This window comes from Tenacibaculum profundicola, assembly GCF_057220795.1.
Genome location: NZ_CM170137.1, coordinates 1963533 through 2021203, shown reverse-complemented (window position 1 = coordinate 2021203; position 57671 = coordinate 1963533). Strand labels below are relative to the sequence as shown.

Genomic DNA, 57671 nt, shown 5'->3' with positions numbered 1-57671 from the left:
CAGCTTGCGTAATATTCGTTTGTGAAAGCATAATACCATGTAAATAGTTGAAATAACCTTCTTGATTCTTGGTAAGCGCAGCGGAAGGATTTTTGATATATGCTAACCATTTTTTGGCCCCTTCAAAATTTTGTTTACGTAGTTGTAAAAAAGACAATAAAATAAATTCATTTTTAAAATAAAAAAGTACAAAAATCCCAGCTAACAATAAGATAGAAATCCCATTCATTATATGGCCCTGTGTAAATTCGTACACCGACCAAACGGTTATCAAAGCAGCTAAAACTAATTTTATATTTTTATGAAACATAATGGTATATAATTCTATTTAATTTGGAACAAATGTACATTTTTTATGAAAATGTTTTTACTTTCTGAAATATTTTTGATGTTTAAACCAGGCGAAAAGACCTATTATAGAAACAAACCCGACTGAATAGTATACAGATGCAGGTGTAATCACCTTATCTCCACTGGCATAAGAATGTAAGCCAGATAGATAGAAATTCACACCAAAATAAGTCATCATAATAGAGGCAAAGGCTATAATAGACCATAAATTAAAGGTATATCTACTTCTTAGTCCTGGAATTAGGCGCATGTGTAATACAAAAGCGTACACCATAATAGAAATGAGCGCCCAAGTTTCTTTTGGATCCCACCCCCAATAACGCCCCCAACTTTCATTAGCCCACATACCGCCTAGGAAGTTTCCTATGGTAAGCATAATTAAACCCACTGTCAACGCCATTTCATTAATAACAGTAAGTTCTTTGATATGCAGATCCATTTTCTTTTTGTTCTTTTTAGTAGTGAAAATGAGTAAGAACAGCACGAAAACGCCTAGAATCATTCCCATGGCAAATGGGCCGTAACTAGCGACGATCACAGAAACATGAACATACAACCACCAAGAGTTGAGAACAGGAACAAGATTTGCAATTTCTGGATCTAACCAGTTTTGATGCGCAAACATGAGAATAACAGCAACTAAAAATGTCGTAGCGGCAATTGTAAGAGAAGATTTTTTGCCTAACAATAAACCAAAAAGCATAGTTGCAAGTCCAACGAAAATAATTGATTCATAAGCATTGCTCCAAGGAGCATTTCCACTAATATGCCACCTAGCGGCTAATCCGAGTATATGAAAAATAAATAGGATAATAACAACACCTATTAAAATTTTCACAACAGCATTAACCCAAGGCTTGTTGTTGAATATTTGAAAAAAAACAAATACGATAAGCATTAAGCTTACGTATCCATAGTATTTTGATAGTTTAACGAAGATATTAAGTTTATTATAAGCTATTTCTAAATTAATTTTGTCTGGCGCTGGAATTACTTCATCTCCAAATTTTTGTTGAAACTTTTTAATTCCGTTTAGAATTTTGTTTGTTTCTGAATAGTCATTTGATTTCTTTGAAGTTTGCAACAATTGCAGGTACACGGGTAAAGATTGACGAACAAATACAGAATCAGTTCCTTTGAAGTTGGCTTGTGACGTTTCTGGTTGCGATACCCATTTATTGTTTTCATCATTTGGAATTGGGTATATTCGTAACATTCCGCCACCTAGTGCTTGTGATAACAGCCAAACACGATTTTCGATTTTGATTACATCTTTTTCAAATTTATTTTGAATTTTTTTCTTTTGCGCTTTAGCAACGAGATGGCTTATTTTAGAGACTTGATTCTGGTCGTAAAAATCTATAAAACGAGCATATTTAGTATCTTTTGAAAGTCCGAGTATGTCTCTTATTTGTGTATTTCCTTTTTCAAGATATATAAAAGGAACATTTAACCAAAACATAGGGTTCTCAGTAATAGATAACAAAACTTGGCTTGGATCCATACCTTTAAACTTGTCGCTATGAGCTACTTTTCTAACCAATTCAGAAGCAAAAGTATGTGCGGGTTTCATTCGCCCACCCGAATCTTGAATCACCAGTGTGCTAAACAAGTCAGCATGTTCTGGGGAGACCTTGTTTGCATTAAGTATTGAATCTATTTGAGCCTCGTTTAGTTGTTTGGGGGCGTGCGTATCGTGTTTTTGTCCAAAACTAACTAACGAAACCATAAGAGCTATAACAGTTAGTTTTGCTTTTTTGTTTCTCAATTTCACCAACGACTTCTTTAGGTATTCAAAACGAGTACCTTTTACAAATAAGCTAGAAACCAATCCAAAGAATAACAAGAAATAGCCTATATAAGTGATCCACGTTCCCCAAAAATCATGATTTACAGATAAATGGGTTTGTTCTTTTTCATCAGTAATGGTATAGCTCGATTGGAAAAATTTATATCCTTTGTAGTCTAAAATGTGGTTCATGAAAATTCGATAATCAAAAGATTGATTTTTATCAATAAGAGTTACTTCACTGGCGTAAGATGCTGCACTTTCTGACCCAGGGTATTTTTCAAGTTGAAAATCATTCAATTTGATTTTAAAAGGCGTTTGCATCAGTTTAGCGCCATACCAAGCTCTAAAGTTTAGCCCGCCAAGACTAAAGTTTTGTTGATTGTCAACATTAAATTGACCGCCATAAAAATCAACTCTTTTCGTTTCTTCGTTCACGGTTATGTCAAAAATTACGGTATCATATTTTTTGTTGTCCTTTTCGCCTCTCACCGTTTTTTGTTCTCCTTTCTCCGGAGTCTTAGGAATAACAAACTGTAAGCCTCCTATATTGTGTAACGTCAGAAACTGAAAGTGCTGTGTGCTGTCTTTTACAATTTTTCCTGTTTTTTGATCGGCCATACGTAGCCATTCACCGTTGTTTTTAGAGGTCATTTTTAAAGCATCTCCTTCGTAAAAGAAGTTAAGAGATGCATTATTATTAGGAGCATCAAACCCTACTAGAATATTATGGATGTTCTCTATAGTACCTCTTTTAATATAATGTTCGTGTCTACTACCAGTAGAACTTTCCACTAAAAAAAGATGTTCAACACCGTTTTCATCAAGAATAAATTTTGTTTCCGACCATGGAATATAATCTACTAAATTAAAAGTGATTTTTGATTTCTTTTCATTTACTGTTGGCTGGAACTTTTCAATAAATGTAGCGGAATTCTTCCCCCAAGCGGAAAGTAATAATTTATTAGCTGTTCCTTTCTGAAATTCGTTGTTGTCAATTACTACATTCAGGTAACTAATGTCAGAATAAAAAGTGTTGGTAGTTTCACCTTCGTCAATAATCATAATGCCTTCATAGCTAATATAGCGAGTTATTCCGGCGCCAATCAAAATAAGCAAAAAAGCCAAATGGAATAACAATATGGTCCATTTTTCTTTTTTGTAAAGGCGGTATCTGAAAATATTTCCAAAGAAATTGATCACAAAAAAAGCCATAATTAGCTCAAACCACCAAGTGTTGTATATAAGTGCTTTTGAAGTTTGTGTTCCGTAATCATTTTCAATAAAGGTAGCTAACCCCATAGCGATAGCAAAAACAAAAAATAAAACGGCCGTTAAACGTGTAGAGTAGAGAATATTTAAGATTTTCTTCATTTGTAAACCCGATAAGTATAAAACTCCGCAAATTTACGTATTAATAAGAGATTTTTTTGTAGGTTTTACAGGTTTTTTCATTGTGTAGACTCATTCAAAATAAAGAAAGACCCGTTTTACAAAGATGTTAGCCGAAATGGTGTAAAATTAACTAATGTTCAAATATAAAAAACACCTAAGCTAGAAGGCTTTGCAGAAGAAAAATTAAAGTACTAGAGAGCTATTATATCGATTTTGAAGTAAAATTACTCAATCATACCGTATTTTAGGTAAAGCTACATAACCACTTCCTTACTGTTATACTTGTATTTTGCACCGATTGGAATTTGAAATTATCCTTTAATTTCGTTTCACTTATGAAAAGGTTTCAAATAACTATCGGCATTACACTATCAAATTAATAGAGCAAATTTAGCATTAGAAAAGCACCTCCAAGTAGATCCGTATTCACCATAAACAATTACGATCGGTACATTAACATCGGAAATGTTATTAGGTAGCTATTTTTTCACCCATTTGAACGAAGGTTTCAATGTTGTTTTTGGTGTTAAGTATAATGTCTTGGTCAATTTGTGTTTTGTTTGGATCAACCAGTAACAATATGGTAGAGCCTCCAAAGGCAAAATATCCCATTTCATCTCCTTTGTTTACATGAGTGTTAGGGGTAAAAGTTTCTATAATGCTTCCCACCATGGTAGCTCCAATTGGAGCGATAAGAATATCTCCTTTTTCCTGTGTTGATAAAACACAATACTCACGCTTATTTTCACAGAATACTCTTGTGAAGTTTGAAGCCAAAGCAATGGGGGAAACAGAGAAATAGTTCCCTTTAATTTGGGTCATTTTAGAAGGAATACCTTTATAAGGAAAATGATAACGATGATAATCGTTAGGAGCCAATCTTAGAATAATCAAAGAAGCATTTTTGTACTTGTTCGCTAGGTTTTCATCATTTAGAAACTCGAGTAAGGTAAACTTTCTTCCTTTTATAAAGAAGCTATGTACATCATTAATATTTTCAAAAGCTAACATTTTTCCGTCACCAGGAGAAACAAGTCCAGTTTCAATTGAACGAGCGCTAGGTTTAAGTTTTCGATAGAAGAAATCATTAAAAGACGTATAATCTTTTATTGGTTTTTCAGCCTCATCCATGTTTATGTTTAACTCATTCACAAACCCTTTTATTTTTTTTATAGAACTAGGTTTGTTCATAAGTTTACCGTACCAAGATGATAAAAATTTACGCTTTACCATTGGTAATAAAGCCATTTTTCCAAAAGGATTGTTGTAGAGTAACTTCAAAAAAGTTTCTCCAGGTGGTGTTTCTATTTGGGTTTTTCCTGTTTTTCTGTCAATAAATTGAATTTTCATAGCTTATTCTTCAGTGCTATCGATTAAAATGGTTAACATGTCAATTGCTGCTTGCGCTATTTTTGTACCAGGGCCAAAAACACCAACCGCTCCAGCGTCAAACAAAAATTGGTAATCTTGTGCCGGAATTACGCCTCCTACAATGACCATAATATCTTCACGTCCGTACTTTTTTAGTTCCGAAATCACTTGAGGAACTAAGGTTTTGTGTCCAGCAGCTAATGATGATATTCCTAAAATATGAACATCGTTTTCAATAGCTTGTTTGGTGGCTTCTTGTGGTGTTTGGAATAAGGGGCCTATGTCGACGTCAAAACCAAGATCGGCATAACCAGTAGCTACTACTTTGGCACCTCTGTCATGACCGTCTTGTCCAAGTTTGGCAATCATAATCCTTGGTCTACGACCTTCTAATGTTGCAAATGTATCGGCCAACTCAGTAGCTTTTTTAAACAATGCATCATCCTTTATTTCTTTACTATACACGCCTGATATGGTTTTATGTACTGCTTTATGACGGCCAAAAACCAACTCCATTGCGTCAGAAATCTCACCTAATGTAGCTCTATTTCGAGCGGCTTTTACTGCTAAGTCTAGTAAGTTTCCTTCTTTCGTTTTAGCACATTCAGTTATAGCGGTTAATGATTTTTCTACAGTGGTTTGATCTCTTTTTGATTTTAAATCGTTTAATCGTTTTATTTGCGATTGTCGTACTGCTTCATTATCAACTTCTAAAATGTGCAGCGGATCTTCTTCTGTCAATTGATATTTGTTTACGCCCACAATGGTATCCTGTCCACTATCAATTTTAGCTTGCTTTTTAGCGGCGGCTTCCTCAATTCGCATCTTTGGAATTCCTTTTTCAATGGCTTTAGTCATACCGCCTAACTCTTCAACTTCTTTAATTAGTTCCCATGCTTTTTGGGCTATTTCTTCCGTAAGCTTTTCTACATAATAACTGCCTGCCCAAGGGTCTACCGTTTTTGTGATATGCGTTTCTTGTTGTAGGTATATTTGTGTGTTACGTGCGATACGAGCCGAAAAATCTGTAGGTAATGCTATTGCTTCGTCTAAGGCATTTGTGTGAAGGCTTTGTGTGCCTCCAAAGGCGGCGGCCATTGCCTCAATAGTGGTTCGAGCAACATTATTGAAAGGGTCCTGTTCTGTTAAACTCCATCCACTTGTTTGACAATGTGTTCGTAAAGCAAGTGATTTTGGGTTTTTAGGTTTAAATTGGGTTACAATTTTCGCCCACAACATTCTCCCAGCCCTCATTTTGGCAATTTCCATAAAATGATTCATGCCAATTGCCCAGAAAAAAGATAAGCGAGGAGCAAAGGAATCTATATCCATTCCTGCTTCAATACCTTTTCTGATATATTCTAATCCGTCAGCTAAAGTGTAAGCCAGTTCAATTTCAGGAGTTGCACCAGCTTCTTGCATATGGTAACCAGAAATAGATATTGAATTGAACTTAGGCATGTTTTTACTGGTATATTTAAAAATATCAGCAATAATTTTCATTGATGGCGTAGGTGGGTAGATATAGGTGTTACGCACCATAAATTCCTTTAGGATATCGTTCTGAATTGTACCTGATAATAAATCAGGAGCAACTCCTTGTTCTTCTGCGGCAACAATGTAAAAAGCTAAAACAGGTAAAACGGCTCCGTTCATGGTCATGGAAACAGACATTTTATCCAATGGGATTTGGTTGAATAACACTTTCATGTCTTCAACCGAATCAATAGCTACACCTGCTTTACCAACATCTCCTTGCACGCGTTCATGGTCTGAATCGTAACCTCTGTGTGTTGCTAAATCGAAGGCTACTGAAAGTCCTTTTTGCCCAGCAGCTAAATTTCTTCTATAGAAAGCATTGCTCTCTTCCGCAGTTGAAAACCCTGCATATTGACGTATAGTCCAAGGTCTTCTAACGTACATTGTAGAGTACGGGCCTCTTAAATTGGGTGCGATGCCGGCAACAAAATTTTCATGAGGATAGCTCTTTTTTGTTGCTTCTTGGTTTTGAGCTATGCTAATGTTTGATATATCTTTTCTACTCATTATGTAAACGTTCTTGTTCTAGCTTCTCAGCCAATCTTTTTTGAATAATGGGTTGAATTAGTGTTTTTTCATTCCTTTTTTTGACAAATGGGTATACCTTAAGATCGTTTTTCATTTGATCGTTCGTGTTTTGAATTTTGTTAGTTCCTAATAAAACTAACTCTCCCTTATCAAATTGGTCTTGTTCCTTATTGGCGGATTCGGTTATTTTTCGCTGAATAATGCCTTCTTTTAACTGTTTTAAAAAACCTCCTCCTTGTTCTATTTGTTTGAATATTTCTAGTGCTTTCTGAGCTAGTTGTTGTGTTAATGATTCTATATAGTAGGTTCCATCAGCTATATATTGTGCTTCACCGAGCTCACTTTCTTGTTGCAATATCAATAATTGGTTTCGAGAAACACGTTCCCCAAATTCGTTTTGTTTATGAAATAATTTATCATAGGCTATATTAGTAACAGTATCTGCGCCACCTAAAATACAGCTCATACATTCTGACGTGGTACGTAGCATATTCACATTGTAGTCATATAATGTTTTATTTCGTAAACTTGGTTGTGCAAAAATGTGTGCAGCAGTATTGTCAATAGTGTATTCTTTCAAAAGAGCGGTCCATAATATTCTATAGGCTCTTATTTTTGCAATTTCAAAAAAGTAATTGCTTCCTACCGAAAAATTAAAATGAATTTTAGTTGCTACATCTCTACCAAAATGATTTAGGTACTCATTGGCATGAGACAAAGCATAGGCAAGTTGCTGAACAATGGTTGCCCCTGCGTTTTGATAGATAGAGGCATTTATACATATAGAATTACGGGTGCTCTTAGCGATAGTTTCATGAGTAGCAAGATCTAATTTTAAATTTTGATACCAATTTCCTGAGCTTGCTAGATGGCCAATAATATCGATATTAAAAAAACAATTTTCGGAGTTCGTAAATTCCGATAAATTGGCAATAAACTCAGTAGAGATAAAATTAAATTTAAAATATAAGATGGTTTTTGATAGATTGATGTTTGCTAGAAGTACTTTAAAATCAAAAGTGGTATTGGCGATAAATTCGACACTGTTCGCTCCTCTTTGTAAGGCATCAATAGCAGTATAATTTGCTTCTTTTTCGTTTTCAACAGCAATTGACTGGCAGATATTGAATCCTTTACGAGGGAGATTAATGTCTTGATGGTCTCTGTCTTCATTGGTGTAAAAAGGTTTAACAGTGATCCCTTCATTTGTTTTCCATAACAAAGTATCGTTATAGTCAGCGCCTTTTAGGTCTACTTGTATTTTAGTTTTCCAAGCCTGAGGCTTTACTTCTTGAAATTCATTAAATAAATAATTGTCCATTATTTTTTTATCGTATCAAATTCAATAATATATATATCTTCATTTTCCTTTTTCATTAGGTATTTTTCACGTGCGTATCTTTCTATCTCCAAAGAGTCTTTTAGGTTTTTAATAGTTTCTTTGTCTTTGGTAATTTTTTGTTGATGGTAGTCAATCCATGTTTCTAGTTCTTGAATTTCTTTACTATATTCTCTATGGGTAAGATATGAATTTTCATCTAAAAAAAGCATCCATATAACAAACACGGTTAAAATAAGAACATAGGTGTTTGTTATTATTTTGAATGAAGGTTTGTTTTTTAGTGATTTTAAATTCATTTTATAAACGATCGTTAATTACTGTTCTAACTATGTCTATCGCTACTTTATTGTGTCCGCCACCAGGTATGATGATATCTGCAAAGTTTTTTGTAGGTTCGATAAATTGCTGGTGCATAGGTTTTAGGGTGTCTTGGTATCTGCTTAAAACTTCATTAATATCTCTACCACGTTCTTTAATGTCTCTGCGTACTCTTCTTATGAGTCTTTCATCAGCATCAGCATGAACAAAAACTTTGATATCACATAAATCTCGAAGTTCCTTACTATTAAAAATTAAGATTCCTTCTACAATAATAACCTTTCTGGGGTGGGTCTTTATCGTGTCTTTGGTTCTGTTATGTGCTACAAAAGAATAGATGGGTTGTTCAATTACCTGCCCAGTCTTTAATGTTTTTAAATGTTCTACTAAAAGATCAAAGTCAATTGCTCTTGGATGATCAAAATTTACTTTTGTTCTTTCCTCATAGGTGAGATTATCGGTTTTACGGTAGTAAGAGTCTTGTGAAATCACGCAAACTTCATCAGCCGGAAGTTCGTTAATTATTTGGTTTACTACGGTTGTTTTTCCGCTTCCTGTTCCTCCAGCAATACCGATAACAAAAATATTCTTCATTTAATTTTCAATGTGAGATTAGTTAACAAATTTAGAAAAAATACTGCATAAAAAAAGTGCTAACAAATTTGTTAGCACTTTTTGTTAAGAGCCGATAGAGGGACTCGAACCCACGACCTGCTGATTACAAATCAGCTGCTCTAGCCAGCTGAGCTATATCGGCGCTTGGCTTAAAAGCGTGGCAAATATATAATGTTTTTTGAAACTGAAAAAACTTTTTTTATTTTTTTTAAAAGTCCTCTTTTGGGGCTTCTATTTAACGGTTTATAGCTAGTGTTTTAGCTGTTTTTGGAATTTTTAAGGATGTATTTTTCTCGCGTTGCTATTTTATCGACTGAGATATTGTTAGAAAGTAGAAGTTATTATACTTTGAAAAATAGTTTCTTTTTATAAAGAAAGAAGCTTAACAAAAGATAAAATGAAACTACACAAAGAGCATACGTCAATGAAGCTAATTTCGTATTGTATATAAAGTGGCTAAACAAATTGGTAAACAACCAAGAGTGAACATTTTGATTTTTGTCAACAGGAAGCAAGTAAAAAGCCTTGGCAATAACCATGGATAAGAAATAGATAGTGATTGCATTTCTGCTTACGTAAGTAAAAGTCTTACTGATTCTTTTCTTTTTTACATCATTAATATAATAGGTGATGCTAAGTATGAGTGTAGCCCAGCCTGATGATACTAAAACAAAGCTACTTGACCATATTGTTTTGTTTATAGGAAGCCAAATACTCCATAGATACCCTGCTGTCAATAAAGAAACAGCCAGTATTAGCAATAGCTGTTCTTTTTTATGATTGTTTTTAGTTAGAAGTATTTTTCCTGCTAAAATTCCTAGTAAACAGCTAGCTATGGAAGGGATTGTGCTTAAAACTCCTTCTGGGTCATAGGTGTCTTTCCAAAGGTGGTTCCCCAAAAGATTAACATCTATATAATTATTCCAATTATTCAAATTGTTTTCGAAAGAGGGCGTTGCTCCATTCGGAAGCGGGATGAACCCAGTAATTATGAAATAACCGAAAAGAATAAAAACAATTACTAGAATTATTTTTTTCGTAGAAAGGTTTAAGAAAAGAATTGATGAGAATAAAAACACCAAGCCTATTCGTTGTAAAACTCCAGGGATTCTGACAGTGGTTACGTTTTCTACAAAGGGGAAATTAGGAGTGAAAATATTGATTAAAAGCCCTAATCCTATAAGCTTTAAGCTCCTGATAATAATTTTATGATACGTCTTATTATCAGGAATTTTGGTGTGATAAGCCAAATTTATCGAGATTCCTACAATGAATAGAAAAAAAGGGAAAATTAGATCGGTAGGAGTCAATCCATGCCAATTGGCATGAAGAAAAGGAGCATAAACATCACTCCACGTTCCTGGGTTATTTACAAGGATCATGGCAATGATAGTTAAGCCTCTTAATGTGTCAACTGATTGTACTCTATTGGTTATCATTTTACCTTTTAATCTTTTTTGAGCCCTAGTTTATGACCAGCAATTGCATAGTAAAGTATTAAAATATAACAAGGGAATAAAATCCAGTAGCTAGCGGTAGATGCGTCTGCTAAAGCGATTGTTTCATCGATTCCTTGGGAAATTAAAGAAGCTTTTTTGTTATCAACTAATCGGCCATATAACGGCGGAATTATCGCTCCACCTGCAATTGCCATAATTAGCAGGGCAGAAGCTGTTTTGGTAAACTTTCCTAACCCCTTTAATGTTAAAGGCCATACGGCTGGCCAAACTAATGCATTAGCGATACCTAATGCAGCTACAAATAACACTGATGTGAAGCCTGATGTAAATAGAATACAAGTAGTAAAAATGATACCTAAAATAGCGCTAAGTCTTAAAGCCAGTGCTTGACTGATATATTTAGGTATTAAAAAAACTCCTAAAGCATAGGTTAAAACCATTGCGGTTAATGTAAATGTGGTGAAAAATTTAGCATCAGCTCCAGGGATTCCTAAAGAAATACCATAGGCTATTATAGTATCACCTGCAATAACTTCTGCTCCTACATAAACAAACAGAGTAGCTACTCCTAGCCATAAATGAGGGAATTGAAAAATAGAAGTTTTTGTGAGGTTATTTTCTTGAGCAGTTTCTTCAGATTCTGCTTCTACGTGAGGTAAAGGAGCTTTTCTTATTAGTAAACCTAAAACAAATAGGATAGCAGCCATAATTATGTATGGTGTAACGACACTATCAGCCATTGAGTTTAGTAGTTGTTCTTTTTCTGTTACATCTACTGTGCCTAGTTTATCTTTAATACTATCGATACCAGATAGTAAAATAGCCCCGAAAATTAGAGAGCCAAGAGCGCCAGCTACCTTATTAGCAATTCCCATAATAGCAATTCGTTTTGCTGCGCTTTCAATAGGACCTAAGATGGTAATGTATGGATTTGCGGCTGTTTGTAACAGGGTCATACCCATACCTTGTACAAATATACCAAGTAAAAATACAGAATAGGTTCTAGCGCCGGCAGCAGGAATAAAGATCAATGCTCCGACAGCCATAATCAAAAGGCCTAAAGACATTCCTTTTTTATATCCGATTTTACCAATTATATATGATGATGGTAAAGCCATTACAACAAATGAAATATAGGAAGCAGATGCTACTAAATAAGATTGAGCATCTGTTAGCTCATTAATTGTTTTCATGAAAGGGATTAGGGCTCCGTTTATCCAAGTGACAAATCCAAAAATGAAAAATAATCCTGCAATGATTATTATTGGAATCATCATATTATTGCTGTTGGAAGCTGCTTTAGGTGTTTGAGACATAGTTTAATTTTAAAAGTTTTAAATGTATCGTAAAGTAAGGGGTTATTTGTTTTAACTAAAAACTGAAGTCCAATATAATTATTTCCAAATAAAATAGAACAGTAATTTCTACTAGTAACACAATTTTTTAGCTAAACATGAAAAATTAGAAGCTAAACAAAAATAGCATTAAAGGGTTACGTGTTTGTAGTTTTAAGAATAATTTGTTTGGTGTTGTTTATATATTTTCTACCGATAGGGATTCTTTTACTGTTTATTTCCAGAGAATTACCCTCAATAGAATTCACCTTGTTAAGAGAAATTGTATAGGATCTATGAATTCTTAAAAAATTATTATCGGGAAGTTCTTCTGTGATACTCGTTAATGATTTGTGAACAACATAGTTTCCATCTATAGTGCATACCTTTATATAGTCTTTTAAACTTTCTATATAGAGTATATTATCGTATCTTACTTTAACTAACTTTTTATCTACTTTGAGAAAAATATATGAATTCTCACTTAATGGAGAGTTAGTAATGTTTTTATTCAAATGGATATGTTGGGTAAGTCTGTTGATAGATTTTAAAAACCGTGGAAATGGAATTGGTTTAACTAAATAATCAAGTACGTCTAGGTCATAACTTTCAACGGCGAACTCTCTATAGGCAGTTGTAATAATCACATATGGTTTTAAAGAGACGTTTTTCAAAAAGTCTAATCCGTTCATTTTTGGCATATTGATATCTAAAAATAATACATCTATCTTTTCGTTTTCTAAGGTACTTATGGCTTCTAAAGGGTTGTTAAAGGTGTCTACAATCGTTATATTCTGAAATTCTTGCAAATGATTTTTAATAACACTTATAGCTAATGGTTCATCGTCTACTATAACACAATTGATCTTCACTTTTTTATTTTTTGGTTAATGGAATTTCTAAATTAACAACATGTAAATTTTTTGATTTAGAAATAGTTAGTTTGTATTTGTCTTTGAATATTAAATCGAGCCTTCTTTTAGTATTTGTATTTCCTATTCCTTTTTGTAAACTATGTTCTTCTTGAATATTACAGGTGTTTTTTAGGTTGAAAATCAAACTATTTTCTTTAGTTTTTTCGAAACTAATATAAACATAAAAATCGTTACTATTTTTATTGCCATGTTTAAAACAATTTTCAAGATAGGATAAATAGATTAGTGGTGGTACTTTTATATGGTTGATGTTTCCCTTTATATCCAAGTCAATTTTGGCGTTTTTATTGCATCTTAACATTTGTAAATCAATATAATTCTGGATATAATCAATCTCTTTTAGTAGTTTAACTTTATGAGCTTTTATATCATATATAACATATTGCATGATTTCAGATAATTTTAAAACAATTTTTGGAGCTAAATCTGATTTTTCTAAGGTTAGTGCATATAAATTGTTTAAGGTATTAAAGAAAAAATGTGGTTGTATTTGGGTTTTTAAAAAATTTAATTCACTTTTTAAATGTTCTTTTCTTAAAGTGTCGATTCTATTTCTTTGATTGACCCAGTCTATAGTTAACTTAATGGCAGTAGCTAGGGCTAAAACATAAAGTTCTCCCAGTGTTACAGCAACAATATGATTGAATGTAAAAGCTTCTTGAACACCTTCAGCTTCTGGCCAGATATTCTTGGTAACTAAAAAATAATTCAGAACTGTTCTGATGGTGTATAAAATACTTAATGATAAGAGTAGGGATAAAATGTAGTTTTTATATTTTTTTGGAATTAAAAATCTAGGGATGAAAAAATACACATTGATATACACTAAAATAATATGGAGAGGAAATTCTACTAGATTAGATTTTAATGAATACCAATAATCGTCAAAATAACTTCCCCATCTAATAACATTAAAGGTAAAGTAGCTCATCCAAAAAAAAATATGATATTTTGTTTTGATGGTTCTGTTAGAGTCTTTATTTTTCTTGAAAATCAATTTAGTAACAACATTTAGGTGAACAAAGGTGGTAATTTATGATGTTTTTTTCGGTGTACCAAACATTAAAATTTATAAAAAACAAGGAATTTATGGTAATCTATAAATAGAAGCTATTCATCGTTTATTTGATGTTGTTTGGATATAATATTTTTTTAACCTTTTCATAACTACCTAATTTTAAGCAAACAATTAATTAACTTATTCATGAAAAAAAGCAAAACAATACTACTATTTTGTTTTTCGTTTTTATTAGTTCAACTAGTAATGGCTCAAGAAAAAACAATAACAGGAGTAGTGACTTCTAAGTCAGATGGAGAACCTATACCGGGGGTCGGGATAATCATTAAAGGAACTGTTAAGGGAACCGAAACTGATTTTGATGGAAAATACCAATTAAAAGTCTCAATAGGCGACATTTTACAATATACCTACGTTGGAATGAAACGACAATCTGCCGTTGTTTCTGATCAAAACACAATAAATATTGCTTTAGAAGAAGACAATTTGTTAGATGAGGTGGTGGTTACCGCATTGGGTATAAAAAAAACGAGAAAGTCATTAACCTATGCAGCTCAAGATGTTAATGCAAAGGAATTGAGTAGGGTAAAACAAACAAACCCTGTCAATAGTTTATCAGGAAAGGTATCCGGATTAACGATTACTAGAAGTTCTTCAGGAGCTGGAGGGTCAGTAAAAGTTGTTCTAAGAGGAAATGCTTCTATAGGAAACAACCAACCTCTTTATGTTGTTGATGGAATTCCTCTTAACAATCCATCATCAGGCCAACCAAGAAACACTTTTGGGGAAATTAATGGAGGTAACCGTGATGGAGGAGATGCTCTGTCGCTTATAAATCCAGATGATATTGAGTCGTTAACGGTGTTGAAAGGAGCGTCTGCGTCGGCATTATATGGAAGTGCTGGGTTAAATGGAGTTATTTTAATAACCACTAAAAAAGGAAAGTCAGGAGCTTTCAAAGTAGATTTTTCATCTAACTTAACAGTAGATAGCGCATCGTATATGATGGATTTTAATGACGAAAGTCAAAAAAACATTGATGCTTTCTTTGGTTCTGGAACCACTAATATCAACGCTATTTCAGTTTCGGGAGGAACAGATAAAGCACAAACTTATTTTTCTTATAGTAATACTTTTTCTAATGGTATTTTACCAACGAATAGTATGAAGCAGCATACGTTTAATGTTAGGGAGACGGCGAGCTTTTTTGAAGATAAGGTAACATTGAATGCTAGTGTCATGGGATCTACTCAAAACATAAAAAATAGAGCGGTTTCTGGATTATATTTTAATCCGTTAGTTGGAGTTTATGGATTCGAATCACCAGGAGAGAGCCTCTCTGATTATGGAGTATTCGAGGCCTATGACCCATCGAGAAACATACAGAAACAACGTTGGTTTAGAGGAACTTCAGATATTGAACAAAACCCATATTGGATTTTAAATAGAAATGCTTCGGAAGATACAAATCATAAATTAGTAGCTTCTTTAAATCTTGGATTTAAAATAAATGATTGGTTGTCATTACAAGCTAGAGGTACTTATGATAAGTCAATGGTTAGTTTTGATAGGAAAATATATGCTACAACAGAAGCTACTTTAGCGCATGCAAATGGTAGGTATATTGTAGCAGAAGATGATTTTACCCAAACATATGGTGACGTCTTGGCAAATATAAATACCAATATTACAGACGATATATCGTTAGCGGCCATTGTTGGTTTCAGTACTACCAGAAACACGGCAGATAGTTTTACTGCTGACTCTGGAACAACAGGCGGGTTGCAATATGCTAATGTATTCGCTTTGCAAAACTTTAATGCAAATGCCTCAGTTGCTTTTGCACAAAATTCTTTTGAGTCTAGAGGGAGTTCGATCTTCTCTAGTGCTACAGTTGGTTTTAATGAAAAAATTTATGTTGATCTTACTGCTAGAAATGATTGGACATCGACATTGCCAGAGTCTAATAACTCATTTTTCTATCCTTCTATTGGAGTAACAGGAATATTAAGTGATATTGTAAATGTTCCTTTTGCAAAAGTTAGAGCTTCTTACGGTGAAGTAGGAAATGGATTCGGTCCTGATCAAATAAGCCCAAATGCAGCTATACTCTTTGGAGGAGGAGTGAGCTCAGTTGATCCTATTAGACCTTATCCTGGAACTATTCCAAAGCCTGAAAGACAACGTTCTTTTGAAATAGGAACTGAATGGAAGTTTGATAAATTTGGTTTTGATGTTGGGTATTATCACACAACAACGGTGAACCAATACTTTGCAGTTCCTGTGTCAACAACTATTGTGTCTTCTGGTGTAGCCGGTTTAAATGCAGGTGATATATTAAATAGCGGTATTGAGGCTTCTGTTTATATCAAGCCATACACTACTGAGAACTTTAAATGGACGTCTACGTTAAATTTTGCAATGAATAGAAATAAGATTGTTTCTATTTCAGGAGAAGATGTTGATGGGCTAATACCAACGAATTACTTCGAGGTTTCACCAAAAGGAGTGAATACCTTCGGATCTTATTTGGTAGAAGGTGGTTCCTTTGGTGATATTTATGCTCAGGCAATAAAAAGAGATGAAAATGGTACTCCAATTTATGATTCGGATTCATTTGTAATTGATGACACGAATCAAATCGAAGGATTGACAAAGGTTGGAAATGCAAACCCTGATTTTACCATGGGTTTAAATAATTCGTTTGAATATAAAAACTTGACAGTTGACTTTTTGATCGATGGAAAGTTTGGAGGAGAAACGGTTAGTATGACGGAAGCTATTGTTGAAGGGTTAAGTAATAATTCATCACGTGAAACTGCTAATAGTAATATTACTGTTGTTGATTTGGCAGGACAAACATCAACATTATCAGCGCAAGAATATTATGGAAAAGCAGGAGGTAGAAATGGCTTTACTGGTGAGTATGTATATAGTGCTACAAACGTTAGGTTGGCTGAGTTTGCTGTCGGATATAATTTTAAACTGAATGAAAGTGCCTTTTTTAGGAGGGCTAAGGCTTCAGTTGTCGGAAATAACTTGTTCTTTTTTTACAAAGAATCTCCACACGACCCTAATGTGACTTTGAGTACTGGAAATGCCCTACAAGGTGTTGATGTTCTAGGGTTGCCATCTACTAGAAGTATCGGTTTAAATATTAATTTAACTTTTTAAAAATTACAAGATGAGAAATATAAATAAATATATACCTATAATTATTGCAGGTTTATTTTTCATTAGTTGTAGTGATTTAGATCAGTACAATATAAATGATAAAAACATATCACAGGAGCAGTTAGAGGTTGATTTTCAGCATGTAGGATCTAAGTATAAGCCTATTTTTGAAAATATATACCAATATGATCCTGCTTGGTCGTATCAACTTCAACAAAATTTATTTGCGGATGTGTATTCTGGTTATTTGACAAATCCAAGACCATTTAGAGCTGGAGCAAACCCAACAACATACAATTTTGTTCAAGGATGGAGAGATTTTAGTTGGACCGTATCGTATAAAAATGTAATGAACAATGTACAGTACGTAAGTGATTTAACAGAAGAGAATTATCCAACACTTTATGGTGTGAATTTAATTTTGAAGGTAGCAGCTATGCATAGAGTTACTGATACTTTCGGCCCGATTGTATATACCAATTTTGGAGATCTTGAAAATGCTGGGGTTTATGATTCACAAGAAACAGCTTACGATGCTTTTTTTCAAGAACTAGACGTAGCTGTTGCTAATTTGACAGCAGATATCGATAGCCAAAGATTTGTTGCATTTGATCTTGCTTATGGTGGAAATTATATGAAGTGGGTGAAGCTGGCAAATTCTTTGCGTTTACGTTTAGCAATAAGGATTTCAAAGGTAGATCCGGCTAAAGCAAAAACAGAAGGAGAAAAAGCATTGAATCAATCAGTAGGTTTAATGGAAGGTAATGAAGATAGCTTTTTTGTGAATGGAACTCTTGATCACCCGCTATCAGTAATAGATAATGGATGGAATGATATTAGAATGGGGGCATCAATGGAGTCTATCTTAGTTGGATATAACGACCCAAGAGCTGAGAAGTTCTTTGTAGAAGTAAATCCACAGAGCGAAATTAGCCCAGTTTCTCCAGGGAATTTAAAGGGTGTTCGAAGTGGAATGTCTTTATTACCAGGGTATTCTGATGAATTAGCTCAAAAAGCAGATTATGTAGGTTTTTCAGCAATTAATGATGATATGCATACATCAAGGGTGCAGTTAATGACTGCGGCAGAAGTAGCGTTCTTAAAAGCTGAGGCTTCTTTAAGAGGTTGGTCTGGAGCTGGTGATGCAAGAGCCAATTATGAACAAGGAATGTTATTGTCTTTTCAACAGCATGGTGCTAATGGAGCATCATCGTATATAGCAGACAATACTTCTACACCTGCTGATTATGTTGATCCAGTAAATCCTTCAAATAATATTGCCGCAATGACTAATGTTACGATCGCATGGAATGAAGGAGCTTCTAATGAAGAGAAATTGGAAAAAATAATAACTCAGAAATGGTTGGCAGTATTCCCTGAAGGACAAGAGGCGTGGAGTGAATTTAGGAGAACTGGCTATCCAAAGATATTCCCTGTTGTAAACAATCAGAGCGGAGGAACGATTGCTAGCAATACGCAGGTTCGAAGAACTCCTTTTGCAGCCAATGAGTATTCTACAAATACGAATAACGTTGAAAATGCAGTGTCTACCTTGCTAGGAGGTCCTGATAATGGAGGAACAAGAGTCTGGTGGGATACAGGAAACGGTAATTTTTAATTAGCTAAGCTTTGTTTAAAAACAGTCGAGAATGGAGTATGCATTCTCGATTGTTTTTAATAGAGTATTTAGAGCATTTAGTCGAAAAAAGTAGTGGCGACTATGCTTGCAATCTATATTTACTATTGTAATTCATTTTAAGGTAGAGATTAGTATGACTATGTTAAATTATAAAGAAATAGAATATCAGCCAGTAGGTCAATTTGAAGAAACGCGTTTTGAAAAAAATCATAATGTAATATTTGAAGATTCGTTAAAAGGATCGAAGATGGTGGCTTTAGAGATCGCAGCATTGATAAGAGAAAAAGCGAGTATAAAGAAGAAGTGTGTATTAGGTTTGGCAACGGGGTCTTCTCCTATTAAAGTGTATGAAGAACTTGTTAGAATGCACAGAGAAGAAGGATTGAGTTTTGCAAATGTAATTACATTCAATTTAGATGAATATTGGTCAATGCAACCAGATAATATTCAAAGTTATCATCATTTTATGCACGATCATTTATTTAACCATGTCGATATAATTCCTGAAAATATTCATATTCCAGATGGAACAATTCAACCAGAAGAAGTATATCAGTATTGTGTTGATTATGAGTTGAGAATAAAAGAAGCAGGCGGATTGGATTTTCAGTTATTGGGAATTGGAAGAACCGGACATATAGGGTTTAATGAACCAGGATCACATTATAATTCTAGCACGCGAAGTATAACGTTAGATCACATAACAAGAGAAGATGCAGCCGCAAGCTTTTTAGGTATAGATAATGTACCTAAAAAGGCAATTACCATGGGAATTGGCACTATTAAAAAGGCAAAAAGAGTCGTGTTATTAGCTTGGGGAGAGGGTAAAGCAAATGTAATTCAAGAAACTATTGAAGGTGAAATTACATCGCAAGTTCCTGCTACGTATCTTCAAGAACATACCAATACAACTTTCGTATTAGATAAAGAAGCGTCTTCTGAATTAACAAGAACCAAGACTCCATGGTTGGTGTCTAGTTGCGTTTGGACAGAAGAGTTAAAGAAAAGAGCTATTTTTTGGTTGAGTGCTAAAGTAAATAAGCCAATACTGAAGCTAACAGATAAAGATTATAATGAATATGGAATGTCTAGCTTATTAGTAGAAGAAGGAAGCGCCTATAAATTGAATATAAAAACCTTTAATGGACTGCAAAGAACAATTACAGGTTGGCCAGGAGGGAAACCAAATGCAGACGATACCAATAGGCCAGAGAGAAGTGCGCCAAGGAAAAAACGAGTTATTATTTTTAGTCCTCATCCTGATGATGATGTCATCTCAATGGGAGGTACTTTTGATAGATTAGTAGAGCAAGGCCATGAAGTGCATATAGCATATCAAACCTCTGGAAATATAGCTGTTTCAGATGAAGATGCGTTGAGGTTTGCTGAGGTTTCTAAATCATTGAGTCCAGATTCAACGGAAATAGATAAAGTAATAGCTTCAATTTTAAATAAAGAGGCGAATGAAATTGATACCATTGCTATTAGAAAGTTAAAAGGAGAGATTAGAAAGGCAGAATCCTTAGGGGCAACCAGATACATAGGAGTTCCTGATGAGAATGTTCACTTTTTGAACCTTCCTTTTTATGAAACTGGTAAGGTTAAAAAGAAGAACCTTTCTAATGACGATATTGAAATTATGTGCAACTTAATTGAGTCTGTCAAACCACATCAAATTTATGCAGCAGGAGACTTGGCTGACCCTCATGGAACGCATAAAGTATGTTTAAATGCGGTCTTTGAAGCGTTAGAAGCTTTAAAAGGTCAAGGGTATATGAAAGATTGTTGGGTATGGTTGTATAGAGGCGCATGGTTTGAATGGCAACCACATGAAATTGAAATGGCAATTCCTATGAGTCCAGATCAAGTTGTGAAAAAGAGGAATGCTATCTTTTACCACCAATCTCAAAAAGATAATGTAATGTTTCAAGGTAATGATACTAGAGAATTTTGGGTAAGAGCAGAAGACAGAAATAGGTTAACGGCTGAAAAATATCGCAATTTAGGAATGGCAGATTACGCCGCCATGGAAGCTTTTAAACGCTACCATTTTTAACATATGAGAAATTTTTCTTTAGCAGTTGTGGTATGGTCTTTTTTGGCATGCAATGATAAAGAACCTAGTATAATAGGAACTTGGCAATTAATTACAGCGAAAACAATAACAAAAGACTCTATATTTTCAAGCGTTAAGACGAATGAAAGAATGATAAAAATTCTTAATAAAACCCATTTTGCTTTTTTAAGACATGATTTAGGTAAAGGAAAAGACTCTGCGGCCGTTTATGTAGCTGGAGGCGGAAGATATAGTTATAAAGAGGGAAGATACACGGAGTATTTAGATTACCTAAATTATAGAGAATGGGAAGGAGAAGTTTTTGAGTTTAAGGCTAAAGTTACGAATGAAACACTTACCATAACAGGAATGGAAAAAGTGGAAGAATTGGGAGTCAATCATAAAATAATTGAAGTTTATAAAAGACTTTAAATACAAACATATTAGGATGAAAAAAAATAATATAAAAACCTTATTAGTAATCTTATTACTTTGTTTTTTTAAAGTTAAGGGACAACATAAGTTATCAGACAGGTATAATTTAATGCCTTGGCCTCAAGAGGTTATAGGGAATGACAACAAAGTAAAAATTGACAAAAACTTTACCGTATCTATTCATGAAACAGAAAACAGAATTTATGCAGCTACTACAAAATTTATTAGAAGATTAGCAAATAAAACAGGGGTTTTTATAGAGGAAGGTTTCCCATTCACAGATAAAAACAATGCAACCGTTATTATTAACTTCACTGAGGTAACTGAATTAACATTAGGTACTGATGAATCGTATGTGTTGAAAGTTGAAAAGAACCAAGTGGTAATTTCTGCTAAAACCGATATTGGCGCTATAAGGGCATTACAAACCTTACTACAGTTAGTAGATTTTAATAAGGATTCATTTTATATTCAAGGAGTAACAATCGAAGATTCACCTAGATTCGCTTGGAGAGGTTTAATGATGGACGTTGCTAGACATTTTCAACCTTTACATGTCATAAAAAGAAATTTAGAGGCGATGGCATCGATGAAGATGAATGTGTTCCATTGGCACTTATCAGATGATCAGGGGTTTAGGGTTGAATCTAAAACCTATCCCAAGCTTCATGAGCTAGGGTCTGATAATCAATATTATACGCATAGTCAAATTAAAGAAATTGTATCCTATGCTGACGAGCTTGGTATTAGAGTTGTGCCAGAGATAGATGTTCCAGGTCATGCCACCGCAATATTAACGGCTTATCCCGAATTAGGGAGTAAAAAAGGATATGATTATAAAATTGAAAGATTTTCAGGCGTTTTTGATCCTACATTAAACCCGATAAACCCCGAAGTGTATATGTTTTTAGATAAACTTTTTGGGGAAATAGCGCCGTTATTTCCAGATGTATATTTTCATATTGGAGGAGATGAAAATGAAGGGAAACATTGGGATGAAAATAAAGAAATTCAAAAGTTTATGAAAAAAGAAGGGTTGAAAAATAATCATGATTTACAAACATTTTTTAATATTCGACTTCAAAAAATACTGAAAAAATATAATAAAAAGCTGATGGGATGGGATGAAATTATGACGGATAACATGCCCAAGTCTGCGATAATTCATTCTTGGAGAGGTGTCAACGAAGGATTTGAAAAAGGAACTCTTGTGAAGGCGGTAAAGGAAGGATACCAGGCGGTTTTATCGAATGATTATTATATAGATCGAATGTTGTCAGTTGATTACCATTACCTTTTTGATCCAGTTGGCAATGAACAACTATCAATAGCACAAGAAAAAAGAGTTTTAGGAGGTGAAGTAACAATGTGGAGTGAATTGGTAACACCTTTAACAATAGACTCTCGAATTTGGCCCAGAACTGCGGCTATTGCAGAAAGGTTTTGGTCTTCAAAAAATGTTAAGGATATAAAGAGTATGAGAAGAAGATTGGCTTCCGTTAATCTTCAGTTGGAAGAGTTAGGGATAACACACTTAAGGAATAAAGAAGCTATTTTAAGGAATATCACTAAAGGTCTTGATATAAGTTCGTTACAAGTATTGACGAGGGTTTTTGAACCTGTAAAGGTTTACACCCGAAATAAAGGAGGTGTCGAATATAAATCTTTTTCTCCTTTTACATTGTTTGCAGATGCGTGCTCTGCGGATGCTGAAGATGCTTATAAATTTAACGGATTGGTAGATGCTTTTGTGAAAAGCCCAACGAATGAAAAAAAGAAACAACTAAAAATATATTTTAGGAAATGGATAAATGGATATGAGCAATTCTCTATTATTAACGTAAGTCCGCTAACAAAAGCTATTGGAAGGCATTATAAAAAACTGGAGGAGTTATCCTTGATTTGTATAAGTATTCTTGAAGAAGGAAAAATAAATAGTCAGAAAGAGAAAGAAATGGCAAAGATTATTGAGTTTCTAAAACAACCTATGGTAGATACTGAGTTAGTTGTGGTGTCAGGAATAGAAAAAATCATTAAGAAGTATAGAAAAAAGAACAAAGTATAGCACAGCTCTTGACAAATTCGAGCGTATTAAAGTTTTACAAGAAATTAATTGAACAAATACATAGCGTATTATAATTTACAACCAGACACTTCTTAATAGATATGATTTTAATTGCAGATAGTGGATCCACAAAATGTGACTGGATTTTGTTAGAGCCCTCAGATAATAGTATAGTTACAAGGATTAGAACTAGTGGGCTTAACCCTTCCGTTTTAAAAAGGAAGAACATAGCAAATCTGCTCGATAATTGCGATGAATTGAAACAGTATAATGATCTTATTAGTGCCGTTTATTTTTTCGGTGCAGGTTGTAATAACAAGAAAGGAGAAGAAAAAATTAGAACAATTTTTGAAAGGAATTTTAAGAATGTTTCAAAAATAGTAATAAAAGAAGATTTAATGCTTGCTGTTTTCGCTGCATCTAAGGATGCCTCCGTAGTTTGTATTTTAGGAACTGGATCGAATTGTTGTTTCTATAATGGTGTAACTATTGAGCAAAAGGTTAAAGCGATGGGGTATATTTTGATGGATGAAGGAAGTGGGAACCATTTAGGAAAAGAAGTTTTAAAAAGTTACTACTATAAAGATATACCGGAAGATTTAAAGTTTTCTTTAGAAAAAGATTTTAAATTAAATGATGACAAGGTACTGTCGCGTTTGTATGGAGCGAAGATGCCAAATAAATACTTAGCACAATATGCGCGCTTTTTGTTTGAAAATATAGAACACCCGTATGCTAAAGAGATTATCAGGTTTTGTGTGTCAGAGTTCATTGATAAACAATTGCTCAAGTATAAAGATGAATTGAATACAGTGCCTCTATATTTTATTGGTTCTGTGGGGTATCATGCTAGAGATATAATAAAAGAAGAGCTTGAAATAAGAGCCATAAAACCGCCTAAAAATTTTATTAGGAGACCCCTAACGGCTTTTATTCAATCGGTAAAAGAAGATGCGTCTTTTTTGCAGAAAGTAATCTAGTTTTGACTACTATACTATTGTTAACTTGTGGAAAATGGTTCTTTTTGAACCATTTTTTATTCTGTAAAGGAACTGCTATAACAAAGGCTCAAAGTGATGAGGATAGAGTTTAAGAGTTCTCATTTATGCGATTGAATGTTCTGGCTTCAATATTTAAATCCAAAACATAGTTAACGATAGTTTTTAGTTACATATTTGATTTAATTATATTTTTACTAGCGCTAGCTTGTAGTGATTGTATAGTTACATTAACAAACCCTACGATGTTTTTTGGTTAGAAAACACATTCTTAGAGGCTATGCCACATCTTGAGAAAGTTATAGAGCTATTTCTTCTCAGTCGTGCTTGTAGTTTATGCCATTTACCATTTTCTTACAGTAAATTCAAACAATAACTGGTGTTACTTATAGATCTACATTTACCGTAAATAAATATGGTTGGCAAATTAGTATCAGAAAAGGAGTTGCTTTATAAACAGGAAGCATATAATAATAAATGGTAAAGTATTGGTAGAAAAAACTAGAAGTTTTCGTTCAGAGCAAAAATAGTTGTATCTTAAAAACTTAAAAAAAACATATCTTATACTAGTTATTGTTTGAATTTACTGTAAGAAAATGAGTATACTAAATATTTGGACGAAATAAATACATTTAAAGCGCCTATTTTAAGTTGATTGGCTGATTAGAGGTGTGGCTTAAGTTATTTACAGTGTAAATAATGAAGAAAAATCGGATTCTTTTTATGATTTTTGTGAATTGATTTTTCAAAAGATAAGGTATGATTACAGTCTTTTAAGTCATTAAATGAAGAGGGGGGGTAGATTATTCTTACTATAATAAATAATAAGAATAATTCAATTATAATAATTGAAATTAAAGTAGGAGAATAAAATGTCAGAGGCTAACAAAGCAAATATTAAAATAGTGCATGCTTTAGAGCGAATTGCAAAATCTTTTAGGGTATTATTATGGGAGGAGAGCAAAAGACATCAAATTAGCCCAATACAAATACAAATTTTAGTTTTTTGTTTGTCGCATAAACAAGAAATGTTAAAAGTTAGTTTATTGGCGAAAGAATTTGATTTAACGAAAGCCACGATCAGCGATTCAATAAAAGTATTAATAAAGAAAGAACTTTTAGAAAAAGTTCGAGATACTCACGACTCCAGAAGCTATTCCCTTGAACTAACAACAAAGGGAAAAAAGGTGGCTACTAAAACTACTAGCTTTACCAAACCTTTAGAGAATGCAGTGAATCAATTTTACCGATAGAGAGAAAGGTGTGTTTTTAGATAATTTATTACAGATAATTCGAAGTCTAAACGACGAGTCGGTAATTTCTATTCAAAGAATGTGTTTAACATGTGTTAGCTATGCTAAGAAGGCTGATGGACATTATTGCAATTTACTACATAAAGAACTGAAAAAAATAGAATTACAAATAGATTGCCCAGAGCATGAACAACGAGAGGATCTGTAGAAGTAGAAAATAGAATTGAAGAAATATAATTAGGAAAAACACGCGTTTTAATGAACAAACCTTATAAGTAACAACCTTGTTTGTGGTTGTTTTATGGTTGTATGTTCATAAAAGTCGGGATGAAAGGATTCGAACCTTCGATCTCTGGTCCCCCAGACCAGCACTTTAACCGGACTAAGCTACATCCCGATGAGGGCAAAGCTAAAAAAAAATCTAGGAATATCCCTAGATTTTTTATCAAGAATAAATATTATTTTAAAGAGCATAAGAAACAAGTAATTCTTACGCCCTAATATCTAAACGTACTTTTCTTACGAATAGTATTATGCTGTTAGTGGTTTTCCTTTTAAGCGTTTGTCAATACGTTGTTTAACAACTGTCAAGCGTTTCATAAGGTCCATTAAATCCGTATCTTTGGTCTGCTTATAAACCTCATTAATTTCTAAAATTAACGCTTTTGCTTCTCTTGAAGCCAGTATTCTATCACTAGTAGTAACAAATTTGAATTTTCTATTTTCAAATTCTTCCGCTTTACTAATCAATTCTGAATTCATATAAATGCTTCTTTCTTATTAAATTAAAATAATCTTTTACAACTACTGTTTGGTGTTGATTTTAAATTGAAAAGATATTACTCTACAGTATTTGATTACTGCGCATTTTTTTAATACATGTTAATATGTAATAAAAATGGGGTCAAATATAGGATTATTTACGGGTTTATATGTTAAAAAACTACCAAAATATAATTTATTTTAGTGAATTTTCCTTACGCGTATTGAACCACAACTTTTTTTGTTACAAATGAACTGTCCTATTATATCAAATATAATAAACGTTTTAACTTTTGTCAAGTAAAAATGATTTTTTTTTTGATAAATTTGCAAGTATTTGTGTGTTTCATTACATTTTTCTATGAAAAATGTAATGAAACAAGTAAAACTGGATTATAATGCAATAAAACACAAAAGGCTTGTTAGAGCTCTTTTCGTTAAGAATTGTATACATGGAAAGAAAACATGCCATTTTAATTTTTTTAGATGTAAGAGGGGGATAATATATAAATATAACGATCTTGACTGATCATTTAACAGATGTAAAATACAACAATGAAACTTATTTTTTTTATCACCTTGTTTATTACCATTATATCTTGTAATTCGTCTCACGGAAAAAGAAAACCTCTTGGAAAGACAGTGTTTCAACAAACTCTAAACACTAGCTTTAAGGATGCTACCACTTCTCCGTTAACGGTTAAAGGGCTTAAGCAATTTAAGGGGTTAGATTTCTTCCCTGTAAAGGAGAAGTATAAAGTAAGGGCAAGTTTAATCAAAACACCTGAAGGACCTGTGTTGAGTTTTCCTACTACAACTGATAGAATTGCGATGTATAAAAAATATGGAGAAGTCGTCTTTAGAATTGATGAAAAAGAGTTCAAACTAACTATTTATAAAGATCAACAAGCAAGTGAAAAATACAAAAATCACTTATTTTTACCTTTTTTAGATAATACCAACGGTATATCATCTTATGAAGGAGGAAGATTTATTGATGTTTTAACTACAGATGAACAAGAAGGCGGTACTATTGAAATAGACTTTAATAAAGCATACAATCCTTACTGCGCATATAATGAAAAGTATTCTTGTCCAATAACACCTAGAGATAATTATTTAAATGTAGAAATAAAGGCTGGTGTAAAAGTCTATAAAAAATAAAAAAACCAGTGGGTACTGGTTTTTTATTTTGTAGGAGGAGTTAGTCCATTTTCTAAATCTTGTTGAATAGCGCTATTAATTTCAGCTAAATAGGGTTTTCGTACCTTTAATTTTGTTTCAGCATGAGCTTTTGAATTCAATTGAGAAAACATACCTGCAATTTTAATCGCGGTAGTAAGTAAGTGTTCTTGTGGAACTATTTTGTCTAAAAAACCGGCAGAGATGGCTTCTTTAGGAGTGTATATTTCTGAGTTATTAACACTGCGTTCCAAATATACAGATGCCAAACGTGCTTTTGCAATCTCAATACCAGCGTTATGCATAGTCATCCCAATCATAACCTCATTTAAACCAATTTTATAATCGCCTTCGGTTCCTAAGCGGTAGTCAGCTGATAACAATAAGAATGCACCTTTCGCAATAGCGTGTCCATTGCAAGCAATAATGATAGGTAAAGGAAAAGATAACATCTTAAGAGATAATTTTGATCCTTTAGTAACAAGTTCTAAAGCCGAATCGGGTGACTTAACCATGGTTTTTAGATCGTAACCTCCTGAGAATATACCAGGTTGGCCTGTTATGATGACTGGTTTTTTAACTTTTTCAGCTTCATCTAAATAGGTGTTTAGCGAGTCAACCACTTCATGAGATATGGCATTTACCTTACCGTTATTTAAGGTTAAAATAACACAATGTTTTTCTTCTTTGTAATTTATAATTTCATTCATTTTACAATAGTTTAGTTAAAAATATGCCTGCAAATACAGCTAGAAAGCCAATAACAAAGCTACCTATCGTATAAATAGCAAAAGTTATGAAGTCTCCTGATTTTAAAAATATGTGATTTTCATAAGCGAACGTTGAAAATGTAGTGAATCCACCACAAAATCCAGTAGCGAGTAACAGTGTATGGTTCTCAGTTAAAGCTTCATTTTTTGAAGCAAACCCTAAAATTATTCCAATAAGGAAACTACCCAGAATATTGGCTACAAACGTTCCGTAGGGTATCCCTGTTTCAGGACTGTTCAAAAATTTGCCCACAAGATACCTTAAAACACTTCCAGCACCACCACCAATAAAAATTAAGAAAAGTTGTTTCATTTTGTACGAACATCATAAAACCTCATACATTTCATGAGGTTTTAATTTTGTATAAATTATGTTCAATGTTGTTTATAATTCAATATCATCAGCATCTTGCCAACTCCATTTTCCACTAATAATGCCTTTTTTAACCGTTACAATACCTGGGTTAGCTCGTATCACTGTTTTTAAAGCAGTTTCGTCGCAAAAACCAATAGTAAAAGGCATATCGAGTTGTTTTTGCATAGCCTCAAAATCGTCAATGTATGAAGCCGTTAAAACATACACTTCGTAACCATTTTCTTTTGCTTTTTTAGCTGCTTTAGCAACAGGAGCAATCCCTTCTTTTTCGGTTTTGTCCATGTCGTACATTAAAATAAGCAGAGCCTTTTCTTTAGAAAGCATAGCTTCTAATTGATCTCCTTCATCCGTTTCAATCATAAAATCGTGAATAGGAGGCGTTTCGTTATTGTCTGTGTATTTCATGTCTTCTGCAATGTCCGTTCCTATAGAATAAGCTCTGAAATCAATAATTGGTAGGTGATTTAATACATAATTCACAAGTAGAAATGAAATAATAATAGTAACATAGGTAGTTATGGTTGCAATTTTATTTGATATAAGTGGTTTAATAAACTTTAATCCTAAAATTAGGATAAGAATAAAAAACATAAAGATTACGTTTTTGTAAAAAGTTTCTTTAGGGGTGAGTTTTATGGCATCACCAAAACAACCACAATCGGTAACTTTGTTATAGGTATATGAATACCAAGTTAAGAACAAGAAAATTGTATTAAGTCCGAACAAACTCCAAACCGTAAATTTCGGTTTGTATCCAACCAATAGCATAACACCTAAAGCTAGTTCAGCTACCACCAATAGAATAGAAAATGGGAGTGCGAAAGGAATTAAAAACTCTAAATTAAGAACACCTTCACTAAAATACTCTTCAAACTTGAATTGAGAACCTATAGGGTCAACTAATTTTACAAATCCAGAGTAAATAAATAGAAGACCTACCAGTAGTCTTGAAATATGGGTCAATAGTTTTAAAATCATAATTAGGGGTGTTTTTAATAGTTAATGTTCTAACACTGAGTGATGAATTAAAGCAAAAATAGCATAATTAATCATATCTTGGTAATTCGCATCAATTCCTTCAGAAACTAACGTTTTTCCTTGGTTGTCTTCAATCTGTTTAACACGAAGTAATTTTTGTAAAATTAAGTCAGTTAATGAAGAGATTCTCATTTCTCTCCAAGCTTCACCATAATCATGATTTTTATTCTCCATTAATTTTTTCGTAATAGACACATGTTTATCGTATAGTATTGTCGCCTCTTCTGCAGATAAATCTGGCTGCTCAACAATTCCCATCTCAAGCTGTATTAAAGCCATTACAGCGTAATTGATGATACCTATAAACTCAGATTTTTCCCCCTCATCAACCTTGCGCACTGCGTTCTCTTGTAATTGACGTATTCGTTGTGCTTTTATAAAAATTTGGTCTGTTAATGACGGTAGCCTTAGAATTCGCCAAGCACTGCCATAATCAGTCATCTTTTTTACAAATAAATTTCGGCATTCACTAATAACAGCATCGTATTGCTCTGAGGTATTTTGCATTTTTTGTTTTCTGAAATAATAAGGTAAAAATAATAAATCAATTAGGTTTTCTTTTATTTTTACAGAATAATTTATCTTTTTTGATTTATGAATTTAAATAACATTGTGGTTTTTTGTGGTTCAAGTACAGGATTCAAAGAAGTGTACACCAATGCTGCCATTACTTTAGGTAATTATTTTGTGAAAAATAATATAACTTTGGTGTATGGTGGTGGTAAAATTGGACTGATGGGGGTAATTGCCAATACTATGATGAAACAACAAGGAGAAGTGGTTGGAATTATTCCTAATCTATTAAAACACGAAGAAGTTATTCATGCAAACATTTCAAAGGTTGTTGTTACCAACACCATGAGTGAGCGTAAAGTTGTCATGAGTAAAATGGTTGAGGCATACATAACATTACCAGGAGGATTCGGAACATTGGATGAGCTTTTTGAAGTGCTAACGTTGCAACAGTTACACGTTGAGCAGAAGCCCGTTGGATTGTTAAACGTGAATGGTTTTTTTGATGCTACACTCCGACAGTTAGATTTTATGGTAGAAGAGGGGTTCTTAAAGCCTGCAAACAGGGCATTGTTGTTAGTTGATGATTCTGTCGAAGGATTGATGCACCAGATGAAAAATTACAAAGCACCAGATAAAACACATATAATAAACAAGGTAGTTCGATAGATGACAATTAATTGTAAAGGAAATCTAATAGATTTAAGTAGCCCTAAAGTAATGGGGATTCTGAATATTACGCCAGATTCCTTTTTTGATGGAGGAAAATATAACAATACCAAAGAAATATTAATTCAAACGGAAAAAATGTTAGCTGAAGGAGCTACATTTATTGATGTTGGAGGTTATTCATCACGCCCAGGAGCGAAGCATATTTCTGAAGAAGAAGAATTAGAACGAATTGTACCTGTTATAGAACTTTTGTCAAATGAATTTAAAGATATCACTATTTCTGTTGATACATTTAGGAGTAGAGTTGCTTCGGAAAGTATACATGCTGGAGCGGCAATTATAAATGATATTTCGGGAGGTAAAATGGATAAAAACATGTTCGAAGTTGTAGCAAAGTTGCAGGTTCCCTATATACTAATGCATATGAAAGGAACTCCTCAAAATATGCAAACGAACCCTCAATATGAAGATGTAGCAAAAGAACTTATTTCATTTTTTGCTGAACAGATTTTTAAGCTTAAAGCATTGAAGGTGCATGATGTCATTGTTGATGTTGGTTTTGGTTTTGGAAAAACGATACCACATAATTTTGAACTACTTAAAAAATTGATCTTATTTCAGAATTTAGACACCCCAATTTTAACGGGAGTTTCCAGAAAGTCTATGTTGTATAAAACACTAAACTGTTCGGCAGAAGAAGCCTTAAATGCTACTACTGTAGCGAATACAATAGCTCTAATGAACGGCACTCATATTTTAAGGGTACACGACGTTAAGGAAGCTGTTGAAGCAGTTACTCTTTTTAATCAGTTGTAAAAAAATCAGATTACTGATTAATTTTTGATATTGTGAGTTTTATAGGTTGATCAGCGTACTATTCTTAGTATTAGTTGAGAAAAGTAAGGACGTTATTGGATGTACATACATTGTTATGTTCGATCAGAAAATTATCAATTTTGAATAAGTAAATAGCTCATGATTTTGTTTTTAAAAAATGAGTACATTTACATAAATACCAGTAATTAAATGAATTTAGATTTTATAGATGTTTCGTTTCTTGATATACTAGATATTATTTTGGTAGCTGCTTTGTTGTACTATATTTATAAATTACTTAAGGGTACGGTAGCTATAAATATTGTAATAGGGATTGCATTAATTTTTATAATCTGGAAGATTACGCAAGCACTTCGTATGGAGATGCTTAGTGGTATTTTAGGGTATTTATTGTCAGGAGGCGTTATTGCCTTGATTATCGTTTTTCAACAGGAAATCAGAAAGTTTTTATTAATGATTGGAACCACTAATTTTTCAACAAGAAGAGGTTTTTTAAATCAGTTAAAATTCTTAAAATCAGAGATTAATTCTGAAATAGATGCAGAAGTAGTATTAAAAGCTTGCACTAATTTATCAAAAACGAAAACAGGTGCTTTAATAGTTATTGAAAAAACTAACAACCTCGATTTTTTGATTAGTACTGGTGATAAAATGAATGCTTTAGTAAATGAGGCGATTCTTCAAAGTATTTTTTATAAGAATAGTCCGTTGCATGATGGGGCAACAATAATTAGAGATAATTATATAGTAGCAACTCGGGTTATATTGCCTATTTCCGATAATAGTCAAATACCTTCTCGTTTTGGTTTGCGTCATAGAGCTGCCATCGGTGTTACTGAAAAAACCGATGCTATATGTTTGTTGGTTTCGGAAGAAACAGGTGAAATATCGTATATAAAAGATGGTGAATTTGTATTGTACAATACGTTAGAGAATCTATTAAAGAAGCTTCAAGAAGACGTAATGATAGCATAAAAAAAAAGAACTTCTAAGAAGTTCTTTTTAGGTAATATTTTTTTTGAAATTATTTAGCTGGAGCCATTTTAGCTTGAATAGCATTCATTACGCCATTAAATTTCTTAGCACCTTCATCATCTAAAGTCTTTACTAACTCACTCCCTTTAGTTGCAAGTTCAACACCTTTTTTAGCTAATTCAGTATTTTTTACAACATCACCTTTTGCAGCCATATATTCTTTAGCATAGGCAGCGTAATCTTTTAAATGTTGCTCAACTTTTTCATTATCAAAGCTAGGGATTGTAACACCTTCTAAAGTTGATTCAACAGCATCAGCAGCTTTATCAACAGCTTCTTCCGTTTTTTCTGCTACTTTGGTTGCAGCGTCACTTACAGCTTCAGCGGCTTTATCAGCAGCTTGCTCTGTAGCTTCAACGGCAGCTTTTGTTTCTTCTTTTGCATTTTTACAAGATGTTGCTAATAATGAACCAGCAACAAATACAGATAAGATTACTTTTCTCATGGTATGTGATTTTTAGTTTTAAGATCGAAAACAAATGTACTCTTTTGAATGGTGTAATCAAACTTTATTCTACAGTTTCCTTACTAAATTGTTTGTCGTAGAGGTTTTTATAAACACCACCTTCTCTTTTGAGTAAATCGTTATGATTTCCTTGCTCTACGATCCTTCCTTCATCCATCACAATAATTTTGTCGGCCTTTTTTATCGTTGCTAACCTATGCGCTATAATAATTGAAGTTCTGTTTTTTGTAATTTGGTCTGTAGCGTATTGAATCATTTGTTCGGCGTACGAATCTACTGATGAGGTTGCTTCGTCTAATATCAAAATACTAGGGGTGCTTAGATAAGCCCTTAAGAACGCTATTAACTGGCGTTGTCCGGATGACAACATAGCACCTCTTTCTTTTACATTGTAATGATAACCATTGGGTAAACTCATTATAAAATCATGAATACCTATTTGTTTAGCGGCTGTTTTTACTTCATCAAATGAGATAGCATCGTTGTTAAGGGTAATATTATTTAAAATACTGTCAGAAAATAAAAAAACGTCTTGTAATACAATGGCTATTTTACTTCGTAAAGTATTAATATCGTATTTGTCTACAGAAGTAGTATCTATCGTAATTTCTCCGCTGTCTATTTCATAAAACCTACTGATTAAACTAATTATTGTAGACTTACCGGCTCCCGTAGCACCAACAATAGCCACTGTTTGTCCTTGGTTGACGGTGAAGCTAATTCCTTTTAGAATTTCTTCATTTTCAATATAAGAAAACCGAACATTGGTAAAGGAAATATTACCCTGTATATGCGTTGCATCAATATGGCCGCTCTTGTCTATTGAGCTTTCGGTATCAATTACGGCAAACACGCGTTCACCTGATACGATGCCCATTTGCAACTGATTAAACTTATCTGCAATTTGTCGTAAGGGTCTGAAAAGCATTTGTGCCATTTTAATAAAACCGATGATAGTAGCAATGCTTAATGCATTATTTTCAACTATTTGAAAACCGCCATACCAAACGATCAAACCTATAGCAATTGATGATAAGATTTCAGCGATAGGAAAGAAAATTGAATAATACCAGACCGTTTTAATATGTGCTTTTTTATGATTGTTATTAATAGTTACAAAATTGTCATACTCAATTTTTTCACGGTTAAAAAGCTGAACAATTTTCATCCCAGTTACACGCTCTTGTACAAAACCGTTGAGGTTAGCTACTTGGTTTCTGACATCTTGAAAGGTTGTTTTTATCGCAATTTGAAAAAGTTTTGTAGCATAGATTAAAACAGGAAGAACGGCTAGAGCAATTAATGCTAGTTTCCAGTTAATCACAAACATCACAATAGCAACAACAAGCATTTTTAAAATGTCACTAACGATCATAAAAACACCCTGTGTAAAAAAATTAGCAATAGTTTCAATATCAGAAACAACTCTAGTAACCAGTCTGCCAACAGAGTTTGTGTCAAAATAACTCATTTTAAACCCTATAATTTTTCTAAATGTTTTGGCTCTTAAATCTTTAATGATATGTTGTCCTACCCAATTTGCGTAATAAATAAAAGAGAATTGAAGTAGTACTTGAATTAATAAAACAGCTATCAATAAAAGAATATTGAAAAGTAATTGATCAAGGTTTTTGGTTTCTGTAAAATTGTCGATAGCGTATATTAAAATATAAGGGTCGGCAGCAGAAACAATGGCTAGAAGAACTGTTGAAAAAATAGCAATGCCAAATTTTAACTTATATCGTTTAGCAAAGCTCATGAGCCTTGTAAAAATTTTAATATCAAATGCTTTTCCTGATGTTGTACTCACTATATATATTTGTATGCTACGTTGGTTAAAAATAATCCTTTTGCTGGAACTGAAACACCAGCATTGCTTCTGTTTTTACTTTCAATAATTTTTCTAAAACCTTCAATAGATGTTTTACCCAAGCCAACGTCTAATAAAGTTCCTACAATAGCGCGAACCATGTTTCTTAAAAAACGATCGGCGGTAATATGAAAAGTTAAAGCGTTTTCCGTGAGTTTCCAGTGGGCATTGCTAACTTCACAGATAAAGGTATGCACATCGGTTTTAACTTTTGAAAAACATTCAAAATCAGTATATTCATATAATATTTCAGCAGCCTCGTTCATGGCGTCAATATTTATGTTTTCATATTGAAGTTGCCATGTAGTATCTAATAAAAAAGCATTTCTCCCTAACCAAATTCGATATTCATAACTTCTACTTATAGCATCAAAGCGGGCATGTGCTTCTTTAGGTACTTGTAGGGTTTTATAAATAACAATATCATTTGGTAATATGGCGTTTAATCGAAAACTAAAATTACTGTCTATTACTTTGTCTGTATCGAAATGAGCGTACATTTGAATGGCATGCACCCCTGAATCTGTTCTGCCTGCTCCTACAACTGAAACCTCACTTTGTAAAATAGTGCTTATGGCCTTGTTTATTTTTTCTTGTATGGTGATAGCATTGGGTTGTATTTGCCAACCGTGATAATTTTTTCCGTGATATGAAAGTTCAATAAAATATCTCAATAAAACAATGTTTTGAACTGCTAAATTATGGAATTTTTACCTATTAGAAAGTATAAAAAATTATAAGGGTTTTTTTTAGGGTCTTAACATTTATTTAACATGTTTTATTAACATTTGTTAAGGGGATAAAACGTGGTTTTTTAGTATATTTGAGTCAATAGACAAATAGTCCCCCCGTATGTCTGTCCCCTTAAAAGATAAACTCGTAATTCGTTACGAGTTTGTTTTTTTTAAAGCGGTTTCTTAGAATAAATTACGGTAGCTTTATAAGTTAAATTGTATTAAAAAAAAACTGGTTAATTAGCGTTGGGTTTTATGGGTTCTGATGCTTGCTAAATTGTAGATTTGCTTCGTAATCAGAATGACGCCATAGTGCATAGGAATGAGCTTAAATGATTTGGATGAAATAGATCCTATTTGTATATGGTTAGGGGTGATTTTAAGCAGCTATAATTAATTTACTATAAACACTTTTAAATGATGAAAATAGTACTGTTGTCAGATACACATAGTTATATCGATGAGCAAATTCTAAAGTTTGTTAAACAAGCTGATGAAGTTTGGCATGCTGGTGATATAGGAGATTTAAAAGTTACGGATACCATACAACAAATAAAGCCACTAAGGGGGGTTTATGGTAATATTGATGATAAAGATGCTAGGGCTGAATTTCCGTTAGACAGTAGGTTTGAAGTAGAGGGGGTTACTGTTTGGATAACTCATATTGGCGGGTACCCAGGTAAATATACGGCTAGGGTGAGAGCAGGCTTACAAAAAGAAGCCCCTCAATTGTTTATATGTGGTCATTCTCATATTTTAAAAGTCCAATATGATAAAAAACTGAATTTACTTCATTTAAATCCGGGTGCAGCAGGTAAACATGGCTTTCATAAGGTGCGCACCATGTTGCGGTTTGAATTAGACAATGGTCAGATAAAAAATTTAGAAATTATTGAATTGGCTAAGCGAAATTAAAGCTAGGTCGTTTTTTAGCCGGAATAGACATAGAGATTTTAGTACCTAATTTTATGCCAGACTCTATTAAAAAATTACCATTCATTACTTGTATTCTAGCTTCTATTTGATGGAGACCAAGACCAGTTTTTCTACTATTATGCTTGTAGTTAAAGCCAACACCATCATCTTCTATTAATATAGAAAGAAATCCGTTTTTCTCTTCAATAACAATATGTGCATTGCTCGCATGACTGTGTTTTATAATATTATTGATAAGTTCATGAATTACATTATAAATTTTTATTTCAAACTCTTGATTGTACCTATGTACGTTATTGAAAGCTGTATGAAAAGTAAGTTCAGAGTTGGAGTATTTTTTAGCAATATCTTTAATAGCGTATTCTATACCGAATTTTAATAGTATCGAAGACACTAAGTTGTGTGATAAATCACGTACTTTTTGCGAAGCTTCTAAAATAATTTCTTGCGTTTTTTCTAATTCTATTGGTGAGTTGCCGTTAAATTGTTTTTTGGTAGCGCTTAGGTGCATGTTTGCTGATGACAGTAAAGCGCTCACACTATCATGCAAGGTTTCGGCAATCTGTTTTCTTTCAGTTTCTTTCGCATCAATAGTGGCATTTAATAGTTTTACTTGCGATTCTGAGCGTAAACGACTTATATTTTGTTTTTCTACAAGTTTATTCTGTACTAGTGTTAGTTTCAGGTTTTTTTGACGTAGCTTGTAGTTGTAGATTATTACTGCGGAAACTATTAGAATAAGTAAACTTAGCCCTAAAAGCATTTTATCAGTATTTCTTTTTTTTATTTTTTCAATCTTTATCTCTTTGTCATGTTCTAGTCTTATAAGTGATTGATTATGATTGTTTTCCAGGTTCTTAATCACTCTTCTCAAGTCTTTCTCTCTTAGATCATCTTCAATTTCATAGGATACTTCTAGCTTATCATAAGCTTCTACCTCATTTAATGTTCTCATAGCCCAAGCAAGATTACTGTATAGCGTAGCTTTCAATTTATCTGTTTTGAGTCTTTGTTGATCACTTATTATGTTTATGGCTTTAAGGTAAGTAGCTTTAGCTCCTTTAAAGTTACCTGCAAATAAGTCTATATTACCTAGGTTATTCAATGCATAAGCCAATTTTACCTTATCTCCAAGTTTTTCTTGAATATTGACAGCCTTGAGTGCAAAGACTTTGGATTTGTCGAATAATGAATCCAATTGGTATAAGGCGGAAAGATTAGTGTAAGAACTTGCTTTACATATTTGGATATCATTGTTTAAACCGGTTAACCGACCGTTTTTTTCTAAAAAATATATTGCACTATCTCTTGTCTTTGATAATTTTTTTATTATGTCTTGTCTAACAATTTTTTTTTCTTCAGCAGTATCTAGAAGATCCCTTATGGTTTTAAATTCATGAAGATAAGCGCTTCCTAAACGGAGATAAATTTTCGCAAAATCTATATCAGAGAATTCTAGATTTCTTTTAAACTCTAATCCATTAACAGTGGATGCAGTTTCCAGATTTTCTAAAGCGATTTTATAGAAGGTTAAGGCTTTTTTGTTTTCATAAGTTTTATCGTAGATGTCAGCAATAAGCTGTGCAGAAAGGTATGTTAAGTGATAGTTTTTATTTTTTTTACTTTCAGTATATACTGAATAAGCTTCTTGCAAAGCTTCTAGATAGTGTTCCTGTTTAAATTTTGCATATATGGAACTAAATTTTTCTTCAATTAATGTAGAATCATTTGTTTGATTAATAAAAAGAATAGTCATATCATCAGATAAGACTATTCTTTCAGTTTTACTATGTGCATAAGTCTGCGAGGCTATCACTAAAAATAAAAGTAATAGATGAATTTTCAGCAATATTTCTTTAATCATTTAAACTGTATTAGTTTGGTGTGAAATATGATATATTTTTATGCTCAAGATATAAAATGAATACCCGAGTATAATTTGATAATTAATGGTTTTGAAAGTACTACATAAAATCATTCCCATTGTCTATTACAACTTGTGGTTTTCTTTTGGTTGAAATTCGCCCATATGATCGTCCATCATTTTTATGATTTACAAAAGTAATTTTTAAAACATTACTATCAGTAACATCTAGTATTCTTGAAAAAGAGGTGTTTTTGCCATCTCCTTTTGATAAATGTACCTCATAGGTTTCGATATCGTTATTATACACAAATTCGGCTTGTACACTAGCGTTAATTTCAAAATCTAAGGTAAAGGTGCCGTTTGTGTTTCTGGTAATACTATAATTGTTTAGGTATTCTGTAACCCCCGTTCTTCCTGCGAAGGTAATATTTTCATCTTCAACAGCAATACTCGTTTTTTTACCGTTAGTTGATTCTAAGAAATTGATTTTTAAAAAATCTTCTTCAAGTTTGTAATTAGCGGTATGATTTTCTGGTGTTTCATCGTTGTTATCAGATAACACAATTTCGTGCGAATTATCTGGGTTTTGGAAGTTGTCTACTTGGGTGTTTTCTGCCACATCATAGTCTAAAGAGTATTGGCCATTGGCATTTCTCTTTAAGGTATACGATTGTAATTTGTTAGTATCTCTTTCATGGTTAGTAAGTAATTCTGCGTCACTTTCGTTTGATGAACAAGATGTAAAAAAAATAAGACTTAGAGCTGCGAAAAGGATTGTAATTTTTCTCATGGTTTCTGCTATTTAAAGGTTTTAAAAAATAAGAGTTTTAAAAAAATAAGAGTTAAATATATTTATTGGTGTTTGTATACGAAATATAGAAAATAAGGCGATGTACTTAGTGAAGACAGATGGAGATACGGGGGACGTTCTCAACGTTAGGGGATAAAGAAAACAAAATGAAGGGGTTTCTCTAAACTATGTTATTATTAAATAACAGCGTACATCGCCAAAAATATTTTCATGCTTATTAACTGTAGTTCTTAGCGATGTATTTCATCAGGAATCATAGGATGAGGGGGGTCTTTGGGGGCAAAGAAAATAGAATGAAAGGATTATACTATCTTATTCCTAACTGCGTACATCGCTAAACCTACTACATTTTTTACTTTTAATTTTTTATAAAGATTGCGACGATATGATTCTACAGTTTTTACACTGATACGTAGCATATCGGCTATTTCAGATGAACTTCTCTCTTGTGCAATTAACTTTAGAACTTCAATTTCTCTATCGGTTAATTCTTTATGAGATTCTTCTTTATTGTTTTCTATCTTAGAGCTTGCCACATATAAATTAAAGAGTTTACTTTTAATATCTTCATTAAAATACTGTAACCCTTTATTTACAGCTCTGATAGCGTCGACAATATGATCACTTGCACAACTTTTTTCTAGAAATCCGTTAGCGCCTAAGGCAATCATTTCCTGAACAAGTTTGGCATCGCTTAAACTAGAGAGAATAATGGTTTTGATTTTTACATCACGTTGTTTAAAAACTTTTAAAACATCTATTCCATCCATCTCGGGCATATTAATATCTAGTACCAATATATCAGCGGTGTTTGTGCTTGACCAGCTTACGAGTTCTTTTCCTGTTAAAGAGAATCCCTCGACTTCAATGTCATCTTCAATATTTATTAAAGCCATCACTCCTTCTATAAGGATTTTGTGATCATCGGCTATATGAACTTTAATCTTGTAACTCATGCTTGTTTACGTTTACAAATTTATATGACAACTTCGTTTCCCACAATACTCATTACCCCTAAACGTTACTTAAGGGTTTTTACTTAACTCGCTAGGGTTTACCCTTAATTCGGCTTTAACATTTGGTATTAATGTGTTGGTTTTCAATGGTTTGAAGTATATGTTTATACCATAAAGTTATAATAAATTAATTGAAAACCATAATTAAGTTGATCATTTTTACTCGTTATTTTATTTGTTCAATATATAATACCATTTACAAATTATAATTATCGTAATAAAAAGGTGTTTTTGCACTCTTCTTTATTAGGAAAGGAAATCATAAACGAAGGCTATGCATAATTTTTAGTAAGAAAAAAATCATCATTTTCTTTTTCACTAGTTTTAAATCATTGCGTATAAGGCATTATAAAGCAGAAATTAAAAAGACCGAGAATGGCTTCTCGGTCTTTTATCGCACTAAATATACTAAGATGTTAGGCTTATCGTAATCTATCTACAGATTTTACAAGATCTTCATCCTTTTTAATTGCTTTATTTGCTAAAACTACCAGCAAAATAACAATAATAGGTAAGAACATCCCAATACCTTTCTCTGAAACGGTTGCTTCTCCAGATAATGTTAGTGATACATAAATCAATAATCCTAATAAAAAAAGATTTGTCAAAATAGCTAATCTGCCTACCACGAACTGTAATTGTCTATTTTTAAATAAAAAGATAGAGACCAATGATAATAAGGCAGAGATAAAAAATAATACAGGAACCAATTTTTGAAAAATGGTATCAGCTGTAAATAAGTCTACTATATATATAGGAGTGTTTTCTTTCCCTTGAGTCCATAAGTTAACTAAAAAAGTCAATCCGCCAGAGATCAGAGTAGCTAAGAAAAGATATATAGTTTGTATACGTTGAATCATTTTTTTTTGTTAAAAGGCAAAAATAGGACTTCTTTTTTTAAAAAGAAATATAAACAAGTTAAATTATTTGCATATATTTGCCTTGTAAGCAACCGCACATGTAACTGTTATATACTTCCTATAACGAAGCAATCAGGAAAACAAACAAAAATTTTTTCAAATTCTTAACAATAAGAATTTTTAACCTAATATTATAACTAATGTTCGAGATTTCGGAATTAAAAGCTAAGAAACTTACTGATTTACAAACAATAGCAAAGTCTATTGGATTAACCAAGATTAGTCAGTTAAAAAAATTAGATTTAGTTTACAAAATTTTAGATGCACAAGCAGAGGCTACTAATAGAGAAGAAAAGCCAGTAGAGGTGTCAGCTCAAAAAGAAAAGCCTAAAAGAAGAAGAATATCAAAAAAAGCATCTGGATCTAATGAAACTAAAGAAGAAATAAAAGCTCCAAAAGACCCGGTACCTGTTCCTAAAAAAGAAGAGGCTAAAAAAGAAGAGGCTAAAAAAGAGGTACCTAAAAAAGAGTTGGAAGTAAAGACAGAAGAAGTGCTTCCAAAACCGGTGCCTAAAAAAGAGATGATTGTTGAAAAGAAAAAAGAACCGGTAAAGGCAAAGCAGAGTAAGGTAGAAGATAGCCGAAAGCCAGTTTCTGAAGATAAAAAACAACATAGTAATCAGAATACTAGACAGCAACGAAATCAGCAAAGCAATAAAAACAAGCACCACCAAAATAAAAACAAAAACCAAAACCAGAACCACAATAAAAGTGGTAATAAATATCGCGATCCTGATTTTGAATTTGATGGAATTATAGAGAGTGAAGGTGTGTTAGAAATGATGCCTGATGGTTATGGGTTTTTGCGATCTTCTGATTATAATTATTTATCATCTCCAGATGATATTTATGTGTCGCAATCACAAATTAAACTATTTGGTTTAAAAACAGGGGATACCGTAAGAGGTAATGTGCGCCCACCAAAAGAAGGCGAAAAATACTTTCCTTTAATTAGAGTTTCAAAAATAAACGGATTAAATCCTAATATTGTTCGCGATAGAGTTTCATTTGAACACTTAACGCCGCTTTTTGCTGAAGAGAAATTTAATTTAGCGCAGAAAGGAAGCTCGCTTTCAACAAGAATCATAGACTTGTTTTCACCTATAGGAAAAGGACAACGTGGTATGATTGTAGCACAGCCGAAAACGGGTAAAACAATGTTACTGAAAGATGTGGCGAATGCTATTGCTGCAAATCATCCTGAAGTTTATCAAATAGTCTTATTAATTGACGAGCGTCCTGAAGAAGTAACCGATATGCAGCGTAGTGTAAGAGGGGAAGTTGTAGCTTCTACTTTTGACGAACCAGCAGACAAACACGTAAGGGTAGCTAATATTGTTTTAGAAAAGGCAAAACGTTTAGTTGAATGTGGTCATGATGTAGTGATTTTGCTAGATTCTATAACACGTTTAGCTAGAGCATATAATACCGTAGCACCAGCTTCTGGTAAAATTTTGTCAGGAGGTATTGATGCTAATGCATTGCATAAGCCGAAACGATTTTTCGGAGCTGCACGTAACATAGAAAATGGTGGTTCTTTAACTATTATTGCTACGGCGCTTACGGAAACAGGATCTAAAATGGATGAAGTGATCTTTGAAGAATTCAAAGGTACTGGTAATATGGAGCTTCAGTTAGATCGTAATATTTCTAACCGTAGAATTTACCCTGCAATTGACTTGATAAAATCGAGTACCCGTCGTGACGATTTATTGTTAGATGCAAAATCTGTTCAACGAATGTGGGTGTTGCGTAAGTATTTAGCAGATATGAATCCGATAGAAGCCATGGAATTTATTCAACAAAGAATTAAAACTTCAATCAATAATGAGGAGTTTTTAATTTCAATGAACGGATAAGTTTATACATAATATAGATAGTAAAAAAACCTGCTTTTGTTAGTAGGTTTTTTTTATTTGGGATAAAGTACAGTATCTAAAGGAATGTCAAATTTATTGACATCATCAATAATGTCAATAGGTGTAAAATAATTTAAACCAATAGTTTTTACAGGGTTTTTACAAGAGGCTAAAAACCGATCATAAAATCCTTTTCCGTAACCTACTCTGTAGTTCTTCTTGTCAGATATTAGTAAGGGAACAAAGACTAGGTCAATATCTTTAACTTTTGCTTCCTCTGCATTTATGGGTTCTGGTACTCCGAACTTATTTAAGTTGAGTGGTGTGTTTTCTTCGAGATAAAAATGGGTTAAAGAATCGTTTTTAAAATTACACTTACTAACAATTATTCTTTTTTGCCGTTTTCTAAAAAAATCAATAATTGGTTGTGTATTGATTTCATTGAATTTTTCCATCGATAAAAATAAATGGACATTGTTAATGCTTTTGATATTCAGTTTGAAAACCTGATCATAAATAGATTGCTCGAAAGTTTCTTTTTCAGAGCGAGTTAGTTTTATTCTTTTGTGCTTATAAAGGTCTCTTAACGCTGCTTTTTTCACGAGGCTATAAATTTTTCAATTCAGTTTGCATTTTTTTTGTCAAGCCATCTACCACTAAACCGTAAGAATGATCAATCAATTCAAAAGCAAGCGTATCCGAAACATCGTTGTTTAGCGTAACAGTATTCCAATGTTTCTTGTTCATGTGAAATCCTGGGTTAATGCTATCATATGTAGCTCTAAGTTCTTCAGACCACTCTGGAGAGCATTTTAAATTTATTTTAGTTTCTCCCTTTTCCCAATTACTTAAGCCTACAAGTGCAAACATTTTACCCATCACCTTAAATACTAAGGTAACGTCGTCAAAAGGAAAATGTTCTGTAACTCCCTTCTTTAAGGTGCAATATTCGTGAAGTTGCTCTATATTCATCTAGTTAACTTTTTCTAGTTGTGTGTACGGTAGTTCTAAAGCGGTATAATCAAGTTTCCATCCAATGGTTTCCACTAAATTATTCATTAATACAATGGCTTCCAAGGCTTCTTTGTTAGCAGTTTGCATTAGGTTGCTTTCTGGCACTTTTTGAATTATGTGCTCTTTGGCTTCGGCATTAACGTTTGTTAAATCTTCAGAGTTGAATTTATTTAATAGGCCGTTTTGAATATCATAAAATCGAATAGTAGGTTCTACTGAAAATATTTCTGGTTCTGGAAACGCTGCTAAAACAATAGTTTTGTTTTTAGTGTCTGCTTGCATTTTAATTTTTCTAAAATCAAAGCCAATATGTACTTTTGCATTGATGATGATAATGGCTTTTTTCTTACTGGTAATAAGCCCTAGAAACTTTTCTTTTGAGTTTTCGTGATGATATATTTCTGCAAATTCTCCTTCAACAGTGATCAATTTTGACACCTTTTTAATCTTGTCTAAGAGTACAACAGATTGTTTTTCGGTTAAATTTCTTTTACTTGAAGAAGCAAACTTTTGAAAAACAAAGTAAGAAATAACGGCTCCTCCAGCTAAACCTAAAAAAAGTAATTCCATAAACACGAAGTTACTAAAAATAAAAAAAGACTTAAGTTTTTCTTAAGTCTTTTTGGTCGGGGTGGCAGGATTCGAACCTGCGACCTCCTGCTCCCAAAGCAGGCGCGATGACCGGGCTACGCTACACCCCGATAAGTGTAAATCGTTTTTGGATAAAAACACAAAAATTAAACCCTAATTATTTGGGACTGCAAATGTATAAAAAAAAAGCATAACACAAATGAAAAAATAACTAAATGTGTCATTTTTCTTGTCTATTAACCGATAGTGAAAATATATGGTCTTAAGTTGGTAAAAAAAATAAAAAAACTACATTTGTAAACACTAATTTATAAGAAAATATGGCGGAAAAAATAAAATGTTTGATTATAGGTTCTGGGCCTGCTGGATATACTGCAGCGATTTATGCAGCTAGAGCAGATATGAAACCAGTAATGTATACAGGCATGCAAATGGGAGGGCAGTTAACTACGACAACAGAAGTTGATAATTTTCCGGGGTATCCAAATGGAACCGATGGAACGGCAATGATGGAGGATTTGAAGAATCAAGCTGAAAGATTTGGAACTGATGTCCGCTTTGGGATGGCTACAAAAGTTGAGTTTGCTGAGAAACCAGGAGCGCTTCATAAAGTTGTGGTAGATGAGACAACAGATTTGGAGGCAGAAACTGTAATTATCTCTACAGGAGCAACGGCTAAATATTTAGGGTTAGAGAGCGAGCAACGTTTAATTGGCGGTGGTGTTTCGGCATGTGCAACCTGTGATGGATTCTTTTACAAGGGGCAGGATGTTGTAGTGGTTGGAGCTGGAGATACCGCAGCGGAAGAAGCTACTTATTTGGCGAATATATGTAACAAAGTTACCATATTAGTTCGTAAAGATTATATGCGTGCTTCTAAGGCAATGCAACACAGAGTAGAAAAAACACCAAATATTGACGTATTATACAATACAGAAATTGATGAAGTGTTAGGAGTTGATGTTGTAGAAGGTGTTCGTGCTGTTAACAATCAAACTGGTGAAAAATTTGATATTTCCGTAATGGGTGTGTTTATTGCGATTGGGCATACGCCTAATACACAGCTTTTTAAAGGGATGTTAGAAATGGATGATACAGGATATCTGATTACAGAAGGAAAAACGACAAAAACGAATTTACCTGGTGTTTTTGCAGCAGGTGATGTTCAAGATAAAGAGTATCGTCAGGCTGTAACGGCAGCTGGTACAGGATGTATGGCGGCTTTAGATGCTGAACGCTATTTAGGTGCTTTGGAATAGTATAGAAAGAATATAATAATGAAAAGCTTCCTTTTTTAAGGGAGCTTTTTTGTTTCGTGATATCGATAAACTACTTAGAAATTATACGATTTACAGATACATATTTCGTATATAGGTATTGAATTGTTTTAAGTTAGTTTAAGGCATAAAACTTTAGCATAGCCAAGCTATGGTTAAGTTTTATAACGCAAAAATAGCTACAAAAGAAATAATAGATATGCGAAATATGTATCTGTAAATCGTATTATTCATCGGATGGTTTATCTACTCTTAAATGATCTATGACTAAAAACTTCTCTCGTTAAAATCCATATTTTTAATAATTATAATTCTGGAAATATATGTTATTGGAGGGTTTTATATTCAAGTGATTTTAGGAAAAAGAAGCTCTGTAGATTGGTCAGTATTTGGTTCAAATCAACGATTGTTTATTAGTATATTCTAAGGTTTTTTTATTACCGTTTTAATGGTTTTTGGTAAACAAATTGGTTGGAGGGGTGTTTACAAAGGATATTATTTTCTACAGTAAGAGAAATAAAAAGGAGTGCTGATTTTAGGGGTAGTGCGGGGTTTTAGCATCTTCCAGTGGCTCTTCAAGGTTATAATTTCACTAGAGTCTTTTATAACTTATCCATTAGCCTGTATTGCTTTTTCATTTATAATTACTTATGTCGGTAGTTGGGGATATTTCATATTTATTGCCGCAATAATGTACGGGGCAAACAATCATTTTAATGTAATTATGTTAAATCCAACGGAACTAAATGACGAATGGAGTTTTGCTTGGGTTAGTAATGCTATTTGTTTAGATTTAATTATTGTTTTTTGTATTGGGAAAAACTTAAAAGGAGAAAAGAAACGATATTGAGTTAAGGGCAAATTACTAAAATTACAACAACAGAAAGTTGTAATTTGCTGTTGTTGTAATTCTTATATTTACTTTAGAGGATCTAAAAAAGTTAGTAAAAGGTTAAAACTGTTTAAACCTTTTAATTCACAGAGAAATAGTCTTCAGGATTTACATTTTTGTTGTTTTTTTTAACTTCGTAGTGCAAATGCGGTGCTAGTGAATGCCCTGTATTTCCTACATAACCAATAACTTGACCTTTTTTTACCTGTTCTCCTGTTGAAACAATGTATTCTTTCATGTGAGAATATAAAGTTTCAAATGTATCATTGTGTCTTATGCTAATCATATTTCCATAGCCTCCATTATGGGATGCAAAGGTTACTACACCATCGGCCGTAGCACGTATTTTAGTACCTGATTTTGCGATAAAATCAATACCATTATGCATTCTCTCAGATTTAAGAATAGGGTGTTTTTTCATACCGAATTTTGAGTTAATTTTAATATAGTCTCCCTTTTTGATAGGCAAGATACTTGGAGTATTGTTTATAGTATTAGATCTATAGTTGAATGACACTAATAGAATAGCTACTATTGGTAATAGAATTGTATAGTTTAACAATTTCCATTTAGAAGTTTTGTTTTTTGTAATCATGGTTATTCTTTTTTTAATGGTTAGCTCTCCAAAACAATTACAGATTTTGGTTTTGTTTTGATAAGGTAAATTGTCTAGAATGACTTGGAGATAAGATGTAAGGCTCTCTTCTTTTAGAGAAGCTGTATCTACTTGATATTCGTGTACTGTTTTTAGGTGTTTTTGAAAGAAATAAACAAGAGGATTAAACCATAAAAAGGCTTTGTAAACTTCACAAATAAGTAAATCAAAAGTGTGTTTTTTTATACCATGCAGTTTTTCATGATAAATAATGGTTTTATTTACAGTTCTTTGCTTTTCAATTGGAATAAAAATCCAATTGAAAAAAGAAAAATAGTAGGAATGGTTTGAGTATATCAAAAGGTGTTTTCCATCGATATTTTGCAAAGAATTTTGCTTGATTTTAATTAAATACCTTATGTTCAAAACGAGCTTAGTAAGAAAATATAGCACACCTAACCCATATATAACAAACAACAGTTTATTAAGGTGTAAAGAAGTTAAGATGTTCTTTGTGTTTGAATAATGTAATGAGGCAGCACCTTCATTTAAAACTATAGAATTTTTAAATACGGGCATTTTAGCTACGATTAGATCTAAATTTACATAACTAGTTTTAAAAGTAACTAGAGGTAGTAAAACACTCACTATCGGAATGAATAGTAAAAACAATCTATTAAAGTTATGAAATGTATTTTTTCTGAAGGCTATGAGATATAAGGAAAATAATAGCGTGAATACTATGTTTACCTTGAGTAATAAATAGAAAAAATCAGTCATTTTTATTCTTTAAATTATCAATTTTAGTTTCAATCAATTTCTTTATTTGATCCAATTCTGAAACACTTATGTTTTCATCATCGGTGAAAAATGAAGTGAAATTACTAATTGAACCGTTGAAGAAATTATTCACAACATTAGTAAAATGTTTTCTAAAATACGTGTCCTTTGAAACTAAAGGGGAGTATTGATTTGTTTTACCAAAGGTTTTATAGTCAATGAACTTCTTTTTTGTTAGCACTTTTATTACTGTTTGCACGGTAGTGTAAGCAGGTTTTGGCTCAGGATATACTGCAATGATATCTTTTAAAAAAGCTTTTTCAAGCTTCCACAATACCTTCATCACCTGTTCTTCTGATTTTGTTAATTCTTTCATTGTTAATGATTAAAATGTCGCGACACATTTATTAAATAATTTCCTAAAACATTATTTTGTTAAATAATATCTAAGGAATTCTATAACGCAAATATATAACTATAAATGTAGTTTCAAAACTATATTTATAGTTATATGCATTAATTTATTGTTAAAAGGCTATGTGATGCTACTGATTTAAGTAGCCTAAACATATTAGTTTCTGTATGGTTATTGAAAACTGTTTTTTGTAATTAATTAATATTCATGGATTTATGATTAAGTGGAGTATGTAGGTTAGTATCAAATGACAAAAGTTAATAACACAGAACTTCTTCTTTTAATTTTTCTTGCATTACAGAAGAGACATCTTTAATAAAATCATCTATCTGATTTTTGGTAACATTTGGCATACATATAATATGTGTAATGTCATCTTCTGTTGCTAATTGCCATTTGTCTTTAATAGAATCTGGCATTTTAGGCAATACAACAGTGATGGCACCTGGATTGCTCCAAGCATTAATACCAATTTTCAATAATTCTTGTTTGCAATAGCGAGCAACTTCTAAACTATGTTGATATCTCGCTTTTAATCCGCCTACCCCCATTTTTTGAATAGCATACCATAAAAACAATGGGCTATGCCCATTTCTAGAACCTGTAATGGTTGTATCTAAAGATCCGATATAAGATATACCTTTAGAAACACGGTCTCGCAAAGAGCGTCTGGTAACAATAACCCCAGCAGGAATTGGAGAACCTATAAATTTGTGTCCGCTAATAGATATACTATCGGCACCATCCATAAAATCAAAAGGAATCTTAGGTTCCACAAAAGCACCAAAAGACCCTGCTAAAGCACCATCGCAATGTATATAATGATCTTGTATTGCTAATTTTTTCAGTATGCCTTTTACTTTAGAAACATCATCTTTGGCTTCTTTCATAGTGGTGCCATAAGTAGTTAAAATTATGGCAGGCTTGTGCCTGTTAAACTTTAACGTCTCTTCTAAATCGTTATAATCAATTTCCCCATTTTCTTGAGAACGGATCACGATACTAGGAATGTTTAATAAATGGATGTTCTTTTTTACACTATAATGCGTAGATTCAGAATAATAGACCATTGCTTTAGGATACATTTCTCTAGCGATATACAAACCGTATAAGTTACTTTCTGAGCCTCCATTGGTAACGTAGCCCCAATAATCTTTTGGGTTCGCTCTAAACATTTTTGCAAAGAAGTTTACAACTTCACGTTCTATTTCATGTGTCTGTACTTTATAGGTGCTATCTTCAAAAGGATCTCCTAAATTGTTAATAGGATATTGTAAAAACTCATATAATTCTGAATAGTCAAAATCTTTAGAAACAGGATACCCTAAAAATGAGTTTCTTGCCTCTCTAATTTTATGTAATAAACCGTTTAAACGATTTTTTTGTGCGGTAATGCTTTCCATAGTGTTAAAAATATTAGATGATATTTCTATGCAAATTTACGAATATTTAGAATTTTAATCTTTTAAATGCGCGTAATCAGTAAATAAATCTTATATATTGCGATTTTTTAAGTAATATTGCTTTTTAGGGATTGTGAATTAACTAATTTTAGAAAAGAGTTCTTTTATGGATAATAAGGATAGAGAAATATTGAAGGAATTACAGCAGAATGCAAAACAAAACACTAAAGAAATAGCCATGAAAGTGGGCCTGTCCGTGACACCTACGTATGAACGAATAAAAAAACTAGAGCAACAAGGTTTTATAAAAAGGTATGTTGCTTTATTAGATAGAAATCTCATAGGAAAACAGATCATTGCTTATTGTCAAATTACACTTTTTAAGCATCAAAAAGATTTAATAGACAGTTTTAAAGAAAGTATATTAGCTTTTTCAGAAGTAATGGAATGTCACCATGTGTCTGGTAACTTTGATTTCTTATTAAAAGTGGCGGTAAATGATATGAATCACTTTCAGGGTTTTATTAATGATAAACTGTCGGTAGTCGAGGGAATTTCAACGATACACAGTTCTTTTGTAATGAATTCGTTTAAAAACAGCACATCTTTTTCGTTATAAAAACAATGTATGACCTCTTAAAATAACCGTTTTATTTTTTTAGTTGGTTCGAATAGTTTTCTAATTGTCGTTTTTCTTTTGTTGTTAATTTGTCAATTCCTTGTTTAAGAATTTTATCAAGTAGCTCATCAAATTCTTTTTGAGTTATTACTTCCTCTGCTTTTTCTTTAAGGTTATAGGAACTAATTTCAGGCCTTTTGTTAGATTTAAAAGGCTTTTTAATATGAAGTATTTCTGGTCGCGTAATAACAAAATAGAGAAAAATAATCGTAGGTAAAAAGGTTAATAAAATAGGAAGAGAATTTTCTGTTAATGAAGTTGGTTTAATTACAATGGCCACAATCATTCCTAATAACGCGCCCCCTAAATGTGCTTCATGACCTATATTGTCATTGTTAGACTTGATACCGTAAATAGTATAACTAATATATAATAACCCAAATAACCAGCTGGGTATAGATATAGGAAGTAGTAAAATACTAATACCTATTCCTGGGAACAAAGCAATAGAGGCGAAGATAACTCCAGAAACAGCGCCAGAGGCCCCAACAGCGCTATACGCATAATGCTTTTTATGAAGTATTAGTGCAAATAGATTTCCTGCAATCAAGCTAATAAAATAAATAAGGAAAAAGTTTATAGAACCGAGTTTTAGTTCTAAAAGAGCACCGAATGAGTAAAAACTAAACATATTAAAAATCAGGTGCGTCCAGTTTACATGGAGAAAACCGGAAGTAATAAGTCTTTTATAGTCTTTATGGATTAAAATTTTATCGACCTGAAATTTATAGTTATTTAAAAATTTCCAGTTATTAAATCCTATATAGGAAAAAACTATAGTGCCAAATAGTATAAGTAGTCCAACGGTTCCTAAGTCTAGCATTGTATTTTAAGGTGATTTAATAGGTAATTAGAGTTGTTTAGTATTCTGTAAATTCAAAACAAAGTACTAGTTAAAATAAAGATAAGAAAAAAGACCGTTAAAACTTAATTTAACGGCCTTTTAAACAAACAACTAAATTCTAAAACCTATAAAAGTTGAAGAAGTCTTCTATTCAATACTCAGTTTCACGATAATTTCTTATCTACTGATGTTGAAATTTAATTTTACTATTCCTCTAGGAGGAAGACTAGAAGCAGTATTGATTTTCTGCTTTTAATTTTTCTGCGATCGTGTTACGTAGCTCAACTACATTAGGATAGTTCGTGTATTTTGTAAAACGTTTTAATCCCATTAACATCATGCGTTGCTCATCACCTTCTGCAAAAGAAATAATTCCCTCTTTAGCATTTTTAGCAATGATATCTACGGCATTGTATAAATATAATCTAGCCATAGCAATTTGTTCTTCTTGAGCGTCTTCACCGAAACGCTTCGCATTCTTTTCAGTTCTTAAAATAGCAGATTCTGCCATGTATATTTCAATTAGAATATTTGAGGCAGCCGTTAATAACTGTTGATGTTTTTCTAATTCTGGTCCAAATTTTTGAATAGCAGCTCCAGCTACCATTAAAAATACTTTCTTTAATTTACCAATAACATCTTTTTCTTCAGAGAACAATTCAGAATAATCAGGAGTATCGAAAGACGGTATCCCCATTAACTCATCAGCTACTTTCATCGCCGGATTCAATAAATCGACATGACCCTTCATTGCTTTCTTAACTAACATTCCAACAGAAAGCATTCTGTTTATCTCGTTAGTTCCTTCATAAATACGTGCAATACGAGCATCTCTCCAAGCAGCTTCCATAGGAGTTTCTTCTGAGAATCCCATTCCACCAAAAATTTGAATTCCTTCATCAGCACAATTCTGTACGTCTTCTGAAACAGCTACTTTTAAAATAGAACATTCAATAGCGTATTCTTCAACACCTTTTAACTCTGCTTCTTGGTGAGAGTTTCCTTCAGATTCACGAATATGAATTCGATCTTCAATGTTTTTAGCAGCTCTATAAGAGGCAGATTCACCTACATATACATTGGTAGCCATTTCTGCTAACTTCGACTTAATCGCACCAAAATCGGCAATAGGTGTTTTAAACTGCTTACGCTCATTGGCATATTTTACAGCCTCAGTGATAATTCTTCGTTGAGAATCTAAACAAGCCGCAGCTAATTTTATACGACCAACATTCAATGCGTTCATGGCAATTTTAAATCCACCACCACGAACCGATAGCATATTTTCAACAGGAATTAATGTATCGTTAAAAAATACTTGTCGTGTAGAAGAAGCACGGATACCTAACTTATGCTCTTCTTCACCCATGGTAACACCATTAGGGTTGTTCTTATCGTATTCTAAAATGAATCCTGTAATATTTTTATCATCTTCAATTCGGGCAAACACAATAAAGATTTCTGCAAAACCTGCATTTGAAATCCACATTTTTTGTCCATTTACTTTATAATGTTTACCATCTTCGGTTAACTCGGCAGTTGTTTTACCTGAGTTAGCATCTGATCCAGCACCTGGTTCAGTTAAACAGTAAGCTCCGAATCTTTCACCTGTAGCCAAAGCAGGAACAAATTTTTGCTTTTGCTCTTCAGTTCCATATAAGGTAATAGGCATAGTACCGATACCTGTATGCGCTCCAAAAGCAGTACTAAAAGAACCTGTTCCGCTTGAAATATAATCACAAGTTAACATGGTAGAAACAAATCCCATTCCCATGCCGCCATAAGCTTCAGGAACTGCCACGCCTAAGAAACCTAACTCACCTGCCTTACGCATTGTTTCTTCGGTTAAGGCATAATCTTTCGCTTCAAAACGGTTTTTATGTGGAATGATTTCACGGTCATTAAATTCCATAACCGCTTCTTTCATCATTCTTTGCTCCTCAGAAAAATCTTCAGGAGTAAATACATCTTCGTAATTAGTTTCTTTTACTAGGAATTGTCCTCCGCGTAAAATATCTTTCGTTAATTCTGACATTTTTTTGTTAATTTTTTTTGTTACTTTAAGAATTCAAAAATACCTGCAGCACCTTGCCCAGTACCAACACACATGGTTACCATACCGTATTTATTATTCATTTCACGTTTACGCATTTCATCGAACAATTGAACAGATAGTTTCGCTCCTGTACACCCTAATGGATGTCCTAAAGCAATAGCTCCTCCATTAACATTAATAATTTCTGGATTTAAATCTAGTTCTCTTATTACAGCCAGTGATTGTGAAGCAAATGCTTCATTTAATTCAATTAATTCTACATCACTTTGTTTCAAATTAGCTTGTTTTAAAGCTTTTGGGATTGCGGCTACGGGGCCTATTCCCATAATACGTGGTGGTACACCTGCAGCTGCATAACTTACCATACGAGCAATAGGTTCTAGGTTCAATTCTTTCACCATGTCTTCGCTCATTACCATTACAAACGCAGCACCATCACTTGTTTGTGAAGAGTTACCTGCGGTCACAGAACCGTTCGCTGCAAAAACAGCACGTAATCTACCCAAGGCCTCTACAGTTGAACCACGACGTGGTCCTTCGTCTTTTGTAACAGTGTATTCACGTGTTGCACGTTTTCCTTTTGAATCAACATAAGTTTCTTCAACATTAATCGGTGCAATTTGATCTTGAAAACGATCTTCATCTAAAGCTTTTAATGCTTTCATATGAGATTCGTAAGCAAATTTATCTTGGTCTTCACGAGATACATTAAATTGTTGAGCAACAGCTTCAGCTGTATTACCCATACCCCAATAATAATCTTCATGACCAGCATTTACAATATCATAATTTAGTTCAGGTTTGAAACCTGTCATGGGAACAGAGCTCATACTTTCTGCTCCACCAGCGATAATACAATCCGCCATTCCTGATTGTATTTTTGCAACTGCCATTCCAATTGTTTCTATACCAGAAGAGCAGAAACGATTAACGGTTACACCTGGTACATCAACAGAGTTTAGACCTATTAATGATATAATACGAGCCATATTTAATCCTTGAGATCCTTCAGGCATAGCATTACCAACAATAACGTCATCTATACGACTAACATCAAACTCAGGTAGTTTGTCCATCATAAATTTGATGGTTTCGGCAGCCAACTCGTCGGCTCTTTTAAATCTGAACACACCTTTTTTAGATTTCCCTACGGCAGTTCTATATCCTTTTACTATATATGCTGTTTTCATTGTTTTAGTTTCTTAATGGTTTACCAGTTTTTAACATGTGCTGAATACGCTCTAACGTTTTGCGTTCAGTAGTTAAACTTAAGAAAGCCTCACGTTCAAGGTCTAATAAATACTGTTCAGTAACTTTTGTTGGTTCTGATAAATCTCCACCTGCCATAACATAAGCAAGTTTGTTCGCTATTTTCTGATCATGTTCAGAAATGTATTTAGAGGCATTCATTGAGTCTGTTCCTACTAAGAACATACCTAATGCTTGCTTACCTAAAACTAATATATCTTTGCGTTTTGCAGGCTGTGTATAACCAGCTTCTGCTAATAATAATGCGTGTTTTTTAGCTTCCGCTATTTGGCGGTCTTTGTTAACTACCACCACGTCTTTTCCTTTTTGTAATAAATTGAAGTCGTAAGCTTCATGAGCAGAGGTTGCTACTTTAGCCATACCAATGGTTAAGAAATGCTCTTGCAGTACATTCAATTGTACATCACCTTGTTGGAACAAATCTTGCGCTCGTAAAGCCATTTCTTTAGAACCACCACCACCAGGTATTACACCAACTCCAAACTCTACCAATCCGATATAGGTTTCAGCGGCAGCAACTACTTTGTCAGCGTGTAATGATAACTCACATCCTCCACCTAAGGTCATCCCATGAGGTGCAGCAACTGTAGGTATTGAAGAATAACGCATGCGCATCATGGTATCTTGGAAATACTTGATAGCCATGTTTAACTCATCATATTCCTGTTCAACGGCCATCATAAAGATCATGCCTATATTAGCACCAACAGAGAAGTTTGCCCCTTGGTTACCAATTACGAGCCCTTGAAAATCTTTTTCAGCTAAGTCAACTGCTTTATTTAATCCAGCTAAAACATCACCTCCTATGGTATTCATTTTAGATTGGAATTCACAGTTTAAGATACCGTTTCCTAAATCCTCAATAACAACGCCAGAATTTTTATATACTTCTGTTGTTTTTCGAATGTTATCTAAAATAATAAAAGCATCCTGACCTGGTTTTTTAACTTGTTTTTTAGCAGGAATGTCATAGTAGTGGGTAGCTCCTTCTTTTACAGAATAGAAAGATGTTGAGCCATTAGCCAGCATTTCAGTAACCCAAGTAGCAGGTTCTTTACCTTCAGCTTTCATCAATTCGATTCCTTTTTCTATACCTACGGCATCCCAAATTTCGAAAGGACCATTTTCCCATCCGAAGCCGGCTTTCATTGCGTCATCTATACGGTATAATTCGTCAGAAATCTCTGGAATTCTATTTTGTACATACGCAAACATTGCTGCGAAGTTTTTGCGGTAGAACTCTCCCGCTTTATCTTTACCTCCAACTAATACTTTAAAGCGATCAATTGGTTTATCAATAGTTTTTGTTAACTCAAGAGTAGCAAATTTAGCACGTTTTTTAGGACGATATTCCATCGTGTCTAAATCAAGTGATAAGATTTCCTTCTTGCCTTCAGCCGTGACTCCTTTTTTGTAGAAACCTTGTTTTGTTTTGCTTCCTAACCATTTGTTTTCCATCATCGTATTGATGAAATCTGGTAATTTAAATAGGTCGTGAGCTTCATCGTTTGGACAGTTTTGATAAATACCGTTTGCAACGTGTACTAATGTATCTAAACCGACAACATCCACTGTTCTAAACGTAGCTGATTTTGGACGCCCAATTACAGGTCCTGTTAATTTATCAACTTCTTCAATTGTTAATCCTAATTCTTTTACTTGGTGAAATAGCGATTGAATTCCGAAAATTCCAATTCTATTACCAATAAAAGCAGGAGTGTCTTTCGCTAAAACCGATGTTTTTCCTAAGAATTTTGATCCGTACTCCATTAAAAAGTCAGTTACTTCTGGCTTACAATCAGGACCTGGAACTACTTCAAAAAGTTTTAAATAACGAGGAGGATTAAAGAAATGTGTTACAGCAAAATGCTTACGGAAGTCTTCACTTCTTCCCTCATTCATAAATTTAATGGGAATTCCTGAGGTATTTGTAGAAATGATTGTTCCTGGGGTACGGTGCTTTTCAACTTTTTCAAAAACACTTTGTTTTATATCAAGTCGTTCAACTACAACTTCCATAATCCAATCTACATCTTTAATTTTATGCAGATCGTCTTCAAGGTTACCTGTGGTGATTCGATCAGCAAATTTTTTACTGTAAATAGGAGATGGTTTCGACTTTAAGGATGCCGTTAAAGCATCATTTACGAGTCTATTACGTACTACTTTGTCTTCTAAAGTTAATCCTTTTGCCTTTTCCTTGTCGTTAAGTTCACGAGGAACAATATCTAGTAGTAAAACTTCAACTCCAATATTGGCAAAATGACACGCAATACCTGAACCCATGATTCCAGACCCAATAATCGCTACTTTTTTAATTCTTCTTGTCATTTGTTATTTGTTTTTTATACAGCTTTTTTGTTGACATTGTTATAAATCAATTTATCTGTAATGAGTTTATTTATTGTTGTAGTTACTTTAAAGAAATTATCTAACTCTTTTTCCGTAATAAATTCTCTCACTTTATTGTTAAATTGATATACATGACCTTTAGATACCTCTCTCATTTTTTTTCCAAAATCCGTCAGTTTTATAATAACACTTCTACCGTCATTTGGGTTTTTTTCTCTACAAATT

Annotated in this window: 50 protein-coding genes and 3 tRNA genes (2 of these 53 cut by a window edge); 16 read left to right on the top strand and 37 right to left on the bottom strand. The window is 33.0% G+C overall.

The window, feature by feature from the left end; translation table 11 throughout:
• The 12 genes from AC2TDS_RS08595 to AC2TDS_RS08540 all read right to left on the bottom strand — a co-directional run.
• Positions 1–310, bottom strand: partial view of a DUF2892 domain-containing protein gene (locus AC2TDS_RS08595; RefSeq protein WP_484738684.1) — the 5' portion only. 206 nt of this gene lie to the left of the window's left edge; 310 of the gene's 516 nt are visible here — the first part of the coding sequence; the start codon lies at positions 308–310; its stop codon lies beyond the left edge, outside the window.
• Positions 311–367: 57 nt separating this feature from the next.
• Entirely contained in the window at positions 368–3514 is a 3147-nt protein-coding gene (locus AC2TDS_RS08590) for a cytochrome c biogenesis protein (protein ID WP_484738683.1), read from the bottom strand.
• Between the two features lie 492 nt (positions 3515–4006).
• Positions 4007–4885, bottom strand: coding sequence for a phosphatidylserine decarboxylase (locus AC2TDS_RS08585; protein WP_484738682.1), 879 nt, complete (start codon positions 4883–4885; stop codon positions 4007–4009).
• Between the two features lie 3 nt (positions 4886–4888).
• Positions 4889–6952, bottom strand: coding sequence for a methylmalonyl-CoA mutase (gene scpA, locus AC2TDS_RS08580; protein ID WP_484738681.1), 2064 nt, complete (start codon positions 6950–6952; stop codon positions 4889–4891).
• Positions 6945–8294 (bottom strand): methylmalonyl-CoA mutase subunit beta, encoded by a 1350-nt coding sequence (locus AC2TDS_RS08575; RefSeq protein WP_484738680.1) that lies wholly within the window; start codon positions 8292–8294, stop codon positions 6945–6947. The genes scpA and AC2TDS_RS08575 overlap by 8 nt, the downstream gene beginning before the upstream one ends.
• Positions 8294–8611, bottom strand: a complete 318-nt coding sequence (locus AC2TDS_RS08570; RefSeq protein ID WP_484738679.1) for an FtsB family cell division protein — start codon at positions 8609–8611, stop codon at positions 8294–8296. Before AC2TDS_RS08570 ends, AC2TDS_RS08575 begins: the two co-directional genes overlap by 1 nt.
• 1 nt (position 8612) lies before the next feature.
• Positions 8613–9218 carry a uridine kinase gene (gene udk, locus AC2TDS_RS08565; RefSeq protein ID WP_484738928.1) on the bottom strand — a complete coding sequence of 202 codons (606 nt, stop codon included), beginning with the start codon at positions 9216–9218 and terminating at the stop codon, positions 8613–8615.
• Positions 9219–9316: 98 nt separating this feature from the next.
• Positions 9317–9390: transfer RNA gene (locus AC2TDS_RS08560), tRNA-Thr, on the bottom strand.
• Positions 9391–9589: 199 nt separating this feature from the next.
• Positions 9590–10687 (bottom strand): acyltransferase family protein, encoded by a 1098-nt coding sequence (locus AC2TDS_RS08555; RefSeq protein WP_484738678.1) that lies wholly within the window; start codon positions 10685–10687, stop codon positions 9590–9592.
• 8 nt (positions 10688–10695) lie between these two features.
• A complete protein-coding gene (locus tag AC2TDS_RS08550; RefSeq protein WP_484738677.1) occupies positions 10696–12024 on the bottom strand; it encodes a sugar MFS transporter in 1329 nt (442 codons plus the stop codon).
• 176 nt (positions 12025–12200) lie between these two features.
• Complete coding sequence (locus AC2TDS_RS08545) at positions 12201–12914, bottom strand: LytR/AlgR family response regulator transcription factor (protein WP_484738676.1); 714 nt, start codon at positions 12912–12914, stop codon at positions 12201–12203.
• Between the two features lie 4 nt (positions 12915–12918).
• The gene (locus tag AC2TDS_RS08540; RefSeq protein WP_484738675.1) at positions 12919–13974 is read right to left on the bottom strand and encodes a sensor histidine kinase; all 1056 of its coding nucleotides are present in this window, start codon (positions 13972–13974) and stop codon (positions 12919–12921) included.
• 207 nt (positions 13975–14181) lie between these two features.
• Here AC2TDS_RS08540 and AC2TDS_RS08535 point away from each other — a divergent pair, with 207 nt between their 5' ends.
• From AC2TDS_RS08535 to AC2TDS_RS08505, 7 genes are all read left to right on the top strand, one after another.
• A complete protein-coding gene (locus AC2TDS_RS08535) occupies positions 14182–17169 on the top strand; it encodes a TonB-dependent receptor domain-containing protein (RefSeq protein ID WP_484738674.1) in 2988 nt (995 codons plus the stop codon).
• Between the two features lie 10 nt (positions 17170–17179).
• Positions 17180–18787 carry a RagB/SusD family nutrient uptake outer membrane protein gene (locus tag AC2TDS_RS08530; RefSeq protein WP_484738673.1) on the top strand — a complete coding sequence of 536 codons (1608 nt, stop codon included), beginning with the start codon at positions 17180–17182 and terminating at the stop codon, positions 18785–18787.
• A gap of 160 nt (positions 18788–18947) precedes the next feature.
• Positions 18948–20864 carry a glucosamine-6-phosphate deaminase gene (nagB, locus tag AC2TDS_RS08525; protein ID WP_484738672.1) on the top strand — a complete coding sequence of 639 codons (1917 nt, stop codon included), beginning with the start codon at positions 18948–18950 and terminating at the stop codon, positions 20862–20864.
• 3 nt (positions 20865–20867) lie between these two features.
• The gene (locus AC2TDS_RS08520) at positions 20868–21296 is read left to right on the top strand and encodes a hypothetical protein (RefSeq protein WP_484738671.1); all 429 of its coding nucleotides are present in this window, start codon (positions 20868–20870) and stop codon (positions 21294–21296) included.
• Between the two features lie 16 nt (positions 21297–21312).
• Positions 21313–23364, top strand: coding sequence for a beta-N-acetylhexosaminidase (locus tag AC2TDS_RS08515; RefSeq protein ID WP_484738670.1), 2052 nt, complete (start codon positions 21313–21315; stop codon positions 23362–23364).
• A gap of 101 nt (positions 23365–23465) precedes the next feature.
• Positions 23466–24344 (top strand): N-acetylglucosamine kinase, encoded by an 879-nt coding sequence (locus AC2TDS_RS08510; RefSeq protein ID WP_484738669.1) that lies wholly within the window; start codon positions 23466–23468, stop codon positions 24342–24344.
• 890 nt (positions 24345–25234) lie between these two features.
• Positions 25235–25615 (top strand): MarR family winged helix-turn-helix transcriptional regulator, encoded by a 381-nt coding sequence (locus AC2TDS_RS08505; RefSeq protein WP_484738668.1) that lies wholly within the window; start codon positions 25235–25237, stop codon positions 25613–25615.
• A gap of 322 nt (positions 25616–25937) precedes the next feature.
• Here AC2TDS_RS08505 and AC2TDS_RS08500 read toward each other — a convergent pair.
• Both AC2TDS_RS08500 and AC2TDS_RS08495 read right to left on the bottom strand, forming a co-directional pair.
• Positions 25938–26012 (bottom strand) — tRNA-Pro (locus tag AC2TDS_RS08500).
• Between the two features lie 134 nt (positions 26013–26146).
• Positions 26147–26377, bottom strand: coding sequence for a hypothetical protein (locus tag AC2TDS_RS08495; protein ID WP_484738667.1), 231 nt, complete (start codon positions 26375–26377; stop codon positions 26147–26149).
• A gap of 555 nt (positions 26378–26932) precedes the next feature.
• Here AC2TDS_RS08495 and AC2TDS_RS08490 point away from each other — a divergent pair.
• On the top strand, positions 26933–27541 hold the full coding sequence (locus AC2TDS_RS08490; protein WP_484738666.1) for a DUF1684 domain-containing protein: 609 nt from the start codon (positions 26933–26935) through the stop codon (positions 27539–27541).
• A gap of 23 nt (positions 27542–27564) precedes the next feature.
• On the opposite strand, the gene AC2TDS_RS08485 is transcribed toward AC2TDS_RS08490, so the two are convergent.
• From AC2TDS_RS08485 to AC2TDS_RS08470, 4 genes are all read right to left on the bottom strand, one after another.
• Positions 27565–28269 (bottom strand): crotonase/enoyl-CoA hydratase family protein, encoded by a 705-nt coding sequence (locus AC2TDS_RS08485; RefSeq protein ID WP_484738665.1) that lies wholly within the window; start codon positions 28267–28269, stop codon positions 27565–27567.
• 1 nt (position 28270) lies between these two features.
• Complete coding sequence (gene crcB / locus AC2TDS_RS08480) at positions 28271–28642, bottom strand: fluoride efflux transporter CrcB (protein ID WP_484738664.1); 372 nt, start codon at positions 28640–28642, stop codon at positions 28271–28273.
• 72 nt (positions 28643–28714) lie between these two features.
• A complete protein-coding gene (locus AC2TDS_RS08475; RefSeq protein ID WP_484738663.1) occupies positions 28715–29683 on the bottom strand; it encodes a DoxX family protein in 969 nt (322 codons plus the stop codon).
• A gap of 21 nt (positions 29684–29704) precedes the next feature.
• The gene (locus AC2TDS_RS08470; RefSeq protein ID WP_484738662.1) at positions 29705–30250 is read right to left on the bottom strand and encodes a DUF1599 domain-containing protein; all 546 of its coding nucleotides are present in this window, start codon (positions 30248–30250) and stop codon (positions 29705–29707) included.
• Between the two features lie 87 nt (positions 30251–30337).
• On the opposite strand from AC2TDS_RS08470, the gene AC2TDS_RS08465 reads away from it, so the two are divergent.
• The 3 genes from AC2TDS_RS08465 to cdaA all read left to right on the top strand — a co-directional run bounded on the left by AC2TDS_RS08465 (position 30338) and on the right by cdaA (position 32740).
• The gene (locus tag AC2TDS_RS08465) at positions 30338–30925 is read left to right on the top strand and encodes an LOG family protein (protein WP_484738661.1); all 588 of its coding nucleotides are present in this window, start codon (positions 30338–30340) and stop codon (positions 30923–30925) included.
• Complete coding sequence (folP, locus tag AC2TDS_RS08460) at positions 30926–31744, top strand: dihydropteroate synthase (RefSeq protein WP_484738660.1); 819 nt, start codon at positions 30926–30928, stop codon at positions 31742–31744. It begins immediately after the preceding gene.
• A gap of 210 nt (positions 31745–31954) precedes the next feature.
• Entirely contained in the window at positions 31955–32740 is a 786-nt protein-coding gene (gene cdaA, locus AC2TDS_RS08455; RefSeq protein WP_484738659.1) for a diadenylate cyclase CdaA, read from the top strand.
• A 49-nt stretch (positions 32741–32789) separates the two neighbouring features.
• Here the strand turns inward: cdaA and AC2TDS_RS08450 are convergent, their stop codons facing one another.
• The 3 genes from AC2TDS_RS08450 to truA form a co-directional block, all read right to left on the bottom strand.
• Positions 32790–33245, bottom strand: a complete 456-nt coding sequence (locus tag AC2TDS_RS08450; protein WP_484738658.1) for a hypothetical protein — start codon at positions 33243–33245, stop codon at positions 32790–32792.
• Positions 33246–33309: 64 nt separating this feature from the next.
• Positions 33310–35076 (bottom strand): ABC transporter ATP-binding protein, encoded by a 1767-nt coding sequence (locus AC2TDS_RS08445; protein WP_484738657.1) that lies wholly within the window; start codon positions 35074–35076, stop codon positions 33310–33312.
• The gene (gene truA, locus AC2TDS_RS08440) at positions 35076–35810 is read right to left on the bottom strand and encodes a tRNA pseudouridine(38-40) synthase TruA (protein ID WP_484738656.1); all 735 of its coding nucleotides are present in this window, start codon (positions 35808–35810) and stop codon (positions 35076–35078) included. The genes AC2TDS_RS08445 and truA overlap by 1 nt, the downstream gene beginning before the upstream one ends.
• A gap of 477 nt (positions 35811–36287) precedes the next feature.
• On the opposite strand from truA, the gene AC2TDS_RS08435 reads away from it, so the two are divergent.
• Entirely contained in the window at positions 36288–36785 is a 498-nt protein-coding gene (locus AC2TDS_RS08435) for a metallophosphoesterase family protein (protein WP_484738655.1), read from the top strand.
• On the opposite strand, the gene AC2TDS_RS08430 is transcribed toward AC2TDS_RS08435, so the two are convergent.
• The 4 genes from AC2TDS_RS08430 to AC2TDS_RS08415 form a co-directional block, all read right to left on the bottom strand.
• Complete coding sequence (locus AC2TDS_RS08430) at positions 36772–38670, bottom strand: ATP-binding protein (protein ID WP_484738654.1); 1899 nt, start codon at positions 38668–38670, stop codon at positions 36772–36774. The two genes, AC2TDS_RS08435 and AC2TDS_RS08430, sit on opposite strands and share 14 nt — an antisense overlap.
• A gap of 100 nt (positions 38671–38770) precedes the next feature.
• A complete protein-coding gene (locus AC2TDS_RS08425; RefSeq protein WP_484738653.1) occupies positions 38771–39463 on the bottom strand; it encodes a hypothetical protein in 693 nt (230 codons plus the stop codon).
• A gap of 323 nt (positions 39464–39786) precedes the next feature.
• On the bottom strand, positions 39787–40440 hold the full coding sequence (locus AC2TDS_RS08420; protein ID WP_484738652.1) for a response regulator: 654 nt from the start codon (positions 40438–40440) through the stop codon (positions 39787–39789).
• Between the two features lie 482 nt (positions 40441–40922).
• Positions 40923–41360, bottom strand: a complete 438-nt coding sequence (locus AC2TDS_RS08415) for a DUF4293 domain-containing protein (protein WP_484738651.1) — start codon at positions 41358–41360, stop codon at positions 40923–40925.
• 200 nt (positions 41361–41560) lie between these two features.
• On the opposite strand from AC2TDS_RS08415, the gene rho reads away from it, so the two are divergent.
• Entirely contained in the window at positions 41561–43279 is a 1719-nt protein-coding gene (rho, locus tag AC2TDS_RS08410) for a transcription termination factor Rho (RefSeq protein ID WP_484738650.1), read from the top strand.
• A 53-nt stretch (positions 43280–43332) separates the two neighbouring features.
• Here the strand turns inward: rho and AC2TDS_RS08405 are convergent, their stop codons facing one another.
• From AC2TDS_RS08405 to AC2TDS_RS08390, 4 genes are all read right to left on the bottom strand, one after another.
• On the bottom strand, positions 43333–43881 hold the full coding sequence (locus tag AC2TDS_RS08405) for a 5-formyltetrahydrofolate cyclo-ligase (protein ID WP_484738649.1): 549 nt from the start codon (positions 43879–43881) through the stop codon (positions 43333–43335).
• Between the two features lie 4 nt (positions 43882–43885).
• Positions 43886–44251: an MmcQ/YjbR family DNA-binding protein gene (locus AC2TDS_RS08400; protein ID WP_484738648.1), complete on the bottom strand. Its 366-nt coding sequence runs from the start codon at positions 44249–44251 to the stop codon at positions 43886–43888.
• A complete protein-coding gene (locus tag AC2TDS_RS08395) occupies positions 44252–44863 on the bottom strand; it encodes a DUF4230 domain-containing protein (protein ID WP_484738647.1) in 612 nt (203 codons plus the stop codon).
• Between the two features lie 53 nt (positions 44864–44916).
• Positions 44917–44994: transfer RNA gene (locus AC2TDS_RS08390), tRNA-Pro, on the bottom strand.
• A gap of 210 nt (positions 44995–45204) precedes the next feature.
• Between AC2TDS_RS08390 and trxB the strand changes: the two genes are divergently transcribed.
• The gene (gene trxB / locus AC2TDS_RS08385; protein WP_484738646.1) at positions 45205–46143 is read left to right on the top strand and encodes a thioredoxin-disulfide reductase; all 939 of its coding nucleotides are present in this window, start codon (positions 45205–45207) and stop codon (positions 46141–46143) included.
• Between the two features lie 544 nt (positions 46144–46687).
• Positions 46688–47011 carry a hypothetical protein gene (locus tag AC2TDS_RS08380; RefSeq protein WP_484738645.1) on the top strand — a complete coding sequence of 108 codons (324 nt, stop codon included), beginning with the start codon at positions 46688–46690 and terminating at the stop codon, positions 47009–47011.
• A gap of 121 nt (positions 47012–47132) precedes the next feature.
• Here the strand turns inward: AC2TDS_RS08380 and AC2TDS_RS08375 are convergent, their stop codons facing one another.
• The 3 genes from AC2TDS_RS08375 to AC2TDS_RS08365 all read right to left on the bottom strand — a co-directional run bounded on the left by AC2TDS_RS08375 (position 47133) and on the right by AC2TDS_RS08365 (position 50246).
• Positions 47133–48428 (bottom strand): peptidoglycan DD-metalloendopeptidase family protein, encoded by a 1296-nt coding sequence (locus AC2TDS_RS08375; protein ID WP_484738644.1) that lies wholly within the window; start codon positions 48426–48428, stop codon positions 47133–47135.
• Positions 48421–48804, bottom strand: a complete 384-nt coding sequence (locus tag AC2TDS_RS08370; RefSeq protein ID WP_484738643.1) for a BlaI/MecI/CopY family transcriptional regulator — start codon at positions 48802–48804, stop codon at positions 48421–48423. Before AC2TDS_RS08370 ends, AC2TDS_RS08375 begins: the two co-directional genes overlap by 8 nt.
• 296 nt (positions 48805–49100) lie before the next feature.
• Positions 49101–50246: a histidine decarboxylase gene (locus AC2TDS_RS08365; RefSeq protein ID WP_484738642.1), complete on the bottom strand. Its 1146-nt coding sequence runs from the start codon at positions 50244–50246 to the stop codon at positions 49101–49103.
• 166 nt (positions 50247–50412) lie between these two features.
• Here AC2TDS_RS08365 and AC2TDS_RS08360 point away from each other — a divergent pair, with 166 nt between their 5' ends.
• Positions 50413–50865 carry an Lrp/AsnC family transcriptional regulator gene (locus tag AC2TDS_RS08360; RefSeq protein WP_484738641.1) on the top strand — a complete coding sequence of 151 codons (453 nt, stop codon included), beginning with the start codon at positions 50413–50415 and terminating at the stop codon, positions 50863–50865.
• 31 nt (positions 50866–50896) lie between these two features.
• On the opposite strand, the gene AC2TDS_RS08355 is transcribed toward AC2TDS_RS08360, so the two are convergent.
• The 5 genes from AC2TDS_RS08355 to AC2TDS_RS08335 all read right to left on the bottom strand — a co-directional run.
• Positions 50897–51748 carry a rhomboid family intramembrane serine protease gene (locus tag AC2TDS_RS08355; RefSeq protein ID WP_484738640.1) on the bottom strand — a complete coding sequence of 284 codons (852 nt, stop codon included), beginning with the start codon at positions 51746–51748 and terminating at the stop codon, positions 50897–50899.
• A gap of 247 nt (positions 51749–51995) precedes the next feature.
• Positions 51996–53804, bottom strand: coding sequence for an acyl-CoA dehydrogenase FadE (locus AC2TDS_RS08350; protein WP_484738639.1), 1809 nt, complete (start codon positions 53802–53804; stop codon positions 51996–51998).
• Positions 53805–53824: 20 nt separating this feature from the next.
• Positions 53825–55015: an acetyl-CoA C-acyltransferase gene (locus AC2TDS_RS08345; RefSeq protein WP_484738638.1), complete on the bottom strand. Its 1191-nt coding sequence runs from the start codon at positions 55013–55015 to the stop codon at positions 53825–53827.
• Between the two features lie 4 nt (positions 55016–55019).
• A complete protein-coding gene (locus AC2TDS_RS08340) occupies positions 55020–57425 on the bottom strand; it encodes a 3-hydroxyacyl-CoA dehydrogenase/enoyl-CoA hydratase family protein (RefSeq protein WP_484738637.1) in 2406 nt (801 codons plus the stop codon).
• Positions 57426–57439: 14 nt separating this feature from the next.
• On the bottom strand, positions 57440–57671 hold the 3' portion of the coding sequence (locus tag AC2TDS_RS08335; protein ID WP_484738636.1) for a MarR family winged helix-turn-helix transcriptional regulator. It continues 227 nt past the right edge of the window; the window shows 232 of its 459 coding nt (coding positions 228–459); the start codon falls outside the window, past its right edge; it ends in the stop codon at positions 57440–57442.

Excerpts from the sequence above, each read along its gene's own strand:
- AC2TDS_RS08535 (WP_484738674.1), top strand. The coding sequence starts at position 14,182 with ATGAAAAAAAGCAAAACAATACTACTATTTTGTTTTTCGTTTTTATTA.
- folP (WP_484738660.1), top strand. The coding sequence starts at position 30,926 with ATGACAATTAATTGTAAAGGAAATCTAATAGATTTAAGTAGCCCTAAA.
- AC2TDS_RS08360 (WP_484738641.1), top strand. The coding sequence starts at position 50,413 with ATGGATAATAAGGATAGAGAAATATTGAAGGAATTACAGCAGAATGCA.
- AC2TDS_RS08515 (WP_484738670.1), top strand. The coding sequence starts at position 21,313 with ATGAAAAAAAATAATATAAAAACCTTATTAGTAATCTTATTACTTTGT.
- AC2TDS_RS08435 (WP_484738655.1), top strand. The coding sequence starts at position 36,288 with ATGATGAAAATAGTACTGTTGTCAGATACACATAGTTATATCGATGAG.
- AC2TDS_RS08350 (WP_484738639.1), bottom strand. The coding sequence starts at position 53,804 with ATGTCAGAATTAACGAAAGATATTTTACGCGGAGGACAATTCCTAGTA.
- cdaA (WP_484738659.1), top strand. The coding sequence starts at position 31,955 with ATGAATTTAGATTTTATAGATGTTTCGTTTCTTGATATACTAGATATT.
- AC2TDS_RS08570 (WP_484738679.1), bottom strand. The coding sequence starts at position 8,611 with ATGAATTTAAAATCACTAAAAAACAAACCTTCATTCAAAATAATAACA.
- AC2TDS_RS08425 (WP_484738653.1), bottom strand. The coding sequence starts at position 39,463 with ATGAGAAAAATTACAATCCTTTTCGCAGCTCTAAGTCTTATTTTTTTT.
- AC2TDS_RS08420 (WP_484738652.1), bottom strand. The coding sequence starts at position 40,440 with ATGAGTTACAAGATTAAAGTTCATATAGCCGATGATCACAAAATCCTT.
- crcB (WP_484738664.1), bottom strand. The coding sequence starts at position 28,642 with ATGAAACAACTTTTCTTAATTTTTATTGGTGGTGGTGCTGGAAGTGTT.
- AC2TDS_RS08520 (WP_484738671.1), top strand. The coding sequence starts at position 20,868 with ATGAGAAATTTTTCTTTAGCAGTTGTGGTATGGTCTTTTTTGGCATGC.
- AC2TDS_RS08495 (WP_484738667.1), bottom strand. The coding sequence starts at position 26,377 with ATGAATTCAGAATTGATTAGTAAAGCGGAAGAATTTGAAAATAGAAAA.
- AC2TDS_RS08530 (WP_484738673.1), top strand. The coding sequence starts at position 17,180 with ATGAGAAATATAAATAAATATATACCTATAATTATTGCAGGTTTATTT.
- AC2TDS_RS08505 (WP_484738668.1), top strand. The coding sequence starts at position 25,235 with ATGTCAGAGGCTAACAAAGCAAATATTAAAATAGTGCATGCTTTAGAG.
- AC2TDS_RS08585 (WP_484738682.1), bottom strand. The coding sequence starts at position 4,885 with ATGAAAATTCAATTTATTGACAGAAAAACAGGAAAAACCCAAATAGAA.
- AC2TDS_RS08345 (WP_484738638.1), bottom strand. The coding sequence starts at position 55,015 with ATGAAAACAGCATATATAGTAAAAGGATATAGAACTGCCGTAGGGAAA.
- AC2TDS_RS08475 (WP_484738663.1), bottom strand. The coding sequence starts at position 29,683 with ATGATTTTAAAACTATTGACCCATATTTCAAGACTACTGGTAGGTCTT.
- trxB (WP_484738646.1), top strand. The coding sequence starts at position 45,205 with ATGGCGGAAAAAATAAAATGTTTGATTATAGGTTCTGGGCCTGCTGGA.
- AC2TDS_RS08575 (WP_484738680.1), bottom strand. The coding sequence starts at position 8,294 with ATGGACAATTATTTATTTAATGAATTTCAAGAAGTAAAGCCTCAGGCT.
- AC2TDS_RS08450 (WP_484738658.1), bottom strand. The coding sequence starts at position 33,245 with ATGAGAAAAGTAATCTTATCTGTATTTGTTGCTGGTTCATTATTAGCA.
- AC2TDS_RS08590 (WP_484738683.1), bottom strand. The coding sequence starts at position 3,514 with ATGAAGAAAATCTTAAATATTCTCTACTCTACACGTTTAACGGCCGTT.
- rho (WP_484738650.1), top strand. The coding sequence starts at position 41,561 with ATGTTCGAGATTTCGGAATTAAAAGCTAAGAAACTTACTGATTTACAA.
- AC2TDS_RS08400 (WP_484738648.1), bottom strand. The coding sequence starts at position 44,251 with ATGAATATAGAGCAACTTCACGAATATTGCACCTTAAAGAAGGGAGTT.
- AC2TDS_RS08365 (WP_484738642.1), bottom strand. The coding sequence starts at position 50,246 with ATGGAAAGCATTACCGCACAAAAAAATCGTTTAAACGGTTTATTACAT.
- AC2TDS_RS08340 (WP_484738637.1), bottom strand. The coding sequence starts at position 57,425 with ATGACAAGAAGAATTAAAAAAGTAGCGATTATTGGGTCTGGAATCATG.
- AC2TDS_RS08375 (WP_484738644.1), bottom strand. The coding sequence starts at position 48,428 with ATGACTGATTTTTTCTATTTATTACTCAAGGTAAACATAGTATTCACG.
- AC2TDS_RS08355 (WP_484738640.1), bottom strand. The coding sequence starts at position 51,748 with ATGCTAGACTTAGGAACCGTTGGACTACTTATACTATTTGGCACTATA.
- nagB (WP_484738672.1), top strand. The coding sequence starts at position 18,948 with ATGTTAAATTATAAAGAAATAGAATATCAGCCAGTAGGTCAATTTGAA.
- AC2TDS_RS08470 (WP_484738662.1), bottom strand. The coding sequence starts at position 30,250 with ATGCAAAATACCTCAGAGCAATACGATGCTGTTATTAGTGAATGCCGA.
- scpA (WP_484738681.1), bottom strand. The coding sequence starts at position 6,952 with ATGAGTAGAAAAGATATATCAAACATTAGCATAGCTCAAAACCAAGAA.
- AC2TDS_RS08395 (WP_484738647.1), bottom strand. The coding sequence starts at position 44,863 with ATGGAATTACTTTTTTTAGGTTTAGCTGGAGGAGCCGTTATTTCTTAC.
- AC2TDS_RS08510 (WP_484738669.1), top strand. The coding sequence starts at position 23,466 with ATGATTTTAATTGCAGATAGTGGATCCACAAAATGTGACTGGATTTTG.
- AC2TDS_RS08415 (WP_484738651.1), bottom strand. The coding sequence starts at position 41,360 with ATGATTCAACGTATACAAACTATATATCTTTTCTTAGCTACTCTGATC.
- AC2TDS_RS08430 (WP_484738654.1), bottom strand. The coding sequence starts at position 38,670 with ATGATTAAAGAAATATTGCTGAAAATTCATCTATTACTTTTATTTTTA.
- AC2TDS_RS08555 (WP_484738678.1), bottom strand. The coding sequence starts at position 10,687 with ATGATAACCAATAGAGTACAATCAGTTGACACATTAAGAGGCTTAACT.
- AC2TDS_RS08550 (WP_484738677.1), bottom strand. The coding sequence starts at position 12,024 with ATGTCTCAAACACCTAAAGCAGCTTCCAACAGCAATAATATGATGATT.
- AC2TDS_RS08485 (WP_484738665.1), bottom strand. The coding sequence starts at position 28,269 with ATGAATGAAATTATAAATTACAAAGAAGAAAAACATTGTGTTATTTTA.
- AC2TDS_RS08465 (WP_484738661.1), top strand. The coding sequence starts at position 30,338 with ATGAATTTAAATAACATTGTGGTTTTTTGTGGTTCAAGTACAGGATTC.
- AC2TDS_RS08490 (WP_484738666.1), top strand. The coding sequence starts at position 26,933 with ATGAAACTTATTTTTTTTATCACCTTGTTTATTACCATTATATCTTGT.
- AC2TDS_RS08370 (WP_484738643.1), bottom strand. The coding sequence starts at position 48,804 with ATGAAAGAATTAACAAAATCAGAAGAACAGGTGATGAAGGTATTGTGG.